The 56,186-nt window shown below is 51.2% G+C and carries 49 protein-coding genes and 1 riboswitch (1 of these 50 only partly in view); of the genes, 36 read left to right on the forward strand and 13 right to left on the reverse strand.

The window, feature by feature from the left end; all coding sequences use genetic code 11:
* The 5 genes from J2T14_RS14600 to serC all read left to right on the forward strand — a co-directional run.
* Positions 1–937: the 3' portion of a sensor histidine kinase gene (locus J2T14_RS14600; protein ID WP_307471835.1), read on the forward strand. 590 nt of this gene lie to the left of the window's left edge; the window shows 937 of its 1,527 coding nt (coding positions 591–1,527); the start codon falls outside the window, past its left edge; the stop codon is at positions 935–937.
* A 40-nt stretch (positions 938–977) separates the two neighbouring features.
* Positions 978–1,937, forward strand: a complete 960-nt coding sequence (locus tag J2T14_RS14605; protein WP_307471836.1) for a 4-hydroxy-3-methylbut-2-enyl diphosphate reductase — start codon at positions 978–980, stop codon at positions 1,935–1,937.
* Between the two features lie 538 nt (positions 1,938–2,475).
* Positions 2,476–3,537, forward strand: a complete 1,062-nt coding sequence (aroF, locus tag J2T14_RS14610; RefSeq protein ID WP_307471838.1) for a 3-deoxy-7-phosphoheptulonate synthase — start codon at positions 2,476–2,478, stop codon at positions 3,535–3,537.
* Between the two features lie 247 nt (positions 3,538–3,784).
* Positions 3,785–5,209, forward strand: coding sequence for a type I glutamate--ammonia ligase (glnA, locus tag J2T14_RS14615; protein ID WP_307471840.1), 1,425 nt, complete (start codon positions 3,785–3,787; stop codon positions 5,207–5,209).
* Between the two features lie 253 nt (positions 5,210–5,462).
* Positions 5,463–6,548 (forward strand): 3-phosphoserine/phosphohydroxythreonine transaminase, encoded by a 1,086-nt coding sequence (gene serC, locus J2T14_RS14620; protein WP_307471842.1) that lies wholly within the window; start codon positions 5,463–5,465, stop codon positions 6,546–6,548.
* 74 nt (positions 6,549–6,622) lie between these two features.
* Here the strand turns inward: serC and J2T14_RS14625 are convergent, their stop codons facing one another.
* Complete coding sequence (locus J2T14_RS14625) at positions 6,623–7,339, reverse strand: response regulator transcription factor (RefSeq protein WP_307471845.1); 717 nt, start codon at positions 7,337–7,339, stop codon at positions 6,623–6,625.
* 145 nt (positions 7,340–7,484) lie between these two features.
* Here J2T14_RS14625 and trmL point away from each other — a divergent pair, with 145 nt between their 5' ends.
* The 3 genes from trmL (at position 7,485) to J2T14_RS14640 (ending at position 9,938) form a co-directional block, all read left to right on the forward strand.
* Positions 7,485–7,949: a tRNA (uridine(34)/cytosine(34)/5-carboxymethylaminomethyluridine(34)-2'-O)-methyltransferase TrmL gene (gene trmL / locus J2T14_RS14630; RefSeq protein WP_307471847.1), complete on the forward strand. Its 465-nt coding sequence runs from the start codon at positions 7,485–7,487 to the stop codon at positions 7,947–7,949.
* A 157-nt stretch (positions 7,950–8,106) separates the two neighbouring features.
* Positions 8,107–8,355, forward strand: coding sequence for an AbrB/MazE/SpoVT family DNA-binding domain-containing protein (locus J2T14_RS14635; protein ID WP_307207030.1), 249 nt, complete (start codon positions 8,107–8,109; stop codon positions 8,353–8,355).
* Positions 8,356–8,741: 386 nt separating this feature from the next.
* Entirely contained in the window at positions 8,742–9,938 is a 1,197-nt protein-coding gene (locus J2T14_RS14640) for an aminotransferase-like domain-containing protein (protein ID WP_307471849.1), read from the forward strand.
* Here the strand turns inward: J2T14_RS14640 and J2T14_RS14645 are convergent.
* The gene (locus J2T14_RS14645) at positions 9,935–10,687 is read right to left on the reverse strand and encodes a DUF2161 family putative PD-(D/E)XK-type phosphodiesterase (RefSeq protein ID WP_307471851.1); all 753 of its coding nucleotides are present in this window, start codon (positions 10,685–10,687) and stop codon (positions 9,935–9,937) included. The genes J2T14_RS14640 and J2T14_RS14645 overlap by 4 nt on opposite strands.
* Before the next feature lie 245 nt (positions 10,688–10,932).
* Between J2T14_RS14645 and J2T14_RS14650 the strand changes: the two genes are divergently transcribed.
* The 6 genes from J2T14_RS14650 (at position 10,933) to J2T14_RS14675 (ending at position 18,104) form a co-directional block, all read left to right on the forward strand.
* Complete coding sequence (locus tag J2T14_RS14650) at positions 10,933–12,828, forward strand: PrkA family serine protein kinase (protein ID WP_307207035.1); 1,896 nt, start codon at positions 10,933–10,935, stop codon at positions 12,826–12,828.
* Positions 12,829–13,093: 265 nt separating this feature from the next.
* Entirely contained in the window at positions 13,094–13,798 is a 705-nt protein-coding gene (locus tag J2T14_RS14655; protein ID WP_307471974.1) for a methyl-accepting chemotaxis protein, read from the forward strand.
* Between the two features lie 263 nt (positions 13,799–14,061).
* Positions 14,062–15,519: a circularly permuted type 2 ATP-grasp protein gene (locus J2T14_RS14660; protein ID WP_307207039.1), complete on the forward strand. Its 1,458-nt coding sequence runs from the start codon at positions 14,062–14,064 to the stop codon at positions 15,517–15,519.
* Between the two features lie 18 nt (positions 15,520–15,537).
* Entirely contained in the window at positions 15,538–16,533 is a 996-nt protein-coding gene (locus tag J2T14_RS14665; RefSeq protein ID WP_307471853.1) for an alpha-E domain-containing protein, read from the forward strand.
* Positions 16,530–17,420, forward strand: coding sequence for a transglutaminase family protein (locus tag J2T14_RS14670; protein WP_307207043.1), 891 nt, complete (start codon positions 16,530–16,532; stop codon positions 17,418–17,420). The genes J2T14_RS14665 and J2T14_RS14670 overlap by 4 nt, the downstream gene beginning before the upstream one ends.
* Before the next feature lie 156 nt (positions 17,421–17,576).
* Entirely contained in the window at positions 17,577–18,104 is a 528-nt protein-coding gene (locus J2T14_RS14675) for a YhcN/YlaJ family sporulation lipoprotein (protein WP_307471856.1), read from the forward strand.
* Positions 18,105–18,220: 116 nt separating this feature from the next.
* Here J2T14_RS14675 and J2T14_RS14680 read toward each other — a convergent pair whose 3' ends face one another.
* Positions 18,221–19,555: an APC family permease gene (locus J2T14_RS14680; RefSeq protein WP_307471858.1), complete on the reverse strand. Its 1,335-nt coding sequence runs from the start codon at positions 19,553–19,555 to the stop codon at positions 18,221–18,223.
* A gap of 266 nt (positions 19,556–19,821) precedes the next feature.
* Positions 19,822–19,930: riboswitch (guanidine-I (ykkC/yxkD leader) on the forward strand.
* Positions 19,931–20,036: 106 nt separating this feature from the next.
* Between J2T14_RS14680 and J2T14_RS14685 the strand changes: the two genes are divergently transcribed.
* The 6 genes from J2T14_RS14685 to J2T14_RS14710 all read left to right on the forward strand — a co-directional run bounded on the left by J2T14_RS14685 (position 20,037) and on the right by J2T14_RS14710 (position 29,051).
* Complete coding sequence (locus tag J2T14_RS14685) at positions 20,037–20,759, forward strand: urea amidolyase associated protein UAAP1 (protein WP_307207046.1); 723 nt, start codon at positions 20,037–20,039, stop codon at positions 20,757–20,759.
* A 1-nt stretch (position 20,760) separates the two neighbouring features.
* Entirely contained in the window at positions 20,761–21,432 is a 672-nt protein-coding gene (locus J2T14_RS14690) for an urea amidolyase associated protein UAAP2 (RefSeq protein WP_307471861.1), read from the forward strand.
* Positions 21,425–25,039 carry an urea carboxylase gene (gene uca, locus J2T14_RS14695; RefSeq protein ID WP_307471862.1) on the forward strand — a complete coding sequence of 1,205 codons (3,615 nt, stop codon included), beginning with the start codon at positions 21,425–21,427 and terminating at the stop codon, positions 25,037–25,039. The genes J2T14_RS14690 and uca overlap by 8 nt, the downstream gene beginning before the upstream one ends.
* Complete coding sequence (locus J2T14_RS14700) at positions 25,036–26,787, forward strand: allophanate hydrolase (protein WP_307471864.1); 1,752 nt, start codon at positions 25,036–25,038, stop codon at positions 26,785–26,787. The genes uca and J2T14_RS14700 overlap by 4 nt, the downstream gene beginning before the upstream one ends.
* 509 nt (positions 26,788–27,296) lie before the next feature.
* The gene (locus J2T14_RS14705) at positions 27,297–27,962 is read left to right on the forward strand and encodes an HAD family hydrolase (RefSeq protein WP_307471866.1); all 666 of its coding nucleotides are present in this window, start codon (positions 27,297–27,299) and stop codon (positions 27,960–27,962) included.
* A gap of 36 nt (positions 27,963–27,998) precedes the next feature.
* Entirely contained in the window at positions 27,999–29,051 is a 1,053-nt protein-coding gene (locus J2T14_RS14710; protein WP_307471868.1) for a YfiT family bacillithiol transferase, read from the forward strand.
* Between the two features lie 26 nt (positions 29,052–29,077).
* On the opposite strand, the gene J2T14_RS14715 is transcribed toward J2T14_RS14710, so the two are convergent.
* Both J2T14_RS14715 and J2T14_RS14720 read right to left on the reverse strand, forming a co-directional pair.
* Positions 29,078–29,557 carry a CBO0543 family protein gene (locus J2T14_RS14715; protein WP_307207056.1) on the reverse strand — a complete coding sequence of 160 codons (480 nt, stop codon included), beginning with the start codon at positions 29,555–29,557 and terminating at the stop codon, positions 29,078–29,080.
* Between the two features lie 113 nt (positions 29,558–29,670).
* Complete coding sequence (locus tag J2T14_RS14720) at positions 29,671–30,525, reverse strand: manganese catalase family protein (RefSeq protein WP_307471871.1); 855 nt, start codon at positions 30,523–30,525, stop codon at positions 29,671–29,673.
* A 202-nt stretch (positions 30,526–30,727) separates the two neighbouring features.
* On the opposite strand from J2T14_RS14720, the gene J2T14_RS14725 reads away from it, so the two are divergent.
* Entirely contained in the window at positions 30,728–32,431 is a 1,704-nt protein-coding gene (locus tag J2T14_RS14725) for a ribonuclease J (RefSeq protein WP_307471873.1), read from the forward strand.
* A gap of 100 nt (positions 32,432–32,531) precedes the next feature.
* Here the strand turns inward: J2T14_RS14725 and J2T14_RS14730 are convergent, their stop codons facing one another.
* Positions 32,532–32,903: an AMP-dependent synthetase and ligase gene (locus tag J2T14_RS14730; RefSeq protein WP_307207060.1), complete on the reverse strand. Its 372-nt coding sequence runs from the start codon at positions 32,901–32,903 to the stop codon at positions 32,532–32,534.
* 234 nt (positions 32,904–33,137) lie between these two features.
* Here J2T14_RS14730 and J2T14_RS14735 point away from each other — a divergent pair, with 234 nt between their 5' ends.
* Complete coding sequence (locus tag J2T14_RS14735) at positions 33,138–33,479, forward strand: WGxxGxxG family protein (RefSeq protein WP_307207062.1); 342 nt, start codon at positions 33,138–33,140, stop codon at positions 33,477–33,479.
* A gap of 69 nt (positions 33,480–33,548) precedes the next feature.
* Here J2T14_RS14735 and J2T14_RS14740 read toward each other — a convergent pair whose 3' ends face one another.
* Positions 33,549–34,067: a DUF3231 family protein gene (locus J2T14_RS14740; protein WP_307471875.1), complete on the reverse strand. Its 519-nt coding sequence runs from the start codon at positions 34,065–34,067 to the stop codon at positions 33,549–33,551.
* Between the two features lie 268 nt (positions 34,068–34,335).
* Here J2T14_RS14740 and J2T14_RS14745 point away from each other — a divergent pair, with 268 nt between their 5' ends.
* Positions 34,336–35,268, forward strand: coding sequence for a glycoside hydrolase family 43 protein (locus tag J2T14_RS14745; RefSeq protein WP_307471878.1), 933 nt, complete (start codon positions 34,336–34,338; stop codon positions 35,266–35,268).
* On the opposite strand, the gene J2T14_RS14750 is transcribed toward J2T14_RS14745, so the two are convergent.
* Positions 35,258–36,448 carry a chromate transporter gene (locus tag J2T14_RS14750; RefSeq protein WP_307471880.1) on the reverse strand — a complete coding sequence of 397 codons (1,191 nt, stop codon included), beginning with the start codon at positions 36,446–36,448 and terminating at the stop codon, positions 35,258–35,260. The genes J2T14_RS14745 and J2T14_RS14750 overlap by 11 nt on opposite strands.
* 188 nt (positions 36,449–36,636) lie before the next feature.
* A complete protein-coding gene (locus tag J2T14_RS14755; protein WP_307207070.1) occupies positions 36,637–36,810 on the reverse strand; it encodes a hypothetical protein in 174 nt (57 codons plus the stop codon).
* Between the two features lie 153 nt (positions 36,811–36,963).
* Between J2T14_RS14755 and J2T14_RS14760 the strand changes: the two genes are divergently transcribed.
* Positions 36,964–38,550, forward strand: a complete 1,587-nt coding sequence (locus tag J2T14_RS14760; protein WP_307471883.1) for an alkaline phosphatase family protein — start codon at positions 36,964–36,966, stop codon at positions 38,548–38,550.
* 107 nt (positions 38,551–38,657) lie between these two features.
* On the opposite strand, the gene J2T14_RS14765 is transcribed toward J2T14_RS14760, so the two are convergent.
* Positions 38,658–40,103, reverse strand: coding sequence for a SpoVR family protein (locus J2T14_RS14765; protein WP_307207073.1), 1,446 nt, complete (start codon positions 40,101–40,103; stop codon positions 38,658–38,660).
* Between the two features lie 214 nt (positions 40,104–40,317).
* Here J2T14_RS14765 and J2T14_RS14770 point away from each other — a divergent pair, with 214 nt between their 5' ends.
* The 6 genes from J2T14_RS14770 (at position 40,318) to J2T14_RS14795 (ending at position 44,037) form a co-directional block, all read left to right on the forward strand.
* On the forward strand, positions 40,318–40,941 hold the full coding sequence (locus tag J2T14_RS14770; RefSeq protein WP_373458151.1) for a sulfurtransferase TusA family protein: 624 nt from the start codon (positions 40,318–40,320) through the stop codon (positions 40,939–40,941).
* The gene (locus J2T14_RS14775; protein ID WP_373458152.1) at positions 40,934–42,097 is read left to right on the forward strand and encodes an MBL fold metallo-hydrolase; all 1,164 of its coding nucleotides are present in this window, start codon (positions 40,934–40,936) and stop codon (positions 42,095–42,097) included. The genes J2T14_RS14770 and J2T14_RS14775 overlap by 8 nt, the downstream gene beginning before the upstream one ends.
* A gap of 30 nt (positions 42,098–42,127) precedes the next feature.
* Positions 42,128–42,355, forward strand: coding sequence for a sulfurtransferase TusA family protein (locus J2T14_RS14780; protein WP_307471889.1), 228 nt, complete (start codon positions 42,128–42,130; stop codon positions 42,353–42,355).
* 54 nt (positions 42,356–42,409) lie between these two features.
* Positions 42,410–43,192: a sulfite exporter TauE/SafE family protein gene (locus J2T14_RS14785; protein ID WP_307471891.1), complete on the forward strand. Its 783-nt coding sequence runs from the start codon at positions 42,410–42,412 to the stop codon at positions 43,190–43,192.
* A gap of 19 nt (positions 43,193–43,211) precedes the next feature.
* The gene (locus J2T14_RS14790) at positions 43,212–43,688 is read left to right on the forward strand and encodes a DsrE/DsrF/DrsH-like family protein (protein ID WP_307207080.1); all 477 of its coding nucleotides are present in this window, start codon (positions 43,212–43,214) and stop codon (positions 43,686–43,688) included.
* Between the two features lie 82 nt (positions 43,689–43,770).
* Positions 43,771–44,037: a metal-sensitive transcriptional regulator gene (locus J2T14_RS14795; protein ID WP_307207082.1), complete on the forward strand. Its 267-nt coding sequence runs from the start codon at positions 43,771–43,773 to the stop codon at positions 44,035–44,037.
* A gap of 70 nt (positions 44,038–44,107) precedes the next feature.
* Here J2T14_RS14795 and J2T14_RS14800 read toward each other — a convergent pair whose 3' ends face one another.
* The gene (locus J2T14_RS14800; protein ID WP_307471893.1) at positions 44,108–45,019 is read right to left on the reverse strand and encodes a sensor domain-containing diguanylate cyclase; all 912 of its coding nucleotides are present in this window, start codon (positions 45,017–45,019) and stop codon (positions 44,108–44,110) included.
* 324 nt (positions 45,020–45,343) lie between these two features.
* Between J2T14_RS14800 and arfA the strand changes: the two genes are divergently transcribed.
* From arfA to J2T14_RS14830, 6 genes are all read left to right on the forward strand, one after another.
* Complete coding sequence (gene arfA / locus J2T14_RS14805) at positions 45,344–46,855, forward strand: arabinosylfuranosidase ArfA (RefSeq protein WP_307207086.1); 1,512 nt, start codon at positions 45,344–45,346, stop codon at positions 46,853–46,855.
* A gap of 105 nt (positions 46,856–46,960) precedes the next feature.
* The gene (locus tag J2T14_RS14810; RefSeq protein WP_307207088.1) at positions 46,961–47,881 is read left to right on the forward strand and encodes an ArsR/SmtB family transcription factor; all 921 of its coding nucleotides are present in this window, start codon (positions 46,961–46,963) and stop codon (positions 47,879–47,881) included.
* 152 nt (positions 47,882–48,033) lie between these two features.
* Entirely contained in the window at positions 48,034–49,764 is a 1,731-nt protein-coding gene (locus J2T14_RS14815) for an ABC transporter ATP-binding protein (RefSeq protein WP_307471896.1), read from the forward strand.
* Positions 49,757–51,622, forward strand: coding sequence for an ABC transporter ATP-binding protein (locus tag J2T14_RS14820; RefSeq protein WP_307471897.1), 1,866 nt, complete (start codon positions 49,757–49,759; stop codon positions 51,620–51,622). The genes J2T14_RS14815 and J2T14_RS14820 overlap by 8 nt, the downstream gene beginning before the upstream one ends.
* Before the next feature lie 136 nt (positions 51,623–51,758).
* Positions 51,759–52,361 (forward strand): adenylyl-sulfate kinase, encoded by a 603-nt coding sequence (gene cysC, locus J2T14_RS14825; protein ID WP_307207093.1) that lies wholly within the window; start codon positions 51,759–51,761, stop codon positions 52,359–52,361.
* A gap of 137 nt (positions 52,362–52,498) precedes the next feature.
* Complete coding sequence (locus tag J2T14_RS14830; RefSeq protein WP_307471899.1) at positions 52,499–53,071, forward strand: YkvA family protein; 573 nt, start codon at positions 52,499–52,501, stop codon at positions 53,069–53,071.
* A 79-nt stretch (positions 53,072–53,150) separates the two neighbouring features.
* Here the strand turns inward: J2T14_RS14830 and glsA are convergent, their stop codons facing one another.
* Both glsA and katA read right to left on the reverse strand, forming a co-directional pair.
* Positions 53,151–54,092 carry a glutaminase A gene (glsA, locus tag J2T14_RS14835; RefSeq protein WP_307471901.1) on the reverse strand — a complete coding sequence of 314 codons (942 nt, stop codon included), beginning with the start codon at positions 54,090–54,092 and terminating at the stop codon, positions 53,151–53,153.
* A gap of 116 nt (positions 54,093–54,208) precedes the next feature.
* Complete coding sequence (katA, locus tag J2T14_RS14840) at positions 54,209–55,666, reverse strand: catalase KatA (protein ID WP_307471903.1); 1,458 nt, start codon at positions 55,664–55,666, stop codon at positions 54,209–54,211.
* Positions 55,667–56,186 lie beyond the last annotated feature (520 nt).

Consider the following 56,186-nt stretch of genomic DNA (forward strand, 5'->3'; position numbering starts at 1 on the left):
TATTCGAGCGACGGAGCAGATCGAGAAAGGCTCGGAGCTGAATATGCGAATACCGGCTGCCGAATCCAATGATGAGATCGGCAGGCTCGTTCATACGCTTAATATGATGCTCTCCCGAATAGAGTTAGCTTATAACGAGCTCGATGAGTCCTATAAGGCACAGCGAAGGTTTGTGTCTGACGCATCGCATGAGCTTCGTACGCCGCTCACGACCATTCGCGGTAATATTGATCTGCTCGATCGCATGTGGACGCGTATCAAGGAAACGAACCCTGATAAAGGTAGCGGAGAGTGGCTGCCGTTCGATATGGAGCATTGGGATATGTCGCGCGAAGCGATGAGCGACATATCGGCAGAAACGAAGCGGATGAGCACGCTCGTGAATGATTTGCTTGCTCTGGCGAGGGCGGATGCCGGCTATGTGATGGAGAAGGAGCATTTAGCGCTTCTGCCCATCGCTGAGGAGGTTGCCCGCAGGGCGCAGCTGCTGCCGCGGACCGCGGAATGGCGTATAGGCGATCTGTCGGCTCTGGAAGGCGTATGCGTTAGAGGAAATCATGATTATTTGCAGCAGCTGCTGTTCATTTTCATTGAAAATGCCTTTAAGTATACGGAACGCGGTCATATCGAGCTTGGCGCTTTGCAAGGCGACGGACAAATCGGAATTACGGTTGAGGATACCGGCATCGGCATGAACCCTGACGAGATTCCGCATATATTCGACCGCTTCTATCGGGCAGACGAATCGCGTGGCGTTACGGTCGGAACGGGGCTTGGCTTATCGATTGCCAAGTGGATTATCGACGAGCACCAAGGCTCCGTAGAAGTAACCACGCGCGAAGGCCAAGGGACGAAGTTTACGATATGGCTGCCGATAGCCTTTTCCGGGAAGGCTCCTTCGACTATAATAGAAGGAACGGATCATTTAATACAGTAGTTCTAATAAGGCGTATCCGGTAAGAAAGCAGGTGCAATAGATGGAAATTGTTAAAATATCGCCGCGCGGCTACTGCTACGGCGTTGTCGATGCGATGGTGCTTGCCTTGCAGACGGCGAAAAACCTGGATTTGCCGCGGCCAATCTATATCCTTGGCATGATTGTCCATAATGCTCATGTAACGGAAGCGTTCGAGCAGGAGGGCGTTATTACGCTTGACGGAGCGAACCGTCTGGAGATATTGGATCAGATCGAAGAAGGCACCGTGATCTTCACGGCGCACGGCGTATCCCCCGAGGTACGCAAGCGCGCGAGGGAGAAGGGGCTGTCTGTCGTTGATGCGACCTGTCCCGACGTGACGAAGACGCATGACCTTATCCGCGAGAAGACGGCAGAAGGGTATCATATTATTTATATCGGGAAGAAGGGGCATCCCGAGCCGGAAGGCGCTATCGGAGTTGCGCCGGACATGGTGCATCTGATCGAGAAGGAAGAAGAGATCGAGTCGCTGCAAGTGCCGGAGGGGCGTCTTATCATCACGAACCAGACAACGATGTCTCAGTGGGATATCAGGCACATTATTCAGAAGCTGTCGGAGAAGTATCCGTCGGCCGAGGTTCATAATGAGATATGCCTCGCTACCCAGGTGCGGCAAGAAGCGGTTGCAGGTCAGGCTGGCGGCGCCCAGCTCTGCATCGTCGTAGGCGACCCTCGAAGCAATAACTCGAACCGCCTTGCGCAGGTATCGGAGGAGATCGCCGGCGTCAAAGCATACCGCGTAGCGGATGTATCCGAGATCGAGCGGGAGTGGCTGATCGGCATCGAGCGGGTAGCCGTGACATCCGGCGCTTCGACGCCTACGCCGCTTACCAAAGAGGTTATTGCCTACCTGGAGCAGTACGACGACAACAATCCCGACACTTGGGAAATTAAACGCACGGTCAACATGAACAAACTGCTTCCGAACATTAAAGTGAAGAGTGCGAGCGCTGCCGAGTAAGCCTCTTACTAATATCATCCAGTCTAAGTCGCAGGCCATTGTCGTGTGCTCCTTCATTGGAGCAATTCGGCAACGGCCCCTTTTGTCTAGCTGCTCTCACCCAACCTCGACTCGGCAATTGCGCGATAGTTCGATTTAAGGAAACTAATTGGTTTGAACAAAGAGAAACCGCTTCATTAGTTCGATTCTGGGAAACTAAAGAGGCGGTTTTGGTACATGGAGCGAAGATGGGCGATTTAATTCGATGAAATGGAGCTAAATGGGCATTTCAACGAGTATGGCGAAAATAGTTTGACAAAAGGACACAAACGGGTCTTAATCGTTACAGGGGCTTGAATAAATAAATCAAGCGTGAAATTTAGAATGAATATTTAGGTTGACGGTTAACATTTTATCTTGTATATTTACTTTAGTGATTAAAAGCGTAGAAGCTTCACAGCGTATAAGCTTAACAGCGTATAAGCGTTGCAGTACGAATGTTCGGAATTGTTAATAATTGAATAAGGAATAACCAATATAAATTACAGGAGTGATTAATATGATCGTCATTACAAATCCGCAAATTACAGAAGAACGCATTAACGAAATCGTTGCCCACATCGAGAAGTCAGGCGTGCAGGCGCATGTGTCCAGAGGTACGGACCGCACGGTCATCGGCATAATCGGCAAAGCTGAGCCTACGCTGGCCGAGCATCTGCGCCAGATGAAGGGCGTAGAAAACGTCATAAAGATTTCGAAGTCCTATAAGCTCGCAAGCCGCGACTTCCATCCGGACGATACGGTCATCGATATTAAGGGTGTAAAGATCGGCGGCAGCAATCTTGTCATTATGGGCGGACCGTGCGCGGTAGAATCGCCAGAGCAGATCGACGAGATTGCGCGCCTGGTCAAGGCGGCTGGCGGACAGGTGCTTCGGGGCGGCGCGTTCAAACCGCGTACCGGCCCATACAGCTTCCAGGGCGTTGGCGTAGAAGGATTGGTCATGATGGCGGAGGCGGGCAAGAAACACGGCTTGCTGACGATTACGGAAGTGATGACGCCGGAATACGTGGACGTGTGCGCGGAGTATGCCGACATTCTCCAGGTCGGCACGAGGAATATGCAGAACTTCGACCTGCTTCGCAAGCTCGGAACGATTCAGACGCCGGTGCTGCTGAAGAGAGGCTTCAGCTCTACGTACGACGAGTTCCTGAACGCTGCCGAATACATTCTGGCAGGCGGCAATCCGAACGTCATGCTGTGCGAGCGGGGAATCCGAACGTTCGAGACTTACACTCGCAACACGCTTGACCTGACCGCCATTCCGGTGCTGCAATCTCTTAGCCATCTGCCTGTTATATCAGATCCGAGCCACGGTACGGGCCGCCGCGAATTAGTAGAGCCGATGTCGAAAGCATCGGTTGCAGCGGGAGCGAACGGTCTGATCGTGGAAATGCACACCGATCCCGACAACTCCATGACTGGCGACGGTGTACAATCGTTGTTCCCGGATCAATTCGCCAACTTGCTGAAGCAATTGGAGCAGCTCGCACCTCTAGTAGGCAAACAGTTCGATACGCCGAAAGCGCCTGCCGAAGCGTTCAAGGAATGGAAAATTTAACATAGTCAAAAACGCCGCGTCCCCTTGCTGCAGCAAGGGTGGCGCGGTTTTTGTTATATTGCTTGAGGCGGAATTGTGAACATCTATGCAAACTTGTAAGTATACCTTACATCCCGATAAAAAATACCTTACATAGCTATTGACGGAGATGAAACCGTAGTTTTATAATAACGTCATGGTTTGGAGCAATTATTGAACAATACTTGTTCAACACAACGCTAATGTTCGGAAATGGAGGAAATTATTTATGTCAGTTCAAAATGTTTTGGACAATATTAAAGAAAACAGCATTCAGTTCGTGGATTTCCGTTTTGTGGATCTTCTGGGTCATGCTCACCACATCACGCTTCCAGCTACTGAAGTTGACGCAGACACTTTCGTAAACGGGGTAGCATTCGACGGTTCATCCATCCACGGCTTCCGCGGTATCGAGAATTCCGACATGGTAATGATGCCTGATACGGAATCCGTATTTATCGATCCTTTCACAACTCATCCAACATTGAACGTAATGTGTAATATCTATACGCCGGACGGCGAGCGCTACGATCGCGATCCGCGCAGTATTGCTCAAAAAGCTGAAGAATTTCTTCAAACGACTGGTATCGGTACGTCCGCATTCTTCGCACCTGAACCAGAATTTTTCATCTTCGACGAAGTTCGCTACGAAAGCTCGATGAACGCATCTTCCTACGTAGTTGAATCCGAAGAAGCAGCTTGGAACACAAACCGTAAAGAAGAAGGCGGCAACCTTGGTTCGAAGATCCCGGTTAAAGGCGGCTACGTTCCGGTAGCACCAGTTGACTCCCAACAAGATCTTCGCAGCGAAATGGTTCGTTTGCTTCAAGAATCCGGTCTTCGCGTTGAACGTCATCACCATGAAGTTGCAACGGCTGGCCAAGCGGAAATCAACTTCCGTTTCGATACGCTTACGAAAACAGCCGACAACCTGATGAAATTCAAATATATCATTCACAACACAGCTCGCCAATACGGCAAAACGGCTACTTTCATGCCTAAGCCATTGTTCGGCGACAACGGTAGCGGTATGCACGTCCATACGTCGATCTTCAACGGCGATTCCCCGTTGTTCTACGACAAAGGCGCTTACGCTAACCTGAGTGAACTCGCTATGCACTACATCGGCGGCGTACTTTACCACGCTCCGGCTCTAATCGCGATCACGAACCCAAGCACGAACTCGTTCAAACGTCTTGTGCCTGGTTACGAAGCACCGGTTAACCTTGTATTCTCGAAAGGCAACCGTTCCGCAGCGATCCGTATTCCAATCGCGGCTGTGACGCCTAAAGGCTGCCGTATCGAGTTCCGTACACCGGACAACACGGCTAACCCTTACCTTGCATTCGCGGCTATGCTGCTTGCAGGTCTGGACGGCATTAAGCGCAAGCTTGATCCTGTTGCTCTTGGCTATGGACCATTCGACAAAAACATCTATGAATTGCCGGAAGAAGAGAAGAAAGAAATCCGCAGCGTTCCAGGAACGCTTGACGAAGCGCTTAACGCGCTTGAAGCGGACTCCGCATTCTTGACTGAAAGCGGCGTATTCACGCAAGAATTCATCGATAACTACGTTGCAATCAAGCGCGCTGAAGCGAAAGCTGTTGCAATTCGTATTCACCCGCACGAATTCAGCCTTTACTACGATTGCTAATTCCTTAACACTCATCATATGAACGAGTCCCGCAAGGGGCTCGTTTTTTATATTGTCCAGCTGTGCTCACATAAACAAGGATTGGTCGATAAGCTTTCGCGACACTAAGTCCAAAATCCGAATGTTTTCGACAATTAATTGTCAATACGTTCGACTTTTATACTGTAAATACGCTCAAAGCACTTGATGCCAACGTTCAAAATTGCTATTATGTCCTTATCATGTATAAAGAATCAAAGGTGGGCTAACGGAAATGACTAGAGCTTTTAATTTTAACGCAGGACCAGCCGCTATACCGCTTGAAGTGCTGCAGCAAGCACAGGAGCAGTTCGTCGATTATCACGGAGCGGGTATGTCCATTATGGAGATGTCTCATCGCAGCGCGCTTTATGAGCAAGTGAACAACGAGGCGCAGTCGCTACTTCGCGAGCTGTACGGCGTTCCTGACAACTACCGCATTTTGTTCGTACAAGGCGGCGCGAGCACGCAGTTCGCGATGATCCCGCTTAATCTCGTTCGTCCAGGCCGTCCAGGCGCTTATGTGAAGACTGGCGCATGGGCAGACAAAGCGATTAAAGAAGCGAAGCTTGTTGGTGAAACGGTTATCGCCGCATCGACCGAATCCGACAAATACATGCGCATGCCGACGGCAGAAGAAATCGTCATTCCCGACAATGCCGCTTACCTCCATGTGACGTCGAACGAAACGATTGGCGGAACGCAGTTCTTCGACTTTCCGCAGACAGGCAACGTACCTCTTATCGCCGATATGTCCAGCGATATTCTGAGCCGTCCGGTGGATGTCAGCAAGTTCGGTCTTATTTATGCCGGCGCTCAGAAAAACCTTGGTCCATCCGGCGTAACGGTCGTCATTGTACGCGATGACTTAATTGCGGAGAGTCCTTCGACAATCCCGACCATGTTCCGTTACAGTACGCATGCATCGAACAACTCGCTTTATAATACGCCGCCTTCCTTCGCCGTCTACATGGTAAGCCTCGTGCTGAACTGGATCAAAGGAAAGGGCGGCATCGCTCAGATGGATCAGTTCAACCGCGACAAGACAAAGCTGATCTACGACAAGATCGACCAAAGCGGAGGCTTCTACATCGGCTGCGCGCAGCCTCAAAGCCGTTCGCTTATGAATATTACGTTCCGTATTCATAGCGAAGAGCTGGAGAAGCAGTTCATCAAGGAATCCGAGAAGGAAGGTTTCGTTGGCCTCAAGGGACATCGCGACGTTGGCGGCCTTCGCGCCTCGACGTACAACGCGGTTCCGCTGGAGAGTTGTCAGGCGCTTGCTCAGTTCATGGCCGACTTCCAGAAGCGCAACGGCTAATCCAGCCTAGCGACAAATACAAAGCGCCATCCCTTCCTATGCAGGAGGAGATGGCGCTTCTTCGTCGTCAAGTCTTAAGCGAACGACGATTCGGGCATTGCGGGCTCAAGCAGCTTATAACCGACGTTGCGGACCGTCATAATATATTCCGGCGTTCTGGCGTTCTTCTCGATCTTATCGCGCAGATGACTGATGTGAACATCGACGATGCGCGTATCGCCGAGGAAGTGGTAGTCCCAGACGCCGTGCAGCAGCTGCTGGCGACTAAGCACCTTGCCCTTATGCTTGCATAGAAAAAGCAGCAGCTCGAACTCCTTAGGGGTTAGTTCAATCAGTTTGCCATCAAAATAAACCTCGCGCTGCTCGGCGCGAACATTCAGTCTGCCTATATCATAGGTCGTGTTGTCGGATGTGCCAGGATTCGATTGGATTCGGCGAAAAACAGCCTGGATACGGGAGACAAGCTCCTGCGGACTGAACGGCTTCGTCATATAATCGTCGGCTCCGTTATCGAGCCCTGCGATCTTATCTGTAACGTCCTGGAGTGCGGTTAACATGATGACCGGTACGGCGTTGTTCTGCTTGCGAAGCTCCCTGCATACTTGAATGCCGTCCATCTTGGGCAGCATCAGATCAAGGACGATCAGATCGGGACGGAAAGGACGGAGCATATCGAATACGGCCTCGCCGTCGCTTACGCAGCGGACATCGTAGCCCGAGAGCTTCAGGTTGAATTCGATTAACATGGCGATGGAGGGTTCGTCATCGACGACCAATATTTTTTTTCGCATCGTTACATTTCTCCTTTGCCTTCTAATGATAATGTTAATTATAGAAGCCGAAATTTCGCGGAAGATTACCGTTACGTAAAATGCATGTAAAAATGGAAGGAAAATTGGTGTATAATTAGCGTTTAGAGAGGTGGGAAAGTGGGTTATGCCGTTTCATATCGTATTGGTAGAGCCGGAGATTCCGGCCAACACAGGCAATATTTCGCGCACATGCGCGGCTACGGGCACGCATCTGCATCTCGTCAGGCCGCTAGGCTTCGACACGGATGACCGTACGCTCAAGAGAGCCGGGCTCGATTATTGGCATTCGGTCCATATCGAATATCATGATTCGTTCGACGAGGTGCTCGAGCTTTACCCGGAGGGACGTTTCTTCTATGCCAGCACGAGAGCTACGAAGCCTTATTCGGATTTTGAATACCGCGACGGGGATTTCTTCGTATTCGGCAAAGAAACGAAGGGGCTGCCGCAGGAACTGATCGAAGCGAATCTCGATACCTGCATCCGCATGCCGATGACGGACAAGGTTCGTTCGCTTAATTTGTCCAACTCCGCCGCTATCGTCGTGTACGAGGCGCTCAGACAGACCGGATTCAAGGGGCTTTATTAAGATCGAACGATTGTATGAACAAACCTTCACTCATTTGTTGCAGGATATTAAGAAAATATGAATGAAGGAAGGAAATGCTGAATTATCATCGAAACACTATAATGCATAGGTTTCTCAGGTTAGGACTTGCGAATAAAGACACAAAAGAGGTGAAATGATGAAACCAGCAGGAGTAGTAAGAAAAGTGGATCAGCTTGGCCGTATTGTGCTTCCGAAATCGTTACGTAAACGTTATCTGATGAACGAGGGCGACCCTGTCGAAATTTTCGTCCAAGGCGACCATATCATATTGGAACGTTACCGGCCCAAATGCGTATTTTGCGGCTCTATGAACGAGGTTAGAGATTTCAAGGAACGTTATTTATGCGGTGTATGCGTAGAGGAAATGGGACAGCTCCGTCGTTAATTAACCGTTGACCAATTAAGGCGATAACAAAAAAAGCTTCTCGTGAGGGCATGTTGCTCTCGGAGAAGCTTTTTTTTAAAATATAGGAAAGTAGTATAAGTTTCACTCTTATACGCAAGCCTATATTTCACCGCGAAACGATCGCTATTGCTCTCGCTTACAGGCCTTTGGTTTTGTCGTCATTGTAGGAGCTTGTCAGCATCGCCGTAATGAACAACGCAAACACGGTCATAACAATAAGAAAGTTCATGTGCATTGCACCTCCAATTGGCTTCTTATATTATAACCAACGAACGGGAAAAAGAAAACTTTAAAAGTTGTGAACACATTGTTAACATAAGAGTAGATCATGAAAACAGGTTATGACCACAAGGAGGGCAATACGGATGGAATATCGTTTCTCATCACGGGTGTCGCAGCTTAAGTCTTCGGCGGTTCGAGATATATTGAAGCTTACGCAAGGAACGGACATGATTTCATTCGCGGGGGGGCTTCCTGCCGAGGAGCTATTCCCGGTAGAGGCAGTGAGCGAAGCTGCGCAGCGCGTATTCCGTGCAGGAGCAGGCGCGCTGCAATACAGCTTGACGGAAGGCTACTTGCCGCTGCGCGAGCAGCTATGCCGCAGAATGGCCGATAAAAACATGTTCGTTAATCCCGACCAAATGTTAATGACGACGGGCTCGCAGCAAGCGATCGACCTGCTTGTCGAAGTGTTGACCGAGCCTGGCGATACGGTATTGGTAGAGAAGCCGACCTACTTAGCCTGTCTGCAAGTATTCGCGCTGCATGGGCTTAAGGTCGTGTCCGTCGACAGCGACGAGCATGGCATGATCCCGGAGTCGGCGGAGCGTCTTATTGCGCTGCACCGGCCGAAGCTGCTGTATGCCGTTCCGACCTTCGGCAATCCGACGGGCAACGTGTGGAGCGTGGAGCGCAGGAAGAAGCTGCTTGCCCTCTGTCAGTCGAACGGCATTCCGATCATTGAAGACGATCCGTACGGCGATATTTCCTTCGATGGGAATGAGCCGATTCCGACGCTGTTCGCTCTTGAGGGCAAAGCCGAGAAAGGCACGGTCATCTACACGAGCACGTTCTCGAAGACGGTCGCTCCGGCCTTGAGGACGGGATGGGCGATCGGAGACAGCAAGGTCATTCGAATGATGGCGGTTGCGAAGCAAGCAGCCGATATTCAGTCGAGCTCGCTGGATCAGCAAATATTGAGCCAACTGCTTGGCTTCTTCGATCTGGATGCGCATATTAAGCTGATTTCGGATTCGTATGGGGAGCGGATGCTGGAGATGCACCGCCTGCTCGAACAAGCATCGTTGCCGGATGTGACCTGGTCGAAGCCGCGAGGCGGCATGTTCATGTGGTTGAAGCTGCCGGAGGGGCTCGACGCGGAAGCGCTGCTTAAAGCGGCTGTTCGCAAAGGGGTTGCGTTCGTGCCCGGCAGCTCGTTCTACGCGGACAATCCGCAGCGCAATACGGCCCGGTTGAACTTCACTCATAACAAGGGGACACGCACCGAGCAGGGCGTGGCGCGCCTTGTGGAAGCGATCGGCGAATTCACCGCCCGGAGCTAGAGCTTGCGTCCGCCGGCCTGGGAAGCATCGGCGGCAGTTGCCGCAGCGGACCATTCGGCAATGACTTCGCGGTATTGCTCCAGCGCTGCGACGCCTTCGGGGCGGAGCTTGTACTTGCCGCGACCGATACGCTCGAACCAGCCGTAATAGTTATGCCGCAGCGTTTCGCCGCTGCGGCTATTGCCCGTTATCGCCGCGACCTCCCGCGGCGCCAGCTCGCCCGACTCGCGCAGCGCCCAGGCGCAGCGAAGCGCCTTCTCGCGATAGGCGGTGACGAGCTTGCGGCCGGTACTGCCGCCAACGTTGTAGTCGCCGCTGCGCTCGCGGAATTCCTGCAGCAGCCGCGCCTGCTTACGGCGACGGATGCCGCGCTGCGGGGGTTCCCCCGGCTCGCATAACATTTCAATGACGGCCGGCTTAGTTTTGTAGAAGGTGACGGTCATAAGCCCGATGCCAAGCATCCGGCATAGCTCCGTCAAGTCGCCGTACCGCTGGTTATGCGCGCCGCTTTTCTTGCGATTGCGCTCGACGGCCAATACGACTTGGCCATTCAAGCGCAGACGTTCAACGCCTTGCAGCAGCAGGGCGAGATTGAACGTTTTTTTCATTTCTACAATAATAGGCTCTTCATGCTCGGGATGAATCGCAACGAGATCGCAATGAAGTACTTCGCTCTTCACCTCGTAACCCAAACGTTCGTAATATTGTTTAATAGGCTTGTACAGTTCTTCCTCCCGCTTGACGGCCATGTTATAGTTCCCCTTCCGTATTTCCCGCACTATTCTTCCTCTCTAGCCCCATTATAGCAAAGGATAACGCGGACTTGTCGTTTTTTGCTGGATGGAGGACGAAAATAGTGGTCAATTTCCTACACAGATAAGCATAGAAATGTAATACTTCAATTTACAAGTTATCCACGAGGAAGAGCGTCTAGCAACTAATCCCTGGCGGAGAAGGAATAGCGGAATGCGTAAGCGATGGGAGGAGGCACGGAATGGACATTTTCAAGCGTATAGCGGAATATCAGGCTGAGAGCGAGAAGCTGGCATGGATGGGACAATTCAAGGAGTATATTGAGCTGCTGAAGAAGGATCAGTCCCCGGCCATGACCGCACATGCACGCGTTTATGAAATGATCGAATCTTACGGGGTTGAAGAGGTGAACGGGCACAAGAAGTATAAGTTTTTCGAGCAGGAAATATTCGGCCTGGACCGCTCCGTGGAGAAGCTGGTTGAAGAGTATTTTCATTCGTCCGCCCGCAGGCTGGACGTTCGCAAACGGATATTGCTGCTTATGGGTCCGGTCAGCGGAGGCAAATCGACGATCGTGACGATGCTCAAGAAGGGGTTGGAGAAGTTCTCCCGCACAGACAAGGGAGCGGTCTACGCCATCAAGGGCTGCCCGATGCACGAGGATCCGCTGCATCTCATTCCGCATGAGCTAAGGCCCGAGATCGAGAAGGAGCTAGGCGTACGCATTGAAGGCAACCTGTGTCCTTCTTGCCAAATGAGGCTGAACACCGAGTACGGCGGCAACATCGAAAGCGTGCTTGTCGAGCGAGTATTCATCTCCGAGGATAATCGCGTCGGCATCGGCACATTCAGTCCTTCCGATCCGAAGTCGCAGGATATTGCCGACTTGACGGGCAGCATCGACTTCTCGACGATTACGGAATACGGCTCGGAGTCCGATCCGCGCGCCTACCGGTTCGACGGCGAGCTTAACAAAGCCAATCGCGGACTGATGGAGTTCCAGGAAATGCTCAAGTGCGACGAGAAGTTTCTGTGGAATCTGCTCTCGCTGACCCAGGAGGGCAACTTCAAAGCGGGAAGGTTCGCCCTGATCAGCGCGGATGAGCTCATCATTGCCCATACGAACGAATCCGAGTATAAGTCGTTCATCAGCAATAAGAAGAACGAGGCGCTGCAGTCAAGGATGATCGTTATGCCGATTCCTTATAACCTCAAGGTGTCGGAGGAAGAGAAAATATATACGAAACTGATCGCGCAAAGCGATATGAGGCATATTCATATTGCTCCTCATGCTCTGCGGGCGGCGGCTATATTCTCCATACTTACAAGATTGAAGGAAACGAAGAAGCAAGGAATGGACCTTGTGAAGAAGATGCGCATGTATGACGGCGAAGAGGTCGAAGGCTTCAAGGAAGCAGATCTGAAGGAAATGCAAAGCGAGTACATCGAAGAGGGCATGACGGGCATCGATCCGCGTTATGTCATCAACCGCATCTCCAGCGCGCTTATCAAGCAGGATATGCAGTGCATCAATGCGCTGGATGTGCTGCGGGCGCTTAAGGACGGCCTCGATCAGCATCCTTCGATTACGAAGGAGGAGCGCGAGCGTTATCTCAACTTTATCTCCGTAGCGCGCAAGGAATATGACCTGCTTGCCAAAAAAGAAATTCAGAAGGCGTTCGTCTACTCGTACGAGGAGTCGGCGCGCACCTTGTTCGAGAACTACTTGGACAATATCGAATCGTATTGCAACTGGGCGAAAATCAAGGATCCGCTAACCGGCGAAGAGATGGATCCGGATGAGCGGCTCATGCGTTCGATCGAGGAGCAGATCGGCGTGTCGGAAAATGCCAAAAAGGCGTTCCGTGAAGAAATACTGATCCGCATATCGTCCTATTCGCGCAAAGGGAAAAAATTCGACTTTACGAGCCACGAGCGTCTGCGCGAAGCTGTCGAGAAGAAGCTGTTCGCCGATCTGAAGGACATCGTGAAGATTACGACGTCGACGAAGACGCCGGACGAATTGCAATTGAAGCGCATTAACGAAGTCACGAAGCGGCTCATGGACGAACACGGCTATTGCCCGGTATGCTCGAATGAACTGTTGCGTTATGTAGGAAGCTTGCTTAACCGCTAGTGCTAAGCGCGAAGAGGACTGATTGGGGCTTGCGCGCCTTGCCTGGAGAAGCTGACGGATATTATGCCCGTCGGCTTCTTTTCAGGTTAAGATGTTCTCAGCCGGAACGTCCGCTTCCACAAATCCGTCAATAAAAAAAGTTAAAATTTTATAATATAACGTATCTTTTCCAATATAATAGGTGATAGTGAATTACTATACGCCGAAGGCGTGATCGACCAGCCGTTTTGATAATAGAATAAGGATCGGGGCGGTCCATTCCAGAATCGGCCTTTCGACCGATTGGTATCTCGGTACATATATGACGTATTTGGACATCGCTACGCTCGTGTTCAAGCGCGTTCTGCCTGATGGGTGGCAGCATGTCGTCTATTCGCTTACGAAGATGTTCAATTTGGATTCGCAATTCGTGCTTGAGGCGTATCATGGCTTCGAGCAACAGAAGGTTCAGGAGCTAGCCGACTCTCGCGCTGCCATGCTGAGCACCGTTACGGGTGCCGTTCAGGAGCTGGCTTCGCTTATGGTCGAGTTGGACGAGGGTGCGCAATCTATTGCCGCAACCGCCGTTTCGACTTCGCAATCTCAGGATAAGACGCATACACTGTTAGGAGAACTTCGAGAAGAGCTTGACGGCATCAACGAGATGGGCACGCTCATCCGCGGCTTGTCGGATCAGACGCATTTGCTGGGGTTGAATGCAGCGATAGAAGCGGCAAGAGCCGGCGAACAAGGGCGGGGTTTCGAGGTTGTCGCGAACGAGGTCAGGAAGCTGGCCGCATCGTCCAGGGGCGCGCTTGAGGGCATTCAGGCGAAGCTGGAAGAGATCGAGAAGAAGCTCTCCGCCGTTCGTTCCGAGTCGGAGCTGACATTGGTGGAAGCGCGCAACCAAGCAGCCCGCTCGCAAGAGCTTGCCTCCTTCGTGCAGATGGTTGATAAGGTTACGAAAGATTTGCAGCAGTTGAATTCCTGATTTCCTAATGGATATGACAAATCGGACTTCTATCTTTATACGCAGCTTAGAACAAGCAGGAATTCTCTCGCATAGAGGGTTCCTGCTTTTATGTTAAGGAAGTTGACACAATTTTCAGATTTTAGTATGATAATCCTAACATTAAAACACTTAAGTCGGATAATTGTTAAGTTTTATAACATATATCTCACTCGTGTGGACGTAATGTTTCATGCTGCAAGCACTAATCGTGTGCTGCGCTCATCATGGAGGAGGCGGTTGTCATGTCGACGGCCAAACAGTCGCAATCGAATTATTACGATTCGCAAGCATTTTATGATGAAATGTTCGACAAGGACTTATCGGTGCGTCCTCACTATGACAATGTTCATCGCTTATTCGGCAGAATGAAGCAGGCGGAGCTTACGGTCCGTCAAAATGCGATCAACCAGCGGATGCTGGAGGAAGGCATTACCTTCACGCTTTATAGCGGTGGGCAGAGCGAGCCGCTCGAACGGACGATTCCATTCGATTACATTCCGCGCGTCATACCGAAGCACGAATGGGAAGCGGTCGACCGCGGGGTCAAGCAGCGCATACGCGCTCTTAACGCATTCTGCCATGATGTGTATCATGGACAACGTATTGTTGCGGATGGCATCATCCCCCGGCGGATGATCGTATCCAATACGTATTTCCGTCCGGAAATGGCTGGTCTACATGTTCCCGGAGGTGTATATATTACAGCATCGGGCATTGATTTGATTCGAGACGAGAAGGGGCGATACTTCGTTCTGGAGGACAACTTGCGCTCGCCATCCGGCTTCTCCTACCTGTTCAAGGGCAGGACGCTTATGAGTGAATTATTCCACGATTTGTACTTGTCCTGTTCGGTGCAAAGCATCGATCGAAGCTTGAATTGCTTCTTAAGCTCGCTTCGCGCGCTTTCCCCGAACGGCAAACGCGACCCTCTTATCGTACTGCTCACGCCAGGCGCTTATAACTCCGCGTATTATGAACACACCTTCCTTGCGCAGCAAATGGGCATACACCTCGTCGAAGGAAGAGACCTCGTATACAAGGATCACAAAATTTATTTGCGCGACCTGCGCGGTCTTCGCCAAGTCGACGTGATCTACCGCCGCATCGATGACGATTTCCTTGATCCGCTTGCTTTCCAACCTGACTCTCTTCTTGGCGTGCCGGGACTTATGAACGCTTATCGCGCAGGCAATGTCGCCATTGCCAACGCCCCGGGAACGGGTGTTGCGGATGATAAGGCGGTATACGCCTATGTGCCGGATATGATTCGTTACTACTTGGGCGAAGAACCGATTCTGCATAACGTGCCGACCTATATTCTGTCCCGCAAAGAAGAAAGGGATTACGTCCTCGATCATCTGGATCAGCTCGTCGTGAAGGAAACGTCGCTTTCCGGCGGATACGGCATGCTGATCGGGCCAAGCGCCACTCAGAAGGAAATTCAGCAGTTCGCCGAGGCGATCAAGCAAGAGCCGAATCGTTACATCGCACAGACGACGATGAAGCTGTCGCGCGCCCCCGTTATGCTTGACGGGCAGATGACGCCGCGCCATATCGATCTTCGTGCGTTCGCGCTGATGGGGGATGAGCCGCATGTTATTCCCGGCGGACTGACTCGCGTCGCCATGAAGGAAGGCTCGCTCGTCGTCAACTCCTCACAGGGGGGCGGCGTGAAAGATACGTGGGTGCTTAATCGATAATAGAACGGAGGGAAAGCCATGCTGAATCGGAACGCGGAGGCTTTGTTTTGGATCGGGAGATACATGGAGCGGGCGGAGAATCATGCTAGATTGATCGATGTTCATTATCATCTGCAGGTCGAGGACGAATCGGTCGATGACGTCGGGGAAACGGGCGCCGAAGCCGCGGGGCCCGTATCGAAATGGGCAAGAATCGTCGACGCGCTAGGAAGCCGTGAAGCTTACGAGCAGCAGTATGGCTCCTATAACGAACGCGATGTGATCCACTATACGACGCTTGACCGCGACAACGCGAACTCGCTAGTCTCCTGTGTCAGCCATGCCCGCGGCAATCTTCGAACGCTGCGCGAGAAAGTGGCGAGCGAGTTGTGGGATGCGGCGAACGCATTTTATCTATGGCTAAGAGAGAAACAGCCGGATGATCTGCTTCGTGAATCGCCGCATCTGTTCTTCGGCCGAATTAAGGAATGGACGGCTCTATTCCAAGGAGTTGGACAGTCGGTCATGCCGCGGGAGAACGAATGGCATTTCATCGAATGCGGCCGCTATCTCGAGCGCGCGGAGAATACGCTTCGCATTATTAAAGCGGTTGGCAATGCTGCAAGCGGCGAAGGGTGGAATGCATTGAGCGCCTATCCATACTTGCAGGCGGTTCTTCGTTCCGTGAGCGGCTATCAGGCTTTCCGCCGTTATTATGCGGATGGAATCGCCGTGGAATCGATCGTCGAATTCGTTATTTTGAACCAAGCTTTCCCGCGTTCCGTTCACTTCGCTCTCCATTCGCTCGACGATCATATGCGGCGTATCGAGCTGCAGGATAAGCAGCTTCGCAGCGCTCATGAGCGGGTGATCCGTCAAGTCGGCAAGGTGAAAGCGGACCTTGCTTGTCTGGAGCATGACGACATGGCTTTCGATCGGGGCGGACTTATCGTTGCGCATTTGCTTGACTCCTGCCAGCAGCTCGGAGGCTTGTTTGCCAAAACCTTTTTTCGAATGGGGGAAGCAAGCGCATGAAGCTGAACATCTCGCATGTTACGCAATACGAATATGCCGATCCGGTGACGGACAGTGTCAATGAAATTAGGCTGACGCCGAGTACGAATGAACGGCAATCCTGCTATCAGCAGCAAATCTCCATCGAGCCGAACGCCTCGTTGTTCAGCTTCGAGGATTATTTCGGCAATCGCGTTCACGCATTCTCGGTTAACGGTCCTCATAAACGACTAACGATCCGCACGTCGATGACGGTTGTGACGAAGCAAGCTCCGACTGCGGAGGAGCGGGCTTTATACTTGAGCAAGCGGCCATCGGCGCAGGCTTGGGAATGGCTGCGCACCGAGGAAGCCGCCAACCGCTTCACCGAGTTTCTGCTGCCGACGGGATACACGTCGAACACGATCGAAGTGGAAGAGTTCGCCGCAGCGCTTACCGCGTCCGAAGAAGACCAAGGGATTAGCGTGCTGGACTGGCTTGCCGCATTGTCCTCGAAGATTCGGACGGAGTTCATCTATGATCCCGAAGCGACGAACGTCAAGACGAGGACAAGCGAAATGTTCGAGCGCAAGCGCGGCGTATGCCAAGACTTCGCACATCTGATGATTGCTTGCAGCAGATCGCTGGGCGTACCGGCGCGTTACGTAAGCGGTTATCACTTCGTAGGCGATTTGCAAGGCGGAAGCGCGGACTTCGAGCAGGCGTCTCATGCTTGGGTCGAGGCATTCGTGCCGGGTCTAGGCTGGTGCAGCTTCGATCCGACGAACGCCGATCCTGTAGGCGAGCGTTACGTAAAGCTAGGCCATGGCCGCGACTATAAGGATATTGTGCCTGTGAAGGGCGTATACCGGGGGACTGGCGAGCAGATCCTGCATGTAATGGTCGACGTTCGCAAAATGGATGAATAACGAAATTATCTAAGTAGCGGAGTGGAAGAACAGTTGCGAGGCCGAATGGAGGCCGAGTGGCTGTTTTTTGTTCGTCTGCGCGCTTTACGCCAAGGCCTATGAATAAATATCCGCCTATGGCAAATGTTATGAACAGGTAAATAGGAGGTGAACAACATGAGTAGACCTTGGAGACTCATCTTGATGTCTATGTTCGTTCTATCGTTAGGGCTCGCGCTGGTCGGCTGTGCAAATGCGAATACGGTCAGGCAAAACGTGAAACCGACCGAAGAAGGGGCGCGCCGTCTTGGAGCAAGGGCGGCGCGGGACGATCGTAACGACGTGGCTGGCAAGACGGCGAATATGAACGATACGGAAGCGAAAGCTTCCCAGCTGGCGGAGCGTGCGGAGCTAGTTAAGAATGTGAAGGCTGCGAACGTCCAGTTATACGGCGATGATGCCCTTGTAGGGATCGAGGTTGAAAATGCGGGCAACCGCGGAATCATCGAGAAGCAGGTGTATTCAGCCCTTAGAATTCAATACCCAGCCTATAGGCTGCACATTACTTCCGATCAAGACTTGCGTAACCGCATTAAGGTGCTTGGAGCGGAAGCGGCGTCTAAGGACGGCACGATGAGGTCGATGTCCAGCGACATGTCGGCCTTGATCAAAGCGATCGATAAGAGCTTCCACAATCGCAAGTAGAGGGTAGGTATAAGATGATGGTGGAAGCCCTGAAATAAAGCAAGTGCAAAAACAACCGGAGAGATGCTTATCTCGACGGTTGTTTTTTTGGTTAGAAGAAGGCATGCAGGAGACCGTTACACGACGTTTTCAAGGTCCGCTATGGCCGTGTTCTGATCCGTTTTTGCGAATCGTCTGACTGCGTAATAGAGGAGGCCGAGCGCGAGCCATCCCGAGCCGAGAAGCAGCGATGCCGAATCTAGCAAAGCAATGAGATAGAAGACGAATGCCGCTCCGATCAACGGGAATAGCAGTCGCAGAATTAAGTCTCTCGGCCCCCGTTGCTTGCCTCTGACGATGTAGTGGAAGATGACGGATAGGTTAACAAACAGGAATGCGGTTAAAGCGCCAAAGCTGACGAATTTGATAGCAATTTCAAGACTGATAAACAACGAGCCGAGCGTAATGATGCTGACGAGCACGATATTGAATACAGGCGTACGGTATTTCGGATGGACGGAGCCGAAGCTGCTTTTCGGGAGCAATGACGTTCTGCCCATAACGAAGAGCAGTCTCGATACGGTGGTCATTGAAGACATGCCTTGGGACAGGACGGAGAAGATAATAACGAAGGTGAAAACAGCGGCGAGCGCGGCGCCGCCAATCGTTTGCATCAGCTCGAAGCCGGCTGCATCCACGTTGCTGAACGAAAACTTCGGGTACATTTGTTGAATCAAATAGGCGGTAGCGAAATACATGATGCCGGCAAGAAGGACGATAATCATAATGGCGCGCGGGATTGTCTTCTTGGGGTCCTTCGTCTCTTCGGCCATCGTCGTAATGGAATCGAATCCGAGGAAGGAGAAGCATACGAGAGAAGCGCCTGCAAGCAGCGTCGAGAGGGAAACGCCATCGTTCGCAGGAAGCGGGTTAAAGCCAGCCGTTATGCCGTTCTTCATCGCCTGATAGACAAGCAACGCGCAGAAGCCCGCGATGAATATTGCTTGCAGCACAACGAATACTTTATTGACGTTGGCCGAGGTCTTGATGCCGATGATGTTAATAATCATCACGACAAAGGTCAGCAGGATGATCCAGACGAAAGTCGGAACGGAAGGGAATTGGGCGTTCAGATTAATGCCGAACATGAGTGCCGCGATAATGCAGGAGAATAAATAATCGAGCAAGATCGCCCATCCGACGACAAAACCCAAGAAAGGATTCATCGACTTCGCCACGTACGTGTACGCCGAACCGGATACGGGGAACGCCTTCGCCATTTGGCCGTAGCTGGCAGCGGTGAACATAATGGCGATGAACGCAAGCACGTAAGCACCTAATAGCATGCCGCCCGAGCCTTCGTGCAGGACGCCGAAGCTGGTGAAGAAAATCATTGGCGACATCCAGGCTAGCCCCATCGTAACGACGTGGGATAAAGATAAGTTCCGTTTTAACTCTGCAGGTTGTTGCATCTGTTCATCCTCCTTTTTTTTGCTCCAAGCCAATCCATTATTTTGTCTGCGTCATGTTTCCTCACATTGTTGCAGGTAATTTTCAAAAAAACAAGAGGGTAATTTCCGAACAATCCGAGACAAAAGCACTGCAAAGTACGGTCAAATCCAAGCGCATCAACGGTTTGACCCCTTTTTTGAGCGATTCAAAAATATTTTTGCAAAATGCGGTTGTCAAGTTGGATAACTAATGTTAGAATATATGACATAAGATTTCTAATTGCATATGGAAAGTTTTCTAGGGTTCCGAATCGCTTGTCGCGATTGACTGGTCCGAGAGAAGACGCATCGATCTTAAAGGATCGATGTACACGGCGGGAAAAAAGCCCGGGAGAATGAATCAAAAGAGTTTCTTTTGATATTCTCCCGGGCTTTTTTCCTTTTTTTTATACCTTTTGCTTGCGATATCGGTTTTTGACTAAAACCTTTAGGGGGAATTGAAATGAAAGCATCCTTTACTACCACGATCGAGCCAGGCGGCAAATGGTCAGCCTATGTGAGCAAGGGCAATTCAATCCGCATGACGGCATCGGGGGACAGAGCCAATCTTGCTTGTCTGCTCTTCCATGCGCATCAGCCATCCGAACGATACAACATGCCCGATACGCTGAAGGCGCAGCATACGGCTCTATTAACCGCAGGCCATGTGCTGATGAGCGACCAAGGAAGGGTACTTGCTTCGATTACGGAAGATACGGTCGGCTGGCATGATACGTTGTCCGGTTATACGACCCGCGAGAGCATAGATGCGAAGTACGGTGTAACGCGGTACCAGAGCGAGAGAAACGATTGGCTGCGAAACGCCGAACAAAACTTGAAGGTCGAGCTGTTCCGGCATAACTTGACGGTCAGGGATTTTACAACGCCGATCAACTTCTTCTCGAAGATCGTCTGCGAACTGGATGGCGCGATGAGATATCAGGGGCAGGATACCGCGGGGAAATCGGTGACGCTTCGAACGGAAATGGATCTGCTCGTCGTGTTGTCCAATACGCCTAATCCAATGGATCCCGGAAGTCTGTATCCGGAAGCTGCGGTAGAGCTGGTCATAACCGATGCGGCGCCGATCGGCGAAGACGACCTATGCTTGAATCACTGCGGCGAGAACAGACGTGCTTTCGAAAATACTTGGAACGCTCACGCGTTGATGAAAGGGGCTTACTAACATGAGCGCAAGCAGGCTAACGATTTGCGGCGAACGGAACATAGCAAATGCGATTTACGAGAAAACGATTCCTGCGGGCGAAGGCTGGATGTACGATCTGCTCGAAGGCCAAGTGCTCCGCATCGTCGATGTTGAAGGCAACCAAGCGGTAGATACGCTGTTCTACTCGTCGGAAGATCCGGCCGATCGCTATAGCGCGATTCGTACGGTGACCAAGCAGCAAAATCTGTATTTGACGACGGGCTCTGTGCTAGTAGCCGAATCGGGGCGCGAGCTGCTCGAGATAACGGCGGACACTTGCGGACGCCATGATACGATCGGGGGCGCTTGCTCCGCGCAAAGCAACACGGTTCGTTACTCGCACGATACGCTTCCGATGCACAACTGCCGCGATACGTTCATGCTCATGTTATCCGGCCGGAGCGAATATACGAAGCAAGACCTTGCGCCGAACGTGAACTTCTTCATGAACGTACCGGTCACGCCCGAAGGCCGGCTAACGTTTGCCGACGGCGTATCCGGCCCTGGCCGATATGTCGAGCTGACGGCGCTTGCGCCGGTAACGGTGCTGATCAGCAACTGCCCGCAGCTCAACAATCCATGCAACGCTTACAATCCAACGCCGGCGCAGGTCATCATATGGGATGCGGAAGGAGGCGAAGGCCATGTTTAAAAAAGTACTGATCGCGAATCGCGGCGCTATCGCCGTTCGGATTATCCGCACGCTTCGAGGCCTAGGTATCGCATCGGTTGCCGTATATACGACAGCCGACCGTGACAGCTTGCATGTCGAGCAAGCGGATGAAGCGGTGCTGATCGGCGAAGGTCCCGCCAAGGAAAGCTATGTCAATGCCGAGCTGATCCTGAAGACAGCTGTTGACATTGGCGCGGATGCGGTTCATCCCGGTTACGGCTTTCTAAGCGAGAACGCATCGTTCGCCAGAGCATGCGCCGATCGCAGCATTACGTTCATCGGACCGACGCCGGAGCATATCGAGCTGTTCGGACTTAAGCATACGGCCCGTTCCATCGCCCAGAAGGCCGGCGTACCGTTGCTGCCGGGCACGGAGCTGATCTCCACGCTTGAGGAAGCGGCGGAGAATGCGGCTGTTATCGGCTACCCTGTCATGCTGAAGAGTACGGCGGGCGGCGGCGGCATCGGCATGCGGATATGCGGCGACGAAGTGTCGCTGCGCGAGGCATTCCATTCCGTTACGCGGCTTGCGCTTGCCAACTTTAACGACGGAGGCGTGTTTCTAGAGAAATATATCGCCCGCGCCCGTCACGTGGAGGTTCAAATTTTCGGCAATGGGCATGGGGAGGCGGTAGCTCTCGGCGAACGGGATTGCTCGGTGCAGCGCCGCAACCAGAAGATTATCGAGGAGACGCCTGCGCCGCTGCTTCCGGCATCCATTCGCGGCGACATGCAGGCAAGTGCCAGAAAGTTGGCTCTTGCGGCTGGCTACCGCAGCGCAGGTACGGTCGAATACTTGTACGATCCGGAGCAAGAGCGATATTACTTCCTCGAAGTAAATACCCGCTTGCAGGTTGAGCATGGCGTAACCGAGGAAGTGTTCGGCGTCGATCTTGTCGAGTGGATGGTGAAGGAGGCGGCGGGCGTTCTGACGAATCTATCGGGGCTCGTAACTGTGCCAGCGGGACATAGTCTGCAAGTTCGCCTTTACGCAGAGGACTGCATGCGCGACTTCCGTCCAAGCGACGGCATGATCGATCAAGTCATCTGGCCGCAGGAAACGCGCGTAGAGACGTGGATTCAGAAGGGCGTTACTGTAACGACGCTGTACGATCCGATGCTTGCGAAGATTATCGTTCATTCGCAGACGCGGGAGGGCGCGATCAATCGCATGCTGGAAGCGCTGAAGGAGCTTCGCGTATACGGCCTAACGACGAACCAGTCCTATATTGAAGCTTTCCTCGATACGGCATCATTCCGGGAAGGGCATGTATCTACGAATATGCTGCGGGCGTTCAACCCGAGCGAGCATGCGATCGAGGTGCTCGACGGCGGCGTGCAGACGACGGTGCAGGATTATCCGGGACGCGTCGGCTACTGGGACATCGGCGTTCCGCCGTCCGGTCCTATGGATCGTCTTTCGTTCCGCATCGGCAACCGCTTGCTCGGAAACGACGAGCAGGCTGCCGGCCTTGAGATGACGCTTCGCGGAGGCTCTTACCAGTTCCGGGACGCAATGACGTTCTGTCTGACGGGCGCGGATATGAGAGCGACGCTTAACGATGTTGCCGTTCCGCTATATACGCCGATGAAGGCGGAAGCGGGTTCGATCCTATCGCTGGGCGATGCAGCCAGTGGCATGCGGTCGTACTTGCTCGTAGCGGGCGGCTTCGATATGGCGATTACGCTCGGAAGCGCGGCAACGTTCACGCTTGGCGGCTTCGGCGGCCATTCCGGCAATGCGGTTCGTCCGGGCGCCGTTCTAAGAGTGCGCCAAGAGGCGGCAGCCGAGCCGCTTCCGGCACTCGCGGTCAGTTCGCGTCCGGCACTAGGCAAGGAATGGACGATAGGCGTTATTCCGGGTCCGCATTGCACAGAGGAGTATTTGTTGCCGGCCTACTTGGAACAATTGACGGGGACGGCATGGGAGGTTCATTTCAACAGCTCCAGAACGGGTGTCCGATTAATCGGTCCCGCTCCGCTATGGGCTCGCGAAGACGGCGGCGACGCCGGTCTTCATCCTTCCAATATTCACGATAATGCTTACGCGGTAGGGGCGCTTGATCTGACTGGCGATATGCCGATACTGCTTGGGCCCGACGGCCCGAGTCTCGGCGGCTTCGTCTGCCCGGTAACGACGGCTTCGGCCGAGCTGTGGAAGATCGGCCAGCTTCATCCCGGCGATACGGTTCGCTTCGTTCTTATTACAGTGGAGGAAGCCGAGCAGCTTCGCTTCGAGCAAGAGCAATATTTGAACGAGCTTGCGGTCAGTCCTGCTTTGCCTGCGATCCCGGCGCAGTCGAGCGGCGACTATATGCCGTTGATCGCTTATGAAGAGGAAGGGCACCGGTTCCCGGTAGCGGTCCGCTGCTCCGGCGACGAGAACCTGCTCATTGAATACGGAGACCGCGAATTGGATTTGTTGTACCGTTTCCAAGTGTATGTGTTGATGCAAGCAATTAAGGATAGCGGGGCGATTCCGTTCGTCGAGCTGACGCCGGGCATCCGTTCGTTGCAGATTCATCTCGATCCGTCCCGTATGAAAGTGAAGGAAGCTGCAGCCATCGTGCTGCAACTCGATCTTACCTTGCCGGCGCTTGATTCTATCGAAGTGCCATCGCGTATCGTGAAGCTGCCGCTTTCTTGGGACGATCCGGCGACGCAGCTAGCGATCGAGCGTTATCAGCAAAATGTCCGCCCTGACGCGCCATGGTGTCCGAGCAACCTCGAGTTCATCCGCCGAATGAACGGACTCGGCTCGTTGGAGGAAGTAGCCGAGGTCGTATATAACGCCTCGTATCTCGTTATGGGTCTCGGCGACGTCTATCTCGGTGCGCCGGTTGCCGTTCCGCTTGATCCCCGTCATCGTCTCGTGACGACGAAGTATAATCCGGCCCGTACCTGGACGCCGGAAAATGCGGTCGGCATCGGCGGCGCATACTTATGCGTGTACGGCATGGAGGGCCCGGGCGGTTATCAGTTCGTCGGTCGGACGGTGCAAATGTGGAATAAGCATCGCTCCACGGCTAACTTCGAGCAGGGAAAGCCTTGGCTGCTGCGCTTCTTCGATCAAATTCAGTTTTATCCGGTGTCGCAGGAGGAGCTGCTGCAGATGAGGGAAGACTTCCCGCGCGGCGAGTTCGTCGTCCAAGTCGAAGAAACGACGTTCAAGCTGGGCGATTATCTCGCGTGGCTCGGTACGATCCAAGAAGGAGCGTCGACTTTCCGTCATAAGCAGCAAGCCGCTTTCCAGCAGGAGCGCGCGTATTGGAAGGAGCTTGGCATCGCCGAGCATGTATCCGAGCCGGATACCGCCGCTTCGAGTGAAAAAGAAGCTTTGCCGGAAGGCAGCAAAGGCATTAATTGCTTAATGTCCGGCAGCGTATGGAAAGTACTCGTAGAGCCGGGTCAGACGGTTCGCAAAGGCGACGTTATATTAATAGAAGAAAGCATGAAAATGGAGTTCCCGCAATGCGCTCCTTCGGACGGCGTCATCGCCTCGATCTTCGTGAAATCGGGAGACCAAGTGCGCGCGGGCGATTGCATTGCGGCCATCTATCCGCAAGAGGAGGCTGTTCTCGTATGACATTCGAAGCTGTCCCATTCGAACTGACGATAGACGCGTTGCGGCAAGGATACAGGCTGAACTATTTTACGCCGGAGGATGTTATTGAAGCGATTATTCGGCGCTCGGAACGAGACCGGCAGATGAACATTTGGATTACGCCGCCATCGATGGAGCTAATCGCACCTTATATAGCGCAGCTTATACAGCTCGATCCGGCGACAAGTCCGCTCTGGGGCATTCCGTTCGCGGTGAAGGACAACATCGATGTCACTGGCTGGCCGACAACGGCTGCTTGTCCGGCCTATGAATATGCGCCGGAGGAGCATGCCGCCGTCGTGGAGCGGCTTGTCGCCGCGGGAGCGATTCCGATTGGCAAGGCGAACCTGGACCAGTTCGCAACGGGACTTGTCGGGACGCGGAGTCCATACGGCGACACGTTTAATGCGCTGCGGCCGGAGCTGATTAGCGGCGGCTCGAGCTCCGGCTCGGCCGTATCGGTAGCGCGGGGGCAGGCCGCCTTCGCGCTCGGTACGGACACGGCTGGCTCGGGACGAGTGCCAGCCGCACTGAACAGGCTTGTCGGCTACAAGCCTGCAGTTGGGGCATGGCCGGCCGCCGGCGTCGTGCCGGCTTGCCGAAGCATCGATTGCGTGACCGTGTTCACACGCAATCTTGCTGACGCGGAGGCGGTAGACGCCGCCGTCCGCGGCATACTTGCAAGCGATCCGTATTCCGCGGATCGCCCGCTCTCTCGCGCGGCGCAGCCGAAGACATGGCTGCTTCCGCAAGAGCCGCTTGCTTTCTATGGGCCATATGCTGCTGAATATGAGCAGGCGTGGCAGCGTGCGAAGCAAGCGATCATGGAGTCGGGCGTAGCGGTGAAGCAAGTCGATGTGACGCTGTTGCAAGAAGCAGCCGCGCTGCTGTACGAAGGACCGCTCGTAGCGGAGAGATGGGCCGATCTGAGCGACTTTGTGGAAGGCCATCCGGGCGAGACATTTCCGGTAACGGAGACGATCCTTCGCTCCGGCGGGAAGCCCGATTTTGATGCAGCTTCGTTATTCCGCGCGCAGCACCGTTTGCAGGAGATCAAGAGACTGACGAGGCAGTTGCTGCATGACGCCGTGCTTGTTATGCCGACTTGCGGAGGCACATGGACGCGTGAGCAAGTGAATGCCGATCCGATTGCAACGAACAGCAAGATGGGGCTGTACACGAACCACTGCAATCTGCTCGATCTAAGCGCGATTGCCGTTCCGGCCGGCGATGCTGCAGATCAGCTTCCGTTCGGCATTACTCTGTTCAGCTTGCCTGACGAAGAAGCGAACCTGACTACGGCGGCTGCGCGATTCATGCGCCAGCAAGACCGAATCACGGTAGCGGTATGCGGACTTCATATGCGCGGCTTCGCGCTTGAACCGCAGATGACGGGGCTCGGCGCCGCGTTCGTGAAGGAAGCGGCGACCGCGCCGAAGTATGAGCTGTACAAACTGCCGACTATGCCGGTTAAGCCGGGACTCGTTCGGGTGAAGGAGGGCAGCGTCGGCGCATCAATCGCAGTTGAGCTGTGGTCCATGTCGGTAGCGGCGTTCGGCGCTTTCACCGCCGTTATTCCGTCGCCGCTCGGCATCGGCAAAGTAGAGCTTAGCGACGGTACGGTCGTCTCCGGATTCGTATGCGAAGGCTATGCTGCAGATGACGCGACGATCATCACGGCAGCAGGCGGGTGGCGGGCTGCGATGACGGATAAAGCGCATATTACGTAATTGGATATGCTATACGGTAACGACGAATCTTATGGTAAAGTGTAAATTGTGAAAGTATGGAGTATGAAGTGTGAAGCATGGAGTATGAAGTAAGTCTGCACTTCCTTATTTGCCCCCATATCTCAGGCTTTTTGGGTAAAATAGCGTCACCTGCGTCCGTTAGAACGAATCAACAACGAATCGACACTCTCAATATTTAACATAAGCGCTCGGAGCGGGCAAAACAGCCGAAAGGTACTGCGAATATCCAACATAGCTCAAATCATGAAGAGGTTACGGAGTCGGCAACGACTCTAAGCCTCTTCTTTCCGTTTCAATAAATAGGAAAATGATATAATGGGAAGCAGAATAATTAAAAAAGATTCTTCTATTATAATGTACTTCAACAAGTCCGGCATGTATTACGTATCCGATGGCACAGATTAAGCTTTCAGGCGAAGTTTCATTCTTGGATCGGAAAGTCATTAAGCCGTAAGCTGGAGGTTTAAATCCGAAAGGGGCTGAAGCGGTTGCGAACGAAGGCGGTTATATTCGATTTATTCGAGACGTTGATTACCGAATTCGATAATGGCATGAGAGCATCGAAACGCAATTATAATTATATGGAGCTTCTGGGCTTATCCAATGAGCAGTTTAAGAAAGAGTGGGCGAGCAGGCAGCACAAGAGAATGACGGGCGAGTTCCCGCATTACCATTCGGTTATTGAAGATGTGATGAAGCAATGCGCGTTGGATTACAACGAAGAAGCCGTCGATTATTTGTATGCGGAGCGGGTGAAGGAGAAGCGATTCCCACTCGAACGGATTCGTCCTGATATCGTTGAGGTGTTGGAGCAAATACGGGCCAGCGGCATTAAGCTTGGACTCATTAGCAATTGCACGGAAGAGGAGGTTCATTACTGGCGAGCGAGCAGATTGGCCGCTTTCTTCGACGAAGTCATCTTCTCCTTCGAGGTTGGGTTAGCAAAGCCCGATGAGCGTATTTATCGGCTATGCAGCGAGAGGCTGGGAGTAAAGCCGGAACATACGATTTTCGTTGGAGACGGCGGTTCTAGCGAATTGGAAGGAGCAAGCAAGGCGGGCATGCGGCCGGTGCATGCTTATTGGTTCAATACCTATATTCAGAGTGAGTTCCGGAAGCTGAACGATCCGAAAGATCTGTTGACGTTGCTCTAACGACATGGTAATCCATGATGTGAGGAGGAGGAAGGGATGGAAGAAAGCGCGGTACTGCATGAGTTCAATTCCCGCAAAAGAAAGGGAACGCCTCTTGTGGTCATGATGTGCGGGGTGGCGGGCTCGGGCAAAACGACCTTTGCTCAAAAGCTGGAAAAGAGCGGTTTCGTTCGTCTGTCTATCGATGAACATATTTGGGCAACGAAAGGCCGATACGGAATCGACTACCCGATTGAGATGTACGAGCAGCTTAAGCTGGAATCCGAGCAAAAGCTGCGCAATCAAATGGTATCTTTAATTAAAGAAAAGCAAAGGGTGGTCGTGGACTTTAGCTTCTGGCAACGGCAGCGCAGGAACGAGTACAAGAAGCTCATCGAGGTTGCCGGCGGCGAGTGGGAGCTCGTCTATCTGAAGGTTCCTCCGGATGAATTGCGTGAGAGGCTGCGCATTAGAAGCGAGCGATTCGATGCTAACGCCGCTTTCACCATTACCGAGCAACTATTGACTTCCTTTCTGAACGGTTTCGAGACGCCTTCGGGCGAAGGCGAGATCGTGATCGAACAAATGCCGCCAAACCGGCTGCGATACCCAATCGGGAAGTTCGAGCCGGTAGTTGATGTCGCCGCAGAAATACGTGCCGGATTCGTCGAACAAATTCCCGATATAGTCGTATCGCTTAAGCGATTAACGGCGTCGCTTACTCCTGAACAGCTAGATAGGCCTTATCGGGAGGGAGGCTGGAGCATCAAGCAAATCGTGCACCATATGGCGGATAACGATATGAACGCGTACTTGAGATTCAAGCGGGCGTTAACCGAAGATGAGCCGCTCGGAAACTCCTATCGGGAGGATTTATTTGCCGAGTTAAGCGACTATAAGGATGTCCCTGTAGAGAACTCGATCGCCTTGCTGGAAATACTGCATAAGCGATTCCGCGTCCTGCTTCAAGGAATGAACGAGGAGGATTTTCACAGGAGGCTAGCGACGCAAGCGTTAGGAAGCATCACGCTCGATATTGCGCTGCAAAGATTCGTATGGCACAATCGCCATCATACCGCGCAAATCGCTGCAGCGACGAAGTTATCATGAAAATACGAGTCGTTTCTGACGAGCCCTCATTCCCCTTGTCGCTTCTTCGCTTTATCGAATAAATCGTATTTGTCCAGCAGCTTGTAATAGAGGAATATGAGCACCAGTGCCAGTGCGTAGGAAAGGAATGTCCATCCAATGTTCCAACCTTTGCCGTACTCTGCTTTACCAGTCATTAAGGCGATGAATTCGAGCACCGTATTGAATAAGCTGACACAGGCTATCTTAAGCCAAGCTCGGCGATTGCTTCTAATTATCCAATAAATCAAGTAGCTTGCCGTTATTGGATAGAGCCCGAGGTCCATGGGAAGCGCTGAAAGCGTCTCGTCATGATCGATCTTCGGCGTAAAATCCCAGAAGCCCAGATGATAACCGATGTCGTTAAAAAAGGCGGATACAATAGCGGCTATTGGATAAATCAAATAAAGAATAATAGGCGATTTCCTAATTAATAGGATACCGAAAATCCATGGGATGATAAATCCGATTACAATGTTTATGGTCATGTGGGCCTCTCACTTAATCGTTTTTACGAAAGTATTTCCAACTATCCGATTAAACATGTACCGCCCTTTACTTCAAACCGAAGCTGAGGGCGGTTTCTTATTGTGAACCTTCGCTACCTCATCATATCGCTAAGTCCGGGACTATGTTCATTGGGCATTTCGGGCATTTGTGGAACGGGAAATCCATTAGGGGGATCTACTACCGATAATTGTCCGCTATTCCGGCTTGGGCTTTGTCCTTGGAATATTTCGCTGATCCGCGTTTGATCCAATCTGAAGTTGAATTGCATGTTGTGATAACCCAAATCGACGTATTTGCGGCATTCCGGGTATTTGTTAATATCGTAGTTCGGGATGGGGAACAGCGAGCCCCAGTTAACGCCGAGTACCTCGAGTGCTTTGGCAAAAGCGTTCTGATGGGCATTATCCCTTACAATCAGAAATCCGAGCGTTTCGCGGAACGTTTTGTTCGAGCTCATTTCATAAATTCTCGTTTTCTGCAAAACGCCTGTCGATTCGAGGATGACATTGTTCAGCATATCGCTAATCAAGTTTCCGTGGCTGTATACCCATGAGCCGTTCCAAGGGTTGCCGCCCGCATCGACCGGAAGCGAGCTCTGGGCACCCATGATAAAATGATGCGGATTGGCATGCTTGATCGCTTCGTCGAGTGGAGCGTTATCCGTTCCCGCATTCCCTGGCGTCGATAAGCCTGCCCCGTTCAACAGCTGGTTAATCGTATTTTGGACAAGCTCCACATGGGCGATTTCCTCGAGAAAAACACCTTTAAGCAAGTCTCTGAACTGCAAATCCTTGCCTCTGAAATTAGAGGACTGGAAAAAGTATTGCATCATCGTGCGCATCTCTCCGAATTGTCCGCCTAACGTTTCCTGAAGCACTTTGGCCGCTGCGGGATCGGGCTGATCCGGTTCGATAATGTTGATCAGTTCTTCCTTGTAATAATACATGGCCTGCATTCTCCTTATGCTCAAGATAACTTTAATTTCTGCAACGAAAAATGGTTTTATCCGCGATCATCAAGAATCATGTGATCGCCCCAAGGATATAATAAAGCCGACTTCACCCAAATTAAGGAGATAATGTACGCCGCTCCGCAGCCTATACATCCCGTGGCCGGCTCTACACTCAAGTTCTGCAGGAGGAACATGCATGCTAACAACGATGGACGATCGTAACGAAATAATCATGGAATCCAAACTGTCGATATGCGCCCTCGGAGGCGTTCATGAAATCGGCAAAAACATGTATGTGGTTCAATATGGCGAGGATATCGTTGTTATTGATGGCGGCTCGAAGTTTCCCGACGAAAGCTTGCTGGGCATCGATCTCATTATTCCGGACATTACGTATTTGCTGCAAAACAAAGACAAGGTTGTCGGCATGATCGTGACGCACGGTCACGAGGATCATATCGGCGGCATTCCGTATCTATTGAAGCAATTGAATATGCGCATATTCGGTACGGCATTTACGCTTGGATTAATAAAAGGAAAGCTGAAGGAGAACGGTTTGCTGGATCAAAGCGAACTTGTCCCTATAGACGGCGATTCAAGGATTGAGCTGGGCTCGATGAGCGCTACTTTTTTCCGGACGAATCACAGCATCCCCGACTGCCTCGGAATTGCATTCGAGACGCCTGAAGGAACCGTTGTCCATACCGGCGATTTCAAGTTCGACTTGACTCCTGTCGGGGGCCAATATCCGGATATTCATAAAATGGCCGCATTAGGCGAGAGAGGCGTGCTAGCGCTGCTGTCGGAGAGCACTAACGCGGAGAGGCCGGGCTTTACGCCCTCGGAGAGAGTCGTGGGCAAGCATATCGAGGAAGCGATCGTTTCCGCGAAAAACCGCGTCTTCATATCCACCTTCGCTTCTAACGTTCACCGGTTGCAGCAGGTCGTCGATGCCGCTTATCTAACCAACCGCAAGATTGCGCTGCTCGGACGCAGCATGGTCAATGTAGTAGCGGTAGCTACCGAGCTTGGCCACTTGCACATTCCGGAAGGCATGCTCGTCGATGCTGCCGCCATCTCGCAGGTGGAAAGAAGCCGGATGGCGGTGCTTTGTACCGGAAGCCAAGGCGAGTCGATGGCGGCACTGGCCCGGCTTGCAAGCGCGAGCTACCGAGGAGCCGAGATATTGCCTGGAGATACGGTTATTCTTGCCTCTTCTCCGATTCCCGGGAACGAGAGGGCCGTTTCATCCGTGGTAGATAATTTGTTCCAGCTAGGAGCGCATGTTATTTACGGTTCAGGCGCTTCAACGGGTCTCCATGTTTCGGGTCACGCCAGCCAAGAGGAGCTCAAGCTGATGCTGACGTTAATGAAGCCGACCTATTTCATACCGATTCACGGCGAATACCGGATGCTGCTTCAGCATAAGCATCTCGCCGAATCCGTCGGCGTTAAATCCGATAACATCTTCATCGTAAACAATGGCGACGTCGTCGATATTCAGGGGCAAGTAGCCGTACAAACTCGCAAAGTGCCGGTCGGCAATACGTTGGTCGACGGCTTCGGCATTGGCGATGTCGGTCATATCGTGCTGCGGGATCGCAAGCATCTGGCCGAGGACGGCATCATTGTCATCGTCGTCACGCTTAGCAAGGCCGACGGTTCGATCCTTTCCGGGCCGGATATCATCTCGCGAGGATTCGTCTATATAAGGGAAGCCGAAGGATTAATTGAAGCGGCCAACAAGCTGGCATTGGCGGCGATCGAGAATTTGCACGAGGACGGCAAGCCCGTGAAATGGACAATGATGAAGCAGAAGATCAAAGAGGCCGTCGGCAAATTCGTATATGCCCAAACGAAGAGAAGACCGATGATCTTGCCGATCGTAATCGAGGTGTAAGTAAAAAACGACTTTGCCCTAAGCTGTCTCGGAACTCTAGAAAAGTTCCGGGACAGCTCATAGTCAAAGTCGTTTTTTCATGCGGACATCATCTAATTAATTACGAGTAGCGGGGAAAGTTGTTGTTTTGCATTTGCGATTGAGTGTTGGATTGGGAATAGACCGGAATATTGCTTGTGCTATACGAAGTCGAAGCCGATGCCGAATGCGAAATTTGTTGGCAAATCGCATTGATTTGTTGGAGTTGTTGAATAGCCGTATGATGACCTTGAAGGGCTGATTGGATGATCGAAGCTGCCTGATGCTCGCGCTGAGCAAGTTGCTCGAGCTGCATTGCGTTACTTTTTTCTTGATTCAATAATTGCTGATATTGCAAAGTTGCTTGCTGCGTCTGATGCACCAATTGTTGAATGAGCTGCTCGGCTTGAGCGACTTGTTGGGATCCTTGGTTCATAGGCATAAATTGATTCATGTTGAATTCCTCCTGTGGATGATGTTTTTGTGACCTATCTATTTTGGTAACCGTGGCCCTTAAATATTCAGAACGCGGATATCTTCATATTTCCACTCGGTCGGCCCTCGCCCTCGGGCCTTGCTTAAAGTCGAAAAGACTGTTATTTTTTTGCATCTGCGGCACAAGCGAATAATCGTCTCGATACTGACAGAAAATAATCGAGCTTGTACTTTAACGAAAAGGGGCTATAAAATGAAGAAGTGGCTGACGATTTTTAGCGTTCTCGCATGTCTGATGTTGTTCACCGCCGTTCCGGCTTTTGCCGACAACAACATGAACCGGGCCAACAACACGCCGGGCGATGAGATCCGTAATGACGTCAATACCGGCATTAACAGAACTAACCGTGCACTGGGCACTGATATTAACCGCCTGGATAACGGGAACACCGTAAATGGAAACAACTACAGAACCAACAACTACAGAGCGACTGCCGCCGATGACGACGGCTTCGACTGGGGCTGGCTGGGCCTTATTGGATTAATCGGCCTTGCCGGTATGAGAGGCCGCGAACGTGATCGCGACCGTGCTTAGAGTAAATTGAATCGTTGATCAACAACAAAGGAACTCCCCTCGACGAGGGGAGTTCCTTTGTTGTTGATGTTAAGCATGAACCAAATCTGGTCTTTTGATCTGAAGCGGCGGGGGAATAAGCCAACCCTTTTCTTTGTTCATTTGCAAAATTCTCAAGCCGAATGCAGCTTTGGTTAGATGATATTTTGCGAATAATGCGGCAATATCTTCTCTAATCGATTGTCCCATCGCTTGACTGCAAGCAGTTAATCCAATCGAAGCATCGACAGAAATCGCGAAGGAGATTTCGGCGTCCGCAAACCGTGCTCCAACAGGTATATCTTCAAGCTTTGCTTCAGGTCTGTCGGGCAACATCGGGGAAGGCGCAACGCCATTATCCGTCAGTATAGCGTCGAACTCTTTCGCTTCTAACTTGGCCTGATCGATCAGGTCTCCCAAAATCTTCTTCAGATCCTTGTCGCCGGCATGGTTGATATAAGCCTGATAACAGGAGATCATTGATTTAGCAGCCATGGAAGACTGCCAAACGCTGAACACTTCACCGTAATGCATGGGTTCTTCTTTCGGGTTGCCGCTTAAAATTCCCATTCATTCATCGCTCCCTTTCCAAGTTCACCTATTAAGCATTGTGACTGACTTATTATGATTTTTGCCAAGGTTTATATGCGAGAAGCAAAGTTCCATTTTCTGTTCAATAGGCTTGCGGCCCTCCTGGACAATACAAAACAGTTATGGATTGGATAATAGATCAGTTTGTTCCCATCATATATCATTTAAGTTCGCCGGCCCATTTTGTACAATTTAGAAGAAATTACTGCTATCTTTCTAAATCAAAGCGAACAAGGAGAACGAACTTATGGATGCTTATTTATTCGTACATTTCAAAGAAAAGAAAACGACGGACGGCGAACAGGTTTATTTTGCGCTGAGCAAGGACGGGTTTAACTGGGAACAGGTCAATGACGGATTGCCTGTCTTATGGAGCAAGCTGGGCGACGAAGGCGTTCGGGACCATACGATCGTTCGGACCAAAACCGGCAAGTTTTATATTCTGGCTACCGATCTTGGCCTTGCCAATTGTTTCGATACGAAATACGGAGGCAGCTGGGGGAACATAGGACGAGAGGGGAGCAAATGCTTATCGTTGTGGGAGTCGGATGATCTCGTGAATTGGTCCGAACAGCGAATGATCCATTTAGGCGATGAGGATTTCGGATGTTTATGGGCGCCGGATATCATCTATGATCGCAACAACGACGATTACGTCGTACATTGGTCGTCCGCTCATGCATCGAACAATTATGGCCACAAAGCGATCTATTATGCCCGTACGAAAGATTTCGAGAATTTCTCCGTGCCGCAGATGCTGTGTCGGAAGGACGGTAGCGGCATTATCGATTCCGCGATCTACGAGGAAAACGGCATGTTCTACCGCTTCCTCAAGAGCGAGGACAATCCGACAGGCATCATTTTGCAAAAAGGGAAAACGCTCACCGGCGAATATACGCGAATCGAGGCGTTCGACGCGGAGATGGCGAAACTCGAGAACACAGCCTATGAAGCGCCGACGGCGTTCAAGCTCGCAGACGGCAGGTGGTGCTTAATGCTGGACTTCTACGGCGTGCAAGGCGAGGGACAAGGATACGTTCCTTTTATCGCCGACGATATTGACAGCGGGTTATTCATCCGATCCGACGAGAGCTTCACTTTCCCCTACCGCTTCAAGCACGGTACGGTGCTGTCCATCACGTTGGAAGAGTATGATCGCATTCGCATGATCAAAGCGTAACCATCTTAATCAAGATCCCGGCAAGCGCGCCTGCAAGGACAACGATCCAAGGCGGCATTTTCCAATAAACCAATAGAACGAATAACATAGCCGCAAGAGCAAAGTCGATCGGCTGCGCGATGGAGCTCGTCCATATAGGATGATAGAGTGCGCCCAATAACAACCCGACAACCGATGCGTTTATGCCGATCAATGCGCCTTGAACCTTCGGTTTTCTTCTAAGCGAATCCCAATAAGGCAGCGTACCGACAATAAGCAGAAAAGCAGGCAGAAAAATCGCGATCGTGGCGATTAGAGCACCTAACCAGCCGTCCATCATAGCTCCAAGATAGGAAGAGAAAGCAAACAAAGGACCTGGAATAGCCTGCGTTGCGCCGTATCCGGCAAGAAATTCGTCTCTTCCTATCCAGTCGGCGGCAACCAATTCTCTCTCAAGCAGCGGCAATACGACATGGCCGCCTCCGAATACGAGGGAGCCCGACCGATAGAAGCTGTCAAAGACGGCTATTTCATGCAAGGGAACCATATTTCTTAGAACGGGCAAACCAATCAATAAGGCTAGAAATAACATTAAACAGATCGTTCCGAGCCTTCGGCTGACAGGGACGGATACTTTGGGAAGTTCAGTCGTATGATTTGCTTTGAACATCAATAGGCCAATTATTCCCGCTGCAACGATGATGCTCACCTGACTGAATGCCGATTGCCATAGCAGGCTTATAGACGCTGCGATAACGGCTATTGCGATCCTGCTTCTATCCGGCGTAAGCTTCTGCCCCATTCCTAATACGGCCTGCGCGACGATCGCAACCGCAACGATCTTCAAGCCGTGGACCCAACCCGCATTACCTAAGTCGAAATGGTGGACCAACAGGGCAAACAGTGCTAACGCGAGCGCGGAGGGGAGCGTGAACCCGATAAAAGCTAAAATTCCCCCTAGAAGACCGGCTCGCATGACGCCAATGCCAATCCCGACCTGACTGCTCGCCGGCCCGGGGAGGAATTGACTTAATGCAACCAAATCGGCATAGCTCTTCTCGTCCAGCCACTTTCTCCGCTTCACGTACTCTTCATGAAAATAGCCCAAATGAGCAATCGGTCCTCCGAAGGAGGTTAATCCTAGCTTCGTAGAGACTAATAAAACTTCCAGCCATTTTTTTCCCTTTGCTTCCGAGGTCATTGCGGACGACTCCTTCTTCTTTTATCTCATTCCTTCTAGTGTATCATTTATGTTCATGGCGTTGTTTTAAAAGATTGTAATGAAGAGCCGTCTTCTTTTGTATCGCGCCGCTTCATTAAACGCAAGCAAAAATCGGCTGCCATTGCGGCAGCCGATTTTTGATTTAAATGACTTTGTTTTTCCAGGGATTATTCTTTACGACTAACAAACTCGTTTGGTATATCTTCGCCGTCCGGGTTATTATTTTTGGTTTGGCTCAGACGACCGTTACGAAACTCGCCACCGTGAACTTTATTTTGTCTTTGATCATTATTATCAGTTTGGTCATGCTTGTTATGATTTAAGTTTTTATTGTTCGTCATGTACATGGCTCCTTCTATAATCAGTGTCACCTTAGAATGCGTATAGCCTTATTGATATATGCAAGCATCCGCCGATGCTCTATCTGGAATATTTTTTTATAGGTAAGTTAAATATAATTAGAAAAATGTTTTTCTGAAAAAGGGAGTAAACCCATGAAAATAAATAATAAAATCGCCCTTTTACTAATGCTGAGCTTAAGTTTAATGATCATCGGTTGCAGGGAGGACTCCAATCGACAGCTAAACCAACAAAGCGTCAAGTCCCATAACACGGCAAATCAAAATGCCAAACCTGTCATATTTATTTTGATTGATTCTTTAATGGACAAGCCTTTGCATGATGCGATTCAAGAAGGCCGTGCACCCGCATTGCAATATCTCCTTAAAAACGGGCAATACTTCCCGAAGGTCGTGAGTTCATTTCCCACGATGTCCGTAACGATCGACAGCACTTTATTAACGGGAACGTATGCAGACCGACATCATGTGCCAGGACTCGTTTGGTACAGCGGCAAAGAGAAACGCATGATTTTCTACGGAAATGGTGCCAAAGAAGCATTGAAGATAGATCAAATGCAAGTCATTATGGATGCTATTTATCAATTAAACCAGGTTCATTTGAACAAAAAAACGAAAACGATTCACGAAGAGCTGGCCGATAAAGGCAAAGAATCCGCGTCAATCAATGCTATCGTTTTTAGAGGGAAAACAGAACATGCCTTAAAAGTGCCTCGCTTCTTAACGTTCAGCAATCGCGTGCCAGAACAAATGATATTAACAGGACCTAAATGGTTTTCCTATGCAGCGCTTGCACAACTGGATCCGAAGAATAGCTGGAATACTCTATTGTGGAAAAAATACGGGATGAACGATGAGTTTTCCGCACAAGACACCGCTTATCTGATTAATCAAAAAAAGCTTCCGAATGTAACCATCGCATACTTTCCGGAGAATGATAATTCAGTGCATAGAAAGGGCACGGCTCAGTTGGACGGTATTGAAAAAGCGGATCAGGCACTGCAAGTCGTGCTTGACGCATACGGTTCGTGGGAGCAGGCTGTAAAAAATGCTATATGGATCGTCATGGGCGACAGCGCGCAGAGCGCTGTTTACGAGGATAGACAGTTAGCGACTGTTGAGATAAAATCGCTTTTGAACCATTACCGCATAGCAAAATTAAATCAACCTGTAAGTGCCGAAGACCAAATCGTGATTTCCACTAATGAACGGATGGCTTATGTCTACGCGATTAATGCTAACGTGGAGCTATCCGACGTCGTGAAACTTTTGCAAAATGAGGAGAAGCTCGACATTATCGCAATGAAAGACGATGAAAATGTTCGTGTTACAGCAGGGAAAAATGGAACCATGTTTTCTTATCGTCCCGGTGGAAACTTCACTGATGAATATGGGCAATCTTGGACATTATCGGGCGAACCGAGCCTTGTGGATATTGCGATCAAAAACAACCGGATCAAGTATGGAAGATATCCTGATGTTTTGGCGAGGTTATACGGGGCAATGCATTCTCATGAAGGAAGATACGTTGTCGTCACGGTCCAACCCGGATATGAACTCGTCAGTGAAAGTTCCCCTACTCACATCGGAGGGGGAGCCCATGGTTCGCTTCATGAAAAAGATTCCCTTGTCCCATTAATTATTTCCGGAACGAATACACGGCCCAAAACACTGCGTATCGTTGATATCAAAGACTGGGTTCTTCAAATGGTGGACGGATAGGTTTTACATAGCGGTTCCGCTACTGTTCATTGCCAATGTCAACAAGGGCCAATACCTGCAAAAAAATGAGCCTAATCGAAACATCTCGATTAGGCTTATTTTCGTTTCTATAAAAACTTCCGGCTCGTTTTCTTCCCGTCGCAGCTGAACACGATCTTCTTATCCTCGACGAATGTCTCCAAATGCACGTTTTTACCCCATAACGAAACGACATGAGGCAGCGTCCGCTCCACGTATTTGAGGTCGAGCTCGGTGCCTTCATAGTTATGGATCAGGTACAGTTCGCCCACCCGGTTGAAGTCGCCATCCTTGACGTATAGGCTTGGGAAGCCCCCGTTCACTTTCGAATAAACGAGCTGCTCGCGAATGTTCTCCCACGATTTATCGGTAATTTTCCACTCCGGCCCTTTTTTCTCGAAAATGTACAGATCCAGATCGTCGACGAGCTCCTTCGTCAAATAGTTGCGGAGGAAGGAGATGTCGGAATCGAATTCGCGCACCTCGAAAATTTTGTCCCGGCCTTGGCCCGGCTGGCGTCCGAAACGCGCCATTTCCTCCTTCGTCGGCTTATCCCAGCGACGCTCGATATCCTCGAATATTTTCAAGCCCAAATAATATGGATTGAGGCTGTGCCGCGAAGGGACGACTACGGATGAATTGAGCTTGGCGAATTCGATCGTCTCGTCGCTCGTCAAATCAAGCTCGCGGATAATGCGCTGATGCCAATAGGATGCCCAGCCTTCGTTCATGATTTTCGTTTCGATCTGCGGCCAGAAGTAAAGCATCTCATCCCGCAGCATCGACATAATGTCGCGCTGCCAATCCTCGAGAATCGGCGAGTACTCTTCAATGAACCACACGATGTCCTTCTCCGGTTCAGGCGGGAAGCGTTTGATCTCGGCCGCTTTCGACGCCGCTTCGCGCTCGGCGATCAGCTCCGGATCCAGATCCCATAAATCACCGTAGGCGGATGGCGCTTCATAACCGGATGACTTTTCTTTCTCCTTCTGAATCATCTCGATGTACCGCTTCTTGTCGAGCTGATACGGCTTGATGAGCGTCGGATCGACATGCTCCTGTATGGCGAGAATCGCATCGATGAACTTCTCGACCGCCTCCGTGCCGTAATCCATCTCGTATTGGCTAATGCGCTCGGCAGTAGCGGACATGCTCTCGACCATATTGCGGTTGGATACGCCGAAGCGGGCATTGTTTTTGAAGAAGTCGCAGTGCGCCAGAACGTGGGCGACGATCAGCTTGTTCTGAATAAGCGAGTTGCCTTCGAGCAGGAAGGCATAGCATGGGTTCGAGTTGATGACGAGCTCGTAAATTTTGCTGAGGCCGAAGTCGTATTGCATTTTCATTTTATTGAAGGTTTTGCCGAAGCTCCAGTGCGAGAACCTTGTCGGCATGCCGTAAGCGCCGAACGTATAAATAATGTCCGCCGGACATATTTCGTAACGCATCGGGTAAAAATCGAGTCCAAAGCCTTGTGCGATCTCGGTTATCTCATCGATGGAACGCTCCAATGCGCGTATCTCATCCTGGTTCATCCGTCATCCCTCCGCATTCGAAAATACGATTCATACCATATGTATGAATCTCGAGGAGTGGATATGCCTGCATCTGGCATCAGATGGGGACGAACCTATAAGGGTTGACAACGAAACGACTCGCTATTATCATATACATATACCCCTAAGGGTATATATTTTTTACTCTCAAACATACCCCATAGGGTATATAATAAAAATGGAGGTGCAGCAAGTGACACAACCATCGATTCGAGCAAATACGATACTGGATTGCCAAGGGCTAGCTTGTCCGATGCCAATCGTGCGAACGAAGAAAGCCATCGAGAGCCTGATTCCCGGTGAAGTCATTGAAGTGCAAGCCACTGACCGCGGCTCGCTCGCCGATATACAAAGCTGGGCGAAGAAGACGGGACATCATTACCTAGGAACGGTTGAGGAAGGCGGCGGCGGCATGCTGAAGCATTTCATTCGCAAGGCTGCAAGCTCGGAAGAGAAGCAGGATTTGAGCTACCCGCATACGACGACAGCTGATCAATTGCAGAAGCTGCAAGCTGACGCAATAACTAAGCTCGTCGTACTCGACGTACGTGAGCCTGCGGAATATGCGTTCGAGCATATACCCGGTGCGGTATCCATTCCGCTTGGTGAGCTTGAGCATCGAATGAACCAAGAACTCGACAGCAATACAGCGATCCATGTTGTATGCCGATCAGGCAACCGAAGCGATATAGCCTGCCAAATGTTAAGTGAAGCAGGTTTCTCGAAAGTTCATAACGTCATCTCGGGCATGTCCGGTTGGACCGGAGCGGTTGAAGGTATTCGAGCAAAAGAAGGAGGCAGAGCCAACCATGAATGACTTTACTAACCAACAAATCCAAGCCTATAAACCAATGACTCCAGCCGAGTTGGCATCCATCGTCATGAACAAGCAAGAGCTGTACATCCTCGACGTGAGAAATGAAGAAGACTACAGCGACTGGCGGATCGAGGGCCATGGCATTACGAGCGCCAATCTGCCTTACTTCGATCTGCTTGATGGTGTCGAGCCAGCGCTTGAATTGCTGCCAGAGCAGGGCGATGTTCTTGTTGTCTGTGCAAAAGAGGGCTCTTCGATATTCGTTGCCGAACGGCTCGCCGAGTCGGGACGAAGCAGTATAACTTATTTGCAAGGCGGAATGAAGGCATGGAGCGAGCATCTTGAACCTGTCCATATCGGCAAGCTGCAGGATGGTGGCGATCTCTATCAGTTCGTTCGTCTAGGCAAAGGATGCCTGTCATACATGGTCCTATCCGGAGGCGAAGCAGCCGTAATCGATTCACTTCGAATGACCGTTGTCTACAAGCAGTTCGCGTTTAGCCGCGGTGCTCGTATTACACATACGATCGACACGCATCTGCATGCCGATCATATTTCCGGAGGCCGGGCGCTTGCCGAAGAAACAGGGGCAACGTATTACTTGCCATCGAAGGACGCAGATGAAGTAGTCTTTGCCTACAGCCCTCTGGAACATCGTTCGGAACTGCGTGTAGGTTCGACCGACCTGGCGATTCAACCGATCTATTCACCAGGCCATACCATTGGCAGCACATCGCTGATCATCGACGGCCAATATTTAATAAGCGGGGATATCCTGTTCGTGGAATCGATCGGACGTCCGGACCTGGCAGGCAAATCAGGCTACTGGGCGGGACATCTGCGTACGACGCTATATGACACTTATGCGGCATTGCCCAAAAAACTGATCGTGCTGCCTGCTCACTTTAGCAAGTACACCGAGCTAGGCGAAGGAGGCAAAGTTGCTGCCAAGCTTGGCGATTTATTCGAAAGCAATCCCGGTCTGCATTTCACCGACGAGGATACGTTCCGCAAAGCGGTGACGGAGCAGCTGCCGCCTCAGCCTAATGACTATGAGCGCATTCGCCAAGTGAATATGGGCAAAGAAACGTTGACGCAAGACGAGCAGCGCGACATGGAGATTGGTCCCAACCGCTGCGCCATACACGATAACTAAGCCAAACCAAAACTTGAGGAGGAATTAAAAATGAAAATTGATGTACTTGTAGATGCGAAAGGACTATCCTGCCCCATGCCGCTTGTGAAAGCGAAGAAAGCGATCGATGCGATGCTAGTCGGACAACTGATGGAGCTTCACTCTACTGACAAAGGGGCGCTTACTGATTTTCAGGCGTGGGTGAACAAGTCGAACAATGAAATCGTGAAGGTAGATACGATATCCGGGATTTATACCTTTGTTATTCGCAAAGGATAAGGGACAACGCCAAGCAGATAGGCAAGCTTTACTGCCTAGGGAGGTAACGGTTAAATGGATTTAACATTCATCGCATTTTTGTTTCTTATCGGCTTCATCGGTTCGTTTCTATCCGGCATGGTCGGAATCGGAGGCTCGATCATTAAATATCCGATGCTGCTCTACATTCCAACTATGCTAGGCTTCGTCGCTTTTACCGCCCAGGAAGTATCGGCAATAAGCGCAATACAGGTGTTTTTCGCGTCGCTCGCAGGCATGCTCATGTTCCGCAAGGACGGTCTTGTCCATACGAAGCTCGTGCTGTACATGGGCGTCGCCATCGTAATCGGAAGTTTCGCGGGGGGCTTCGGTTCACGGTATTTGCCGGATTCATTCATCAATATCACATACGCCATTATCGCATTGCTGGCTGCAGTGCTCATGCTGTTTCCCAAACAGGACCAGACGCTGCCAACGGGTACCCAGCAATTGACGTTTAATCGAACGGCTGCCGTCGTACTTGCAGCAGCAATTGGCATTGTATCGGGAATTGTAGGCGCAGCAGGCGCGTTCATCCTTATGCCGGTTATGCTTGTCGTGCTCAAGATCCCGACACGTATCGCGATAGCATCCTCGCTAGCGGTTACATTCCTGTCGTCCATCGGTTCGGCAGCCGGGAAGCTTATCGGCGGTCATATGCTGTTAACGCCATCAGTGGTGATGGTAATCGCAAGCCTCGTCGCGGCTCCGCTCGGAGCTGCAGTCAGCAAACGAATGAACACGAAAGTGCTTCAATGGATGCTTATGGCTCTAATAACAGCAACCGTTGTGAAGATATGGCTCGATATTATTTTCTAAATAAGAGAGGTTGATTATCATGGAGAAGGAAAAGACGACGATCGTGCTCTTCAGCGGCGACTTGGACAAGGCTATAGCTGCCTTCATCATAGCGAACGGGGCGGCGGCTTACGATCATGACGTCACGATATTTTTCACCTTCTGGGGACTAAATACGCTGCGCAAGGATGAGCATGTAGACGTAAAGAAGGGATGGCTGGAAAAAGCTTTTGGGTGGATGATGCCGCGGGGTGCGAAGAAGCTGGGCTTGTCGAAATTGAATATGCTTGGCATAGGACCGCCTATGATTAAGCATGTCATGAAGAAGCATAATGCGCTGTCGCTCCCGCAGCTTATCGAGCTGGCGCGTGAGCAAGGCGTCAAGCTGGTCGCTTGTACGATGACGATGGATTTGCTGGGTTTGAAGGAAGATGAGCTGGTCGATGGACTGACATACGCAGGCGTATCCGCTTACTTGGGTGATGCTACTGACGCGAAAGTGAACTTGTTTATTTAATACTGGCTCGACTAAGCTATTTGCGTTATCTTATAGGTATATACGTATACAGGTATAGGAAATGTCAGAGGAGCTGATAGTAGTGGCTTATCATTATAATGATGAAATGAAGAAGCGTCTCCGCAGACTGGAAGGACAAGTCCGCGGCGTGCTGAGGCTGATGGAAGAAGAGAAGAACTGCAAGGATGTCGTTAGCCAGCTGTCGGCTGTGCGCAATGCGGCGGATAAAGCTATCGCGCAGATTGTAGCAGAGAACCTGCAGCAATGCATTCTGGAGGAGCAGCAATCCGGCGGAGACACAAGCAAGGTAGTGAAGGAAGCGATTGAGCTGCTTGTGAAGAGCCGTTAAACGAAGACAAAGAAAGAACCTGCAAGAGGGATGAGCACTCGCGGCATTAGACGCAGTAGTCGATTCCTTCTTACAGGCTCTTTTCGTTTTGTTTGACGCCGTACATCGCTTGGTCGGCGTCGCTGATGAGCTCTTTCAAGCTGGAGCCAAGTCCGTAGTTCGCGCTAATGCCGATGCTTGCCGATATGCGAATCGTTTGGTCTCGAATCTCGAAAGGCTCTTTGATCGAGTCTCTTATCTTGGAGGCTACGAATTCGATGTCTTGGTTGTCGACGAGATGCTGGAAGAAGATAAGGAATTCGTCGCCTCCGTATCGGACGAGGATGTCGCTTTTCCGTACGTTTTGCTTCAAGCGCCCCGATATTTCGAGCAATAGCAGATCGCCGAAGTCATGGCCGTAAGTGTCGTTCACATCCTTGAAATCATCGATATCGATGAACATGACGCTGAACTGCTTGTCCGCCCCGCTCTGGTATACATGGCTTAAGTAGCGCCGGTTATACAGTCCCGTCAGACTGTCGGTCACGCTTGCGTTCTCAAGCTCAATGACGTAACCCAGTATGGCAGCCATGGATTTCACGATGGACAGCTGCTGCTCGTTAAGCTCGATAGGTCCTTTGCCGAGTAAGCATATCGCGCCGACGGCCTCGTTGCTGCTCGTTTTCACGGGAACGCCGACCAAGGAACAACTCTGCGGGAGCTGGTCGATATCCGGAAGCTGTGACGTTCTGGAATCATCGGACAGATCGGGAATCGCAAGATGGGAGAAGCCCTGGTCAACGACGAGTTTGCATAGCGGCGACAGCAGCGAATGCGTTAGCATATCCGTATGGTTGTCGTCCCCGCGATCGAATGCTCTAAGGATCCGGTTGCTAGTTGTATCGGACGTAGCGATTAGAATCATGTTCACTTGAAGGAAATGCTTTAGTGTGTCTATGATATGTTCGGCTGCATCTTCTAGTGAGCGGTCGTGACTGCTCATGTTCTCAACTCCTGCCGTAGTGTTGAAACAAGGGAATTCCCTTCTTATTCCATAGTAGTCGAAAAGTCATATATTCTCAAGGCTGTTAACGTATTTAATTGGGAAATTTGAACTATATTTTATTACATAAAAAGTATGCGATCAAAAAATGCTGGAAATCGATAAAAATCCAAGACATGAAATAATATATGCATTAATTCAAAGGACAACCAAATTAATACTTGAATTAATTCGAATCTTATAGTTTAATAAGGGTGGAAGGTTTATTGTTCTGTAACTAAATTAATGATTTCATTAACATTAACTAAAATGAGGTGTAAGCGGATGGCAAACAACAAGGCAACGATGATCGTAGACAAGGATTTTACAATCGGGGAAGTAGATAAACGCATTTATGGTTCGTTCATTGAACATTTGGGCCGCGCCGTATACGGCGGCATATATGAAGCGGATCATCCGACGGCTGATGAGCAAGGCTTTCGTTCGGACGTCATTGAACTCGTTAAGGGCCTTGACGTGCCGATCGTTCGTTACCCTGGGGGCAACTTTGTATCCGGTTACAATTGGGAAGACGGCGTAGGTCCGGTTGATCAACGTCCTAGAAAGCTTGAACTGGCATGGAGAACGATCGAACCGAACTGGATCGGTTATAACGAATTCATGGATTGGTGCAAGAAAGTCGGCACGGATGCGATGATGGCCGTCAACCTCGGTACGCGCGGTATTGACGAAGCGCGCAACCTGCTCGAATATTCGAATCATAAGTCCGGCTCGTACTGGAGCGATCTTCGTGTATCGCATGGCTACAAAGATCCTCACAACGTGAAGACGTGGTGCCTTGGCAACGAGATGGACGGCCCTTGGCAGATCGGCCATAAGACGGCCTACGAGTATGGGCGTCTCGCGAACGAGGCAGGCAAGGCAATGCGCTGGGTTGACCCGACGATTGAATTAGTCGCTTGCGGCAGCTCGAACATCGCAATGCCGACATTCCCGGAATGGGAAGCGACTGTACTCGACCTGACTTATAATACGGTTGACTATATATCGATTCACCAATACTATGGCAACAGAGACAACGATTCGCAGAACTTCCTTGCACTTTCGATGGGCATGGATTCCTACATCGATACCGTTATTGCCACTTGCGACTATATCCAAGCGAAGAAACGCGGCAAGAAAAAAATAAACCTCTCGTTCGACGAGTGGAACGTATGGTATCATTCCAATGATCAGGACAGCAAGATCGAGCCGTGGACGATTGCTCCTCCGCAGCTTGAAGATATCTATAACCACGAGGATGCGCTGCTTGTAGGCTGTATGCTTATCAGCATGCTGAAGCGTGCGGACCGCGTGAAGATGGCATGCATTGCCCAGCTTGTTAACGTTATCGCTCCGATCATGACGGAGAACGGCGGCGCGGCATGGAAGCAAACGATCTACTATCCGTACATGCATGCGAGCATCTTCGGTCGCGGAACGGTGCTGGTACCGCTTGTGAAATCGCCGAAGCACGACACGAAGGAATTCACGGACGTTCCTTACCTGGAATCCGTTGCCGTTCATAACGAAGAGAAGAACGAAGTAACGGTATTCGCGGTTAACCGCCATCTGTCCGAATCGCTCTCCTTCGAGATTGATCTTCGCAGCTTCGGCGCTTTCCGGATCATCGAGCATATCGTACTCGAGAACGAAGATCTGAAAGCATCCAATACCGCTGCGAATCCGGACCGCGTGAAGCCGCATACGACAGGCAATGCAACGCTTACCGACAACGGGAAGATCGAAGCTCAGCTTGCCAAAGCTTCCTGGAACGTTATCCGAATCAAGCTGTAATCGCGACAAAATCGTTCAAATGTTGCATACGGGGTGTCCCTGGCCGCAATTGCGGCTTACGGGATGCCCCTCTGTTGTCCTACAATGGAAGAAGGAGGCGATCCAATGATTCATGCGAATACCGATTCGGAATGGCTTCCTTTATACGAAGCGTTAGCGAGCCCAGTTCGATTATCGATTATCAATTTGCTGGCGAGCAATCCGATGAACGTGAAGGAGCTTGCCGAATCGCTCGGACTAAGCAGCGCAATCGTAACGATGCATGTGAAGAAGCTGGAGAAAGCGGGGCTTGTGCAGACGAAAATGGTACGAAAGCATGGCGGCACGCACAAAATATGCTCGCTCGCCGAACGGTCGATTGCGATCGAGCTGCCCCAGCCCGTGCCCGATGCGAAGAAGATGCATGAGATTAGCGTGCCGGTCGGACATTACACGCAGTTCGAAGTACATCCGACCTGCGGCATCGCGACGGTGGATAAGACGGTCGGTCAATATGACGATCCGCGCTTCTTCCTTGAGCCTGAGCGTATGAACGCAGGCATACTGTGGTTCGGCAAAGGCTTCGTCGAATATAAGGTGCCGAATTACTTGCTGCCGGGGCAGAAGCCGCTGGCGCTTGAGATCGTGCTCGAAATCGGCTCGGAGGCTCCCGGCACCAATGAAAACTATCCGTCCGACATTTACTTTGAATTGAACGGCAAAGACATAGGCACTTGGACCAGTCCCGGCGATTACGGCGACGTAAGAGGACGTTATACGCCATCCTGGTGGCACGACAAAGTCAATCAATACGGATTGCTTAAAGTCATCCGCATCCAAGAAGACCGAACGCTGATTGACGGCCAGCATATGTCGGACATGTCGATCGGCGAGATCGGCCTTGACCGCAACTTCTGGACATTCAGCATCGGGGTGAAGGAAGAAGCGGCCCATGTCGGAGGCCTGACCCTCTATGGCAAAGGCTTCGGCAATTACAATCAAGATATTTTGTTCCGCGTATTCTATGAAGACGCCCGCAGCAATTGAATCGAGCGGCATGGAGACGGGGAACGGAAGACAGATGCTCCTATTCGCGTTGACGGGTAGGGGTTTTTCCTCATTCCATAAGGATAATAAATGCCAATTCGCGCATAAATCGATATAATAGGAAGAGCAGCATGGAAGCGGGAGGTGCAGGAATGCGTACGATGTTCTCTTTTTTGCAAAAATATAGGTTAGCGACTTCTGTGGCGCTCTTGCTTATGTTGACAGAGCTTACGGTCGAGCTGTTCCAGCCATTCATTATTTCCAAAATCATAGATAAGGGAATCGGAGCCGATAACCTGACGGTTGTTCTCCAATGGGGAGGCGTCCTGCTTGGCTGCTCGGCGCTGGCTTTCGTAGTCGGTATTATTAGCTCGTTCTATGCCTCGCATGTGAGCCAAAGCTTTGGTTACGATGTCAGAGACCGCTTGTACGAGAAGGTCCAGTCTTTTTCTTTCGCCAATTTTAACCGCTTTCCCGAATCATCCCTCATTACGCGTCTGACGAACGATGTGATGCAGCTTCAGAATACGGTTTTCATGGGGCTGCGGATTATGCTGCGCGCGCCGCTGCTTGTGATCGGAAGCGTTGTGATGGCGTTCATCGTCCATCCGAAGCTTGCGTTGTTCCTTGCGGCAGGAATCCCGTTTCTTGGTATGTTTCTCGTATGGGTGCTGCGCAAGGGCGAGCGGCTGTTCCGCTCGGTGCAGCAACAGCTCGACGGGGTGAACGGCGTGATGCAGCAGAACTTAAGCGGCATGCGGCTTATCCGCGTGTTCGTGCGCATGAAGCATGAAGCGGCTCGATTCTCGATGTCCAGCGAGCGGCTGATGGAGAAGACGGTTGCCGCCATGAGGCTGACCGAAACAACGATGCCCATTATCTTGCTTGTTATGAATACCTGTATTCTTGCGGTGTTATGGTTCGGACACTTCGAGCTGGACAGGAGCGGGGCGAGCGTCGGCGAGGTTGTAGCGATCGTCAATTATGCGATGCGGACGACGGGCGCATTATCGATACTCTCGATGATTATCGTGAACTTCTCCCGTGCCCGCGCATCGGCTCAGCGCGTGGAAGAGGTTCTTAAGACCGATATCGATTTGCTGGATACCGAAGACAGCGATACGGAGGCAAAGCTAAGCGCCGGCGATGTGACGTTCGAAGGCGTTTCCTTTCGTTATCCCGATACGGGAGAGCATGTATTGGAAGCGATTACGTTCGAAGCGAAGGCTGGGGATACGGTAGCTATTATGGGGGCGACCGGTTCAGGCAAGACGTCGCTTATGCAGCTTATTCCAAGATTATACGATCTGGATGAAGGTACAATCCGTATAGACGGCATCGACAACCGGTTGCTGAAGCTCACGCAGCTTCGCGGCCAGATCGGTTACGTGCCGCAAGATATTATGCTGTTCACGGGCACCGTCGCAGACAATATTCGCTGGGGCAAGGAAGACGCTACGCAGGAGGAGATCGTCCACGCGGCTAAGCTGGCGCAAATTCACGACACTATAATGAAGCTGCCGCAGCAGTATGAGACCGTAGTGGGACAGAAGGGAGTGAACTTGTCGGGAGGTCAGAAGCAGCGGCTTACGATAGCCCGCGCGCTCGTGCGAATGCCGGTCATTCTGCTGCTGGACGACAGTACGAGCGCGCTCGACGTGCAGACCGAAGCAAGGCTTCTCACGGCGCTGAAGCAGATGCATTGCACAACCTTCCTTATTACGCAGAAAATAAGCACGACGATTAGCGCCGACACGATATTGCTGCTTGATGATGGCAGACTGCTCGCGCAAGGCACGCATGAGCAATTATTGAGGAACTCCGATCTATACCGTCGGATCTATGAATCGCAGTTCGGGAAGGAGGGAGTGTCCCATGCTTAATCTGTTGAAGCAGCCTTTTCAATATGAACGTCCTGAGCGACCGGCAGAGGAATCATCGGGGACGGGGGAAAAGGCGAGCGCTTCGAAGAAGAAGAAGCCGCGTGCAAAAAACGCGTCGCTTACGCTGAAGCGTATGGCGGATTATTTGCTGCAATATAAAGGCAGGCTGTCGGCGGTCGTGGCAATGGTCGTGCTAAGCTCTGCTTTCTCGCTGCTTGGCCCGTATTTGGCAGGGAGGGCCGTTGATCGGTTTCTTATCGAACGCGATAGCGGTTTTATTGCTTTTCTCCTACTAATGGCGATTGCGTACGCTCTGCACTCCTTGACGATGTGGCTGCAAAGCGTTTGGATGATTACGATCTCGCAGCAAACGGTTTACCGGATGCGCGTACAATTGTTTAACCAACTGCATCGGCTGCCGATTCCTTATTTCGCGAAGCGCCAGCAAGGCGAACTTATGAGCCGCGTAACGAACGACATCGAGAATGTCAGCTCTTCGCTTAACAGCTCGGTCATTCAATTGTTGTCCAGCGTTCTTCTGCTCGTAGGAACGGTATCCGTTATGCTGTCGCTGAGCCCGTTGCTCACGCTGCTCACCTTTCTTATCGTACCGCTCATGGTATACGGGATGAAGTGGATTACGAATCAGACGGGCAAGCTGTTCAAGGCGCAGCAGCGAAATCTAGGGGATCTGAACGGTTATATAGAAGAGACGTTATCGGGCCAGCGCATCGTTAAAGCTTTCTCGCAGGAGCAGAACGTCATTGCTTCCTTCCGCCTTCGCAATGAACGGATTCGGGTATCCGGCTTCTGGGCGCAGTCCATATCGGGCTTTATACCGAAACTGATGAATGCGCTCAACAATCTCAGCTTTGCGATCGTAGCCGGCGTAGGTGCAATACTCGCGCTGGAAGGCGAAATCTCGGTTGGGGTCATCATTATTTTCGCCGAGTATGCAAGGCAATTCACGAGACCGCTGAATGATCTGGCCAATCAGTGGAACACGCTGCTGTCGGCCATTGCAGGCGCTGAACGGGTATTCGATGTCCTGGACGAGGAGGCGGAGTGCAAGGATGAGGCAGAAGCTTCCGAGCTTAAGGAAGTGAAAGGCGCGATCGACTTCGACAACGTATCGTTCTTTTATGGAGAAGGAGCACAGACGCTTAGAAGCGTCAGCTTCCAAGCTTCTCCTGGCGAGACGGTGGCATTGGTAGGTCCGACCGGAGCGGGCAAAACGACGCTGATCCAGCTGTTATGCCGTTTCTACGACGCAAGCGGCGGCCGCATCGCGATTGACGGCAACGACACGCGCGGGTTCACGCGCGAGAGCCTCCGCTCGCATATGGCTTTCGTGCTGCAAGATCCGTTCCTGTTCGAAGGAACGGTGCGAGACAATATTCGTTACGGTAGACTGGATGCAACCGATGAAGAGATTGAACGGGCAGCGAGTCTCGCTAACGCTCATTCTTTCATTACTAGATTGCGCGGCGGATATGATGCGCAGCTTAAGTTGGACGGCAGCGGGATCAGCCAAGGCCAGAAGCAGCTGCTCGCCATTGCGAGAGCGATATTGGCTGATCCGTCTATTCTCGTGCTGGATGAAGCGACGAGCAGCATCGATACGGTTACGGAAATAAAAATCCAGGAAGCGCTGCAGCGATTAATGAAGGGGCGTACCAGCTTCGTTATCGCTCACCGCTTGAACACAATCCAGCAGGCCGATAAGATCGTTGTGCTGCAGGACGGCGCATTGACAGAGATCGGATCCCATGAAGAACTGCTCGAGAAAAAGGGCTTCTACAGCAAGCTGTTTAACGGACAGCTGGACAGCAGCGTGTTAAGCGGGGCACATTCCTAGTATCTCTCCCCTTTCCCTCGAGCCTATTAAGCTTGGAGTCGGCATACGTACAATCGATAGAGAAGCGATTGCCATACTATGACGTAGAAGCTGAACATCGCTGTACGTGAGCTAGAATAGGGAGGAATAGATAGGAGTGACCGATCAAGTCAATAACGTCAAGTGGCATAGTTATACGGTTACGAAGGAGCTATATAATCGAAGATTCGGGCATATGAGCGGTGTCGTATGGATCACGGGGCTGTCCGGCTCCGGCAAATCCTCTATTGCGAACGAGTTGAATACGATGCTCTATGAACGGCAAATTCATAGCGTTGTTCTGGACGGGGACAATTTGCGCTTGGGTCTGAACAAAGATTTGGGCTTCAGCAGCGAGGATCGCAGAGAGAATGTTCGTCGAACGGCAGAGGCAGCGAAGCTGTTCGTGCAGTCCGGCGCACTCGTAATCGTTGCTCTGGTCTCGCCGATCGAAGCGGATCGGGCAATGGCCAAAGCGATGTTCGAGGAAGGGGAGTTCGTCGAAGTATATGCGGATTGCCCGATCGCAGTATGCGAGCAGCGTGATCCGAAAGGCTTGTATAAGAAAGCAAGAGCGCAGGAAATCCCCCATTTTACAGGCATCACCGCACCTTACGAGCCCCCGAGCAACCCTGATATAAGGCTCAGCTCCGATCTGTTGTCGATTAAGCAGGCGGCGGGCACGATCATGTATTATTTATTCGAGAATACAAGCGTGTAATTGCGATTAAGCCGCCGATATGGCGGTTTTTTGCATTTAAAGTCTCAACCAGAATGAAACTAAAGCTCATAATCCAAGTATAAGAGTGTAAGTGTAAGTGGGGTTGCGAGATATGCTTTCAAGAGGAGGATGACGCGATGACTACAATAGATTGCATGGAATGCGGACGAAGCAATAAGGTGGAGGCTGGCAAGCTGCTTGATGAAGTTTGCGCTCACTGCGGCAGCAAGCTGGTGGAGGAAGCCATTCCTTATGAAGTTTCCGCTAGCGAGCTGGAAGAAACGTTGCAGGCGGAGAAGCCGGACGCGGCGGCGGTTAGCGAGGTTGACGTAAATATGTGGGTCGGCAAAATCGGCGATCACGAGAAGCAAACCAAATATGTGGAGGAAGGCTTCTGGGCGAAGGTAAAGCGGTATGCGGCCAAAGTTCCTTTTGCCAGAGAGGTTGTCACGCTGTATTATTGTTCGACCGATCCGAAGACGCCGTTGTCGGCCAAAGTGACGGCAGTCGGAGCGCTTGCCTATTGGATAATGCCGATTGATTTCATTCCCGACTTCATTCCCGTAGCTGGATTTGTTGACGATGCAACCGCGGTATTGATTGCCTACAAGGCAATTAGCGGACAGATTACGGATGAGCATCGAGCGAAGGCAGAGCAGTTTTTTGTCCTCAGCAAAAATATTAAGCTTATCGATCACGGCACAAAGTAAGCGCGGGCAATCGTTAACCAGACTAAGGCTGCCAAGAATCCAAGCCCAGTCGTATGGCAGCCATTCATTTGACAATACCTTAGAACAAGCTCCAGTCTAATTGCTGCGACAGCTTCTGAAGCAGCTCAACGCCCGCGATGCTGTTCCCTTTGCGATTGAGGGATGGGCCGACGAGTCCGATGCCGTACCGACCGGGCAACATGGTAAGAATGCCTCCGGACACTCCGCTCTTGGCGGGTAAGCCTACTTGGATCGCGAATTCGCCGGACGCGTTATACATGCCGCATGTCGTCATGAACGTTTTGGCAATTTGGACGTAACGGCGTGGAATAAGCTTCTTGCCTGACAGCGGATCCTTGCCGTTGCTTGCAAGCACAAGCGCCATCTTTGCCAAGTCGGAGCATGTGACGCTAATCGAGCAATGCCGGAAGTAAACGTCGAGCATATCCTCTACATCTCCCTCGAGAACGCCGTTGTCTTTAAGCAAATACCCTATGGAGCGATTCAAGTTCGCCGTCTCAGATTCTGATCGGTATACATCGTAATCATAGTCAAGCGAGTCATTGCCAGCTAGCAATTGGAAGAAACGGAGTACACGCGCCGACTTGTCAAGCGAGCTCTCTCCCGCAATCAAGGATGATATGGCGATTGCCCCTGCATTGATTAGAGGATTGAAAGGAATGCCGGGCTGAACAAGCTCCAGCTTCAGCATCGAGTTGAAGTTATCTCCCGTCGGCTCCATGCCTACTTTACTGAACACGGCTTCTTCTCCATTGTCGATTAGCGCAAGGATAAGCGTGAACACCTTCGATATGCTCTGCATCGTGAACGAAAGCTCGCAGTCGCCCGCCGATACGGCGTTGCCTCGTCCGTCAAGAATATGGATGCCGAGCGCTTCAATTGGCGCTTTGGAAAGCTCGGGTATGTAGGATGCGACTTTCCCGTCGAAACAATGACGACGGCTTTCCTCTACCCATTGCGGCAGCATCTTGCGTAGCTGGTTCCATTCCTTTGTTGTCATTGTCCGTGTCCTCCTTGTTAATCTTACAAATAGTATATGCGAAGAAAGAAACGGCTGTCGAATAGCTTCGACAGCCGTTGATCGTTTCCTATATGATCATGATTGGATAAGCAATATTAGGGCTGGGATACCGAAAGACCGAGACCTTCGGCAATGCGTTGACCGTACTCGGGATCGGCTTTATAAAAATGTCCGATCTGGCGCAACTTAATATCGTCGCGCTCAACCGGCTTCATGGCGCCGACGATCGTCTCGATCAAGCGAGCGCGCTCATCCTCGCTCATTAGGCGATAAAGGTCGCCTGCTTGCGTGTAATGATCGTGATGGTCATAGCCTACACTATCCGCGCTGCCCGATACTTCGAATGGAGCAGGCTTGTTCGAAGGCGTCTCTTGCGCGCCGCCGTAGCTGTTCGGCTCGTAGTAGATCTGCGCGCCGCCATTGCCGTCTGCCCGCATCTGGCCGTCGCGCTGGTTGTTGTTCACCGGCGAGACAGGGCGGTTGATCGGCAGCGAGTTATGGTTAGCGCCTACGCGGTAACGATGAGCGTCGGAGTAGGCGAACAGGCGTCCTTGCAGCATTTTGTCCGGCGACGCCTCGATGCCCGGCACGAATGATCCGGGCGAGAACGTTGCCTGCTCGACCTCGGCGAAGTAATTCTCCGGATTGCGGTCAAGTACCATACGGCCAACCTCGATCAACGGATAGTCCTTTTGCGACCATACCTTCGTTACATCGAATGGATCGAAGCGGTATGTATCCGCATCCTCCAGCGGCATGATCTGTACATACAATTTCCATGCCGGGAAGTCGCCATTCGCGATGGCGTTGAACAAATCCTCGGTATGGTAATCCGGGTTTTCGCCGGCGATTTTGGTTGCTACTTCATTAGAGAGGTTCTGCACGCCTTGTTCGGTTTTGAAATGATATTTAACCCAGACCGCTTGTCCGTCAGCGTTCACCCACTTGAACGTGTGGCTGCCGAATCCGTGCATATGGCGGAGCGTAGCCGGAATGCCTCGGTCGGACATGAGGATCGTTACCTGATGCAGCGATTCAGGAGATAACGACCAGAAGTCCCATACGGCGTTCGGGTTCTTGAGATGGGTTTGCGGGTGACGCTTCTGCGTATGGATGAAGTCAGGAAATTTGATCGCATCGCGAATGAAGAAAACAGGCGTATTATTGCCAACTAAGTCGTAGTTGCCCCCATCGGTATAGAACTTGACCGCGAAGCCGCGTGGATCGCGAACCGTATCGGCGGAACCCAACTCGCCGGCAACCGTTGAGAATCGGATGAACATCGGCGTTCTTTTGCCTACTTCGGAGAGGAAGTCTGCTTTCGTGTAGCTAGTCAAATCGTTCGTTACTTGGAAATAGCCGTGTGCGCCTGCGCCTTTGGCATGCACGACACGTTCGGGAACTCTCTCCCGGTTGAAATGCGCCAGCTTCTCTAACAGGTGTACATCTTGGATTAATGTCGGACCGCGCGAGCCTGCAGTCATTGAGTTTTGATTGTCTCCGACCGGAGATCCCCAGCTAGTTGTAAGCTTGTTGTTGTTTTCAGTACTCATAAACATAATCACCTCATTAGAATAATATGGAAGCGCTACAATACCTATGATACAGGCTCATAGCAGAAAATCAATATCATTTTGTAATTATTATAAAAATTAATGTAGAGCAGCTAGCACACAAGTTCATATGTATTCTTCAGACTTCGATTGTATGTACGACAAATAATTCTATCGATTCGAGTAGAGGAACAATTACATTTAATCTTGACACTACTATATTGAAGCTTTACAATAACTCAGGGCAAGCGAAATACTCGATTTTACACATGCTAGTATAGTATGGATGCGAGAAAAGATTGGATGAAATAACCGAGTTGAAAAGTAATTTTAAAAAAGTTTATAAAAATGCTTGACCCAGATAGACTAGCCATGGTATATTCTAATTCCGGACGAGAGAAACAAACGCCGGACATGAAAGAAAAGATTGTTCTTTGAAAACTGAACAACGAGCGAAACTGCCAGTATATGAAGCTTCGGCTTCATTACTAAAGCAATAAAATGTTTTTGAGCAAGTCAA

It is taken from the genome of Paenibacillus harenae, assembly GCF_030812415.1.
GTDB classification, from domain to species: Bacteria; Bacillota; Bacilli; order Paenibacillales; family Paenibacillaceae; genus Pristimantibacillus; species Pristimantibacillus harenae_A.

Bases quoted from the DNA above. Each gene is read 5' to 3' on its own strand.
- J2T14_RS14605 (WP_307471836.1), top strand. From the start codon at position 978: ATGGAAATTGTTAAAATATCGCCGCGCGGCTACTGCTACGGCGTTGTC.
- aroF (WP_307471838.1), top strand. From the start codon at position 2,476: ATGATCGTCATTACAAATCCGCAAATTACAGAAGAACGCATTAACGAA.
- glnA (WP_307471840.1), top strand. From the start codon at position 3,785: ATGTCAGTTCAAAATGTTTTGGACAATATTAAAGAAAACAGCATTCAG.
- serC (WP_307471842.1), top strand. From the start codon at position 5,463: ATGACTAGAGCTTTTAATTTTAACGCAGGACCAGCCGCTATACCGCTT.
- J2T14_RS14625 (WP_307471845.1), bottom strand. From the start codon at position 7,339: ATGCGAAAAAAAATATTGGTCGTCGATGACGAACCCTCCATCGCCATG.
- trmL (WP_307471847.1), top strand. From the start codon at position 7,485: ATGCCGTTTCATATCGTATTGGTAGAGCCGGAGATTCCGGCCAACACA.
- J2T14_RS14635 (WP_307207030.1), top strand. From the start codon at position 8,107: ATGAAACCAGCAGGAGTAGTAAGAAAAGTGGATCAGCTTGGCCGTATT.
- J2T14_RS14640 (WP_307471849.1), top strand. From the start codon at position 8,742: ATGGAATATCGTTTCTCATCACGGGTGTCGCAGCTTAAGTCTTCGGCG.
- J2T14_RS14645 (WP_307471851.1), bottom strand. From the start codon at position 10,687: ATGGCCGTCAAGCGGGAGGAAGAACTGTACAAGCCTATTAAACAATAT.
- J2T14_RS14650 (WP_307207035.1), top strand. From the start codon at position 10,933: ATGGACATTTTCAAGCGTATAGCGGAATATCAGGCTGAGAGCGAGAAG.
- J2T14_RS14660 (WP_307207039.1), top strand. From the start codon at position 14,062: ATGTCGACGGCCAAACAGTCGCAATCGAATTATTACGATTCGCAAGCA.
- J2T14_RS14665 (WP_307471853.1), top strand. From the start codon at position 15,538: ATGCTGAATCGGAACGCGGAGGCTTTGTTTTGGATCGGGAGATACATG.
- J2T14_RS14670 (WP_307207043.1), top strand. From the start codon at position 16,530: ATGAAGCTGAACATCTCGCATGTTACGCAATACGAATATGCCGATCCG.
- J2T14_RS14675 (WP_307471856.1), top strand. From the start codon at position 17,577: ATGAGTAGACCTTGGAGACTCATCTTGATGTCTATGTTCGTTCTATCG.
- J2T14_RS14680 (WP_307471858.1), bottom strand. From the start codon at position 19,555: ATGCAACAACCTGCAGAGTTAAAACGGAACTTATCTTTATCCCACGTC.
- J2T14_RS14685 (WP_307207046.1), top strand. From the start codon at position 20,037: ATGAAAGCATCCTTTACTACCACGATCGAGCCAGGCGGCAAATGGTCA.
- J2T14_RS14690 (WP_307471861.1), top strand. From the start codon at position 20,761: ATGAGCGCAAGCAGGCTAACGATTTGCGGCGAACGGAACATAGCAAAT.
- uca (WP_307471862.1), top strand. From the start codon at position 21,425: ATGTTTAAAAAAGTACTGATCGCGAATCGCGGCGCTATCGCCGTTCGG.
- J2T14_RS14700 (WP_307471864.1), top strand. From the start codon at position 25,036: ATGACATTCGAAGCTGTCCCATTCGAACTGACGATAGACGCGTTGCGG.
- J2T14_RS14710 (WP_307471868.1), top strand. From the start codon at position 27,999: ATGGAAGAAAGCGCGGTACTGCATGAGTTCAATTCCCGCAAAAGAAAG.
- J2T14_RS14715 (WP_307207056.1), bottom strand. From the start codon at position 29,557: ATGACCATAAACATTGTAATCGGATTTATCATCCCATGGATTTTCGGT.
- J2T14_RS14720 (WP_307471871.1), bottom strand. From the start codon at position 30,525: ATGTATTATTACAAGGAAGAACTGATCAACATTATCGAACCGGATCAG.
- J2T14_RS14725 (WP_307471873.1), top strand. From the start codon at position 30,728: ATGCTAACAACGATGGACGATCGTAACGAAATAATCATGGAATCCAAA.
- J2T14_RS14730 (WP_307207060.1), bottom strand. From the start codon at position 32,903: ATGAATCAATTTATGCCTATGAACCAAGGATCCCAACAAGTCGCTCAA.
- J2T14_RS14735 (WP_307207062.1), top strand. From the start codon at position 33,138: ATGAAGAAGTGGCTGACGATTTTTAGCGTTCTCGCATGTCTGATGTTG.
- J2T14_RS14740 (WP_307471875.1), bottom strand. From the start codon at position 34,067: ATGGGAATTTTAAGCGGCAACCCGAAAGAAGAACCCATGCATTACGGT.
- J2T14_RS14745 (WP_307471878.1), top strand. From the start codon at position 34,336: ATGGATGCTTATTTATTCGTACATTTCAAAGAAAAGAAAACGACGGAC.
- J2T14_RS14750 (WP_307471880.1), bottom strand. From the start codon at position 36,448: ATGACCTCGGAAGCAAAGGGAAAAAAATGGCTGGAAGTTTTATTAGTC.
- J2T14_RS14755 (WP_307207070.1), bottom strand. From the start codon at position 36,810: ATGACGAACAATAAAAACTTAAATCATAACAAGCATGACCAAACTGAT.
- J2T14_RS14760 (WP_307471883.1), top strand. From the start codon at position 36,964: ATGAAAATAAATAATAAAATCGCCCTTTTACTAATGCTGAGCTTAAGT.
- J2T14_RS14765 (WP_307207073.1), bottom strand. From the start codon at position 40,103: ATGAACCAGGATGAGATACGCGCATTGGAGCGTTCCATCGATGAGATA.
- J2T14_RS14775 (WP_373458152.1), top strand. From the start codon at position 40,934: ATGAATGACTTTACTAACCAACAAATCCAAGCCTATAAACCAATGACT.
- J2T14_RS14780 (WP_307471889.1), top strand. From the start codon at position 42,128: ATGAAAATTGATGTACTTGTAGATGCGAAAGGACTATCCTGCCCCATG.
- J2T14_RS14785 (WP_307471891.1), top strand. From the start codon at position 42,410: ATGGATTTAACATTCATCGCATTTTTGTTTCTTATCGGCTTCATCGGT.
- J2T14_RS14790 (WP_307207080.1), top strand. From the start codon at position 43,212: ATGGAGAAGGAAAAGACGACGATCGTGCTCTTCAGCGGCGACTTGGAC.
- J2T14_RS14800 (WP_307471893.1), bottom strand. From the start codon at position 45,019: ATGAGCAGTCACGACCGCTCACTAGAAGATGCAGCCGAACATATCATA.
- arfA (WP_307207086.1), top strand. From the start codon at position 45,344: ATGGCAAACAACAAGGCAACGATGATCGTAGACAAGGATTTTACAATC.
- J2T14_RS14810 (WP_307207088.1), top strand. From the start codon at position 46,961: ATGATTCATGCGAATACCGATTCGGAATGGCTTCCTTTATACGAAGCG.
- J2T14_RS14815 (WP_307471896.1), top strand. From the start codon at position 48,034: ATGCGTACGATGTTCTCTTTTTTGCAAAAATATAGGTTAGCGACTTCT.
- J2T14_RS14820 (WP_307471897.1), top strand. From the start codon at position 49,757: ATGCTTAATCTGTTGAAGCAGCCTTTTCAATATGAACGTCCTGAGCGA.
- J2T14_RS14830 (WP_307471899.1), top strand. From the start codon at position 52,499: ATGACTACAATAGATTGCATGGAATGCGGACGAAGCAATAAGGTGGAG.
- glsA (WP_307471901.1), bottom strand. From the start codon at position 54,092: ATGACAACAAAGGAATGGAACCAGCTACGCAAGATGCTGCCGCAATGG.
- katA (WP_307471903.1), bottom strand. From the start codon at position 55,666: ATGAGTACTGAAAACAACAACAAGCTTACAACTAGCTGGGGATCTCCG.